The 57,671-nt window shown below is 54.9% G+C and carries 51 protein-coding genes, 1 tRNA gene and 2 pseudogenes (1 of these 54 running past the window's edge); 25 read left to right on the top strand and 29 right to left on the bottom strand.

Annotated elements, in window-relative coordinates; all coding sequences use genetic code 11:
* Positions 1-1,284, top strand: partial view of an OprO/OprP family phosphate-selective porin gene (locus D7D48_RS08465; protein WP_185739827.1) — the 3' portion only. It extends 228 nt beyond the left edge of the window; the window shows 1,284 of its 1,512 coding nt (coding positions 229-1,512); its start codon lies beyond the left edge, outside the window; it ends in the stop codon at positions 1,282-1,284.
* Here the strand turns inward: D7D48_RS08465 and phoB are convergent.
* From phoB to D7D48_RS08425, 8 genes are all read right to left on the bottom strand, one after another.
* Positions 1,281-1,976: a phosphate regulon transcriptional regulator PhoB gene (gene phoB / locus D7D48_RS08460; RefSeq protein WP_125230995.1), complete on the bottom strand. Its 696-nt coding sequence runs from the start codon at positions 1,974-1,976 to the stop codon at positions 1,281-1,283. The genes D7D48_RS08465 and phoB overlap by 4 nt on opposite strands.
* Before the next feature lie 13 nt (positions 1,977-1,989).
* Entirely contained in the window at positions 1,990-2,661 is a 672-nt protein-coding gene (gene phoU, locus D7D48_RS08455; RefSeq protein ID WP_125230994.1) for a phosphate signaling complex protein PhoU, read from the bottom strand.
* Between the two features lie 12 nt (positions 2,662-2,673).
* Positions 2,674-3,468 (bottom strand): phosphate ABC transporter ATP-binding protein PstB, encoded by a 795-nt coding sequence (gene pstB, locus D7D48_RS08450; protein ID WP_125230993.1) that lies wholly within the window; start codon positions 3,466-3,468, stop codon positions 2,674-2,676.
* A gap of 3 nt (positions 3,469-3,471) precedes the next feature.
* Positions 3,472-4,725, bottom strand: coding sequence for a phosphate ABC transporter permease PstA (gene pstA, locus D7D48_RS08445; RefSeq protein WP_245964410.1), 1,254 nt, complete (start codon positions 4,723-4,725; stop codon positions 3,472-3,474).
* Between the two features lie 4 nt (positions 4,726-4,729).
* The gene (gene pstC, locus D7D48_RS08440; RefSeq protein ID WP_125231276.1) at positions 4,730-6,118 is read right to left on the bottom strand and encodes a phosphate ABC transporter permease subunit PstC; all 1,389 of its coding nucleotides are present in this window, start codon (positions 6,116-6,118) and stop codon (positions 4,730-4,732) included.
* A gap of 125 nt (positions 6,119-6,243) precedes the next feature.
* A complete protein-coding gene (locus tag D7D48_RS08435; protein WP_125230991.1) occupies positions 6,244-7,296 on the bottom strand; it encodes a substrate-binding domain-containing protein in 1,053 nt (350 codons plus the stop codon).
* Between the two features lie 98 nt (positions 7,297-7,394).
* The gene (locus D7D48_RS08430; RefSeq protein WP_125230990.1) at positions 7,395-8,642 is read right to left on the bottom strand and encodes an ATP-binding protein; all 1,248 of its coding nucleotides are present in this window, start codon (positions 8,640-8,642) and stop codon (positions 7,395-7,397) included.
* 108 nt (positions 8,643-8,750) lie between these two features.
* Positions 8,751-9,425, bottom strand: a complete 675-nt coding sequence (locus D7D48_RS08425; RefSeq protein ID WP_125230989.1) for an HAD hydrolase-like protein — start codon at positions 9,423-9,425, stop codon at positions 8,751-8,753.
* Positions 9,426-9,547: 122 nt separating this feature from the next.
* On the opposite strand from D7D48_RS08425, the gene glmU reads away from it, so the two are divergent.
* The 8 genes from glmU to D7D48_RS08385 all read left to right on the top strand — a co-directional run bounded on the left by glmU (position 9,548) and on the right by D7D48_RS08385 (position 17,397).
* Complete coding sequence (glmU, locus tag D7D48_RS08420; protein ID WP_125231275.1) at positions 9,548-10,900, top strand: bifunctional UDP-N-acetylglucosamine diphosphorylase/glucosamine-1-phosphate N-acetyltransferase GlmU; 1,353 nt, start codon at positions 9,548-9,550, stop codon at positions 10,898-10,900.
* 45 nt (positions 10,901-10,945) lie between these two features.
* Positions 10,946-11,308 (top strand): ribbon-helix-helix protein, CopG family, encoded by a 363-nt coding sequence (locus tag D7D48_RS08415; protein WP_125230988.1) that lies wholly within the window; start codon positions 10,946-10,948, stop codon positions 11,306-11,308.
* The gene (locus D7D48_RS08410) at positions 11,305-11,688 is read left to right on the top strand and encodes a PIN domain-containing protein (RefSeq protein WP_125230987.1); all 384 of its coding nucleotides are present in this window, start codon (positions 11,305-11,307) and stop codon (positions 11,686-11,688) included. The genes D7D48_RS08415 and D7D48_RS08410 overlap by 4 nt, the downstream gene beginning before the upstream one ends.
* Positions 11,689-11,691: 3 nt before the next feature.
* Entirely contained in the window at positions 11,692-13,515 is a 1,824-nt protein-coding gene (gene glmS / locus D7D48_RS08405; RefSeq protein ID WP_125230986.1) for a glutamine--fructose-6-phosphate transaminase (isomerizing), read from the top strand.
* A 318-nt stretch (positions 13,516-13,833) separates the two neighbouring features.
* A complete protein-coding gene (locus tag D7D48_RS08400) occupies positions 13,834-15,021 on the top strand; it encodes an aspartate aminotransferase family protein (protein WP_125230985.1) in 1,188 nt (395 codons plus the stop codon).
* Positions 15,018-15,944 carry an ornithine carbamoyltransferase gene (gene argF / locus D7D48_RS08395; RefSeq protein ID WP_125230984.1) on the top strand — a complete coding sequence of 309 codons (927 nt, stop codon included), beginning with the start codon at positions 15,018-15,020 and terminating at the stop codon, positions 15,942-15,944. The genes D7D48_RS08400 and argF overlap by 4 nt, the downstream gene beginning before the upstream one ends.
* Positions 15,944-16,864, top strand: a complete 921-nt coding sequence (gene hslO, locus D7D48_RS08390; protein ID WP_125230983.1) for an Hsp33 family molecular chaperone HslO — start codon at positions 15,944-15,946, stop codon at positions 16,862-16,864. Before argF ends, hslO begins: the two co-directional genes overlap by 1 nt.
* Before the next feature lie 140 nt (positions 16,865-17,004).
* Positions 17,005-17,397, top strand: a complete 393-nt coding sequence (locus D7D48_RS08385; protein WP_125230982.1) for a DUF3617 domain-containing protein — start codon at positions 17,005-17,007, stop codon at positions 17,395-17,397.
* Between the two features lie 23 nt (positions 17,398-17,420).
* Here D7D48_RS08385 and D7D48_RS08380 read toward each other — a convergent pair.
* Positions 17,421-17,546, bottom strand: a pseudogene (locus D7D48_RS08380) (acyl-CoA dehydrogenase); the annotation flags it as partial.
* 386 nt (positions 17,547-17,932) lie between these two features.
* Here D7D48_RS08380 and D7D48_RS08375 point away from each other — a divergent pair.
* Positions 17,933-18,520, top strand: coding sequence for a phosphoribosyl-AMP cyclohydrolase (locus tag D7D48_RS08375; RefSeq protein ID WP_125230981.1), 588 nt, complete (start codon positions 17,933-17,935; stop codon positions 18,518-18,520).
* Between the two features lie 198 nt (positions 18,521-18,718).
* Positions 18,719-18,991 (top strand): OmpW family outer membrane protein, encoded by a 273-nt coding sequence (locus D7D48_RS10590; protein WP_245964440.1) that lies wholly within the window; start codon positions 18,719-18,721, stop codon positions 18,989-18,991.
* Here D7D48_RS10590 and D7D48_RS08365 read toward each other — a convergent pair.
* Entirely contained in the window at positions 18,956-20,140 is a 1,185-nt protein-coding gene (locus tag D7D48_RS08365) for an acyl-CoA dehydrogenase (protein ID WP_125230980.1), read from the bottom strand. The genes D7D48_RS10590 and D7D48_RS08365 overlap by 36 nt on opposite strands.
* A gap of 145 nt (positions 20,141-20,285) precedes the next feature.
* On the opposite strand from D7D48_RS08365, the gene amaB reads away from it, so the two are divergent.
* Both amaB and D7D48_RS08355 read left to right on the top strand, forming a co-directional pair.
* A complete protein-coding gene (gene amaB, locus D7D48_RS08360) occupies positions 20,286-21,779 on the top strand; it encodes an L-piperidine-6-carboxylate dehydrogenase (protein WP_125230979.1) in 1,494 nt (497 codons plus the stop codon).
* A gap of 19 nt (positions 21,780-21,798) precedes the next feature.
* Positions 21,799-23,253 carry a carotenoid oxygenase family protein gene (locus tag D7D48_RS08355; protein ID WP_125230978.1) on the top strand — a complete coding sequence of 485 codons (1,455 nt, stop codon included), beginning with the start codon at positions 21,799-21,801 and terminating at the stop codon, positions 23,251-23,253.
* Positions 23,254-23,298: 45 nt separating this feature from the next.
* On the opposite strand, the gene D7D48_RS08350 is transcribed toward D7D48_RS08355, so the two are convergent.
* A tRNA-Arg gene (locus tag D7D48_RS08350) sits at positions 23,299-23,375 on the bottom strand.
* 58 nt (positions 23,376-23,433) lie between these two features.
* On the opposite strand from D7D48_RS08350, the gene D7D48_RS08345 reads away from it, so the two are divergent.
* Positions 23,434-24,165 carry a queuosine precursor transporter gene (locus D7D48_RS08345; RefSeq protein ID WP_125230977.1) on the top strand — a complete coding sequence of 244 codons (732 nt, stop codon included), beginning with the start codon at positions 23,434-23,436 and terminating at the stop codon, positions 24,163-24,165.
* A gap of 6 nt (positions 24,166-24,171) precedes the next feature.
* Positions 24,172-24,576, top strand: a complete 405-nt coding sequence (locus D7D48_RS08340; RefSeq protein ID WP_125230976.1) for a hypothetical protein — start codon at positions 24,172-24,174, stop codon at positions 24,574-24,576.
* Here D7D48_RS08340 and purQ read toward each other — a convergent pair.
* Positions 24,529-25,194 (bottom strand): phosphoribosylformylglycinamidine synthase subunit PurQ, encoded by a 666-nt coding sequence (gene purQ, locus D7D48_RS08335; protein WP_125230975.1) that lies wholly within the window; start codon positions 25,192-25,194, stop codon positions 24,529-24,531. The genes D7D48_RS08340 and purQ overlap by 48 nt on opposite strands.
* Complete coding sequence (gene purS / locus D7D48_RS08330) at positions 25,194-25,424, bottom strand: phosphoribosylformylglycinamidine synthase subunit PurS (protein WP_125230974.1); 231 nt, start codon at positions 25,422-25,424, stop codon at positions 25,194-25,196. Before purS ends, purQ begins: the two co-directional genes overlap by 1 nt.
* Positions 25,425-25,660: 236 nt before the next feature.
* On the opposite strand from purS, the gene D7D48_RS08325 reads away from it, so the two are divergent.
* The 9 genes from D7D48_RS08325 (at position 25,661) to D7D48_RS08285 (ending at position 38,319) form a co-directional block, all read left to right on the top strand.
* Positions 25,661-28,168, top strand: coding sequence for a GcvT family protein (locus tag D7D48_RS08325; RefSeq protein ID WP_125230973.1), 2,508 nt, complete (start codon positions 25,661-25,663; stop codon positions 28,166-28,168).
* Between the two features lie 4 nt (positions 28,169-28,172).
* Entirely contained in the window at positions 28,173-29,387 is a 1,215-nt protein-coding gene (locus D7D48_RS08320) for an aromatic ring-hydroxylating oxygenase subunit alpha (RefSeq protein WP_245964409.1), read from the top strand.
* A complete protein-coding gene (locus tag D7D48_RS08315) occupies positions 29,384-30,637 on the top strand; it encodes a sarcosine oxidase subunit beta family protein (protein ID WP_125230972.1) in 1,254 nt (417 codons plus the stop codon). The genes D7D48_RS08320 and D7D48_RS08315 overlap by 4 nt, the downstream gene beginning before the upstream one ends.
* Before the next feature lies 1 nt (position 30,638).
* Entirely contained in the window at positions 30,639-30,911 is a 273-nt protein-coding gene (locus D7D48_RS08310; protein ID WP_125230971.1) for a sarcosine oxidase subunit delta, read from the top strand.
* Entirely contained in the window at positions 30,908-33,769 is a 2,862-nt protein-coding gene (locus D7D48_RS08305; protein WP_125230970.1) for a 2Fe-2S iron-sulfur cluster-binding protein, read from the top strand. The genes D7D48_RS08310 and D7D48_RS08305 overlap by 4 nt, the downstream gene beginning before the upstream one ends.
* Positions 33,762-34,268 carry a sarcosine oxidase subunit gamma gene (locus D7D48_RS08300; RefSeq protein ID WP_185739826.1) on the top strand — a complete coding sequence of 169 codons (507 nt, stop codon included), beginning with the start codon at positions 33,762-33,764 and terminating at the stop codon, positions 34,266-34,268. The genes D7D48_RS08305 and D7D48_RS08300 overlap by 8 nt, the downstream gene beginning before the upstream one ends.
* Before the next feature lie 33 nt (positions 34,269-34,301).
* Positions 34,302-35,891 (top strand): BCCT family transporter, encoded by a 1,590-nt coding sequence (locus D7D48_RS08295; protein WP_125230968.1) that lies wholly within the window; start codon positions 34,302-34,304, stop codon positions 35,889-35,891.
* A gap of 137 nt (positions 35,892-36,028) precedes the next feature.
* Positions 36,029-37,021: a LysR family transcriptional regulator gene (locus D7D48_RS08290; RefSeq protein ID WP_125230967.1), complete on the top strand. Its 993-nt coding sequence runs from the start codon at positions 36,029-36,031 to the stop codon at positions 37,019-37,021.
* Complete coding sequence (locus tag D7D48_RS08285; protein WP_185739825.1) at positions 37,018-38,319, top strand: alpha/beta hydrolase family protein; 1,302 nt, start codon at positions 37,018-37,020, stop codon at positions 38,317-38,319. Before D7D48_RS08290 ends, D7D48_RS08285 begins: the two co-directional genes overlap by 4 nt.
* 112 nt (positions 38,320-38,431) lie before the next feature.
* On the opposite strand, the gene D7D48_RS08280 is transcribed toward D7D48_RS08285, so the two are convergent.
* The 9 genes from D7D48_RS08280 to D7D48_RS08240 all read right to left on the bottom strand — a co-directional run bounded on the left by D7D48_RS08280 (position 38,432) and on the right by D7D48_RS08240 (position 50,252).
* Positions 38,432-40,372 carry a potassium transporter Kup gene (locus D7D48_RS08280; protein WP_125230965.1) on the bottom strand — a complete coding sequence of 647 codons (1,941 nt, stop codon included), beginning with the start codon at positions 40,370-40,372 and terminating at the stop codon, positions 38,432-38,434.
* A 94-nt stretch (positions 40,373-40,466) separates the two neighbouring features.
* Positions 40,467-40,958 carry a sarcosine oxidase subunit gamma family protein gene (locus D7D48_RS08275; protein ID WP_185739824.1) on the bottom strand — a complete coding sequence of 164 codons (492 nt, stop codon included), beginning with the start codon at positions 40,956-40,958 and terminating at the stop codon, positions 40,467-40,469.
* On the bottom strand, positions 40,951-43,686 hold the full coding sequence (locus tag D7D48_RS08270) for a 2Fe-2S iron-sulfur cluster-binding protein (protein WP_125230963.1): 2,736 nt from the start codon (positions 43,684-43,686) through the stop codon (positions 40,951-40,953). The genes D7D48_RS08275 and D7D48_RS08270 overlap by 8 nt, the downstream gene beginning before the upstream one ends.
* Positions 43,683-43,946 carry a sarcosine oxidase subunit delta gene (locus D7D48_RS08265; protein ID WP_125230962.1) on the bottom strand — a complete coding sequence of 88 codons (264 nt, stop codon included), beginning with the start codon at positions 43,944-43,946 and terminating at the stop codon, positions 43,683-43,685. The genes D7D48_RS08270 and D7D48_RS08265 overlap by 4 nt, the downstream gene beginning before the upstream one ends.
* A complete protein-coding gene (locus D7D48_RS08260) occupies positions 43,946-45,202 on the bottom strand; it encodes a sarcosine oxidase subunit beta family protein (protein ID WP_125230961.1) in 1,257 nt (418 codons plus the stop codon). The genes D7D48_RS08265 and D7D48_RS08260 overlap by 1 nt, the downstream gene beginning before the upstream one ends.
* Positions 45,199-46,335, bottom strand: a complete 1,137-nt coding sequence (locus D7D48_RS08255; protein WP_125230960.1) for an NAD(P)/FAD-dependent oxidoreductase — start codon at positions 46,333-46,335, stop codon at positions 45,199-45,201. The genes D7D48_RS08260 and D7D48_RS08255 overlap by 4 nt, the downstream gene beginning before the upstream one ends.
* The gene (locus D7D48_RS08250; RefSeq protein ID WP_125230959.1) at positions 46,332-47,795 is read right to left on the bottom strand and encodes an NAD(P)/FAD-dependent oxidoreductase; all 1,464 of its coding nucleotides are present in this window, start codon (positions 47,793-47,795) and stop codon (positions 46,332-46,334) included. Before D7D48_RS08250 ends, D7D48_RS08255 begins: the two co-directional genes overlap by 4 nt.
* The gene (locus D7D48_RS08245; RefSeq protein WP_125230958.1) at positions 47,795-49,054 is read right to left on the bottom strand and encodes an aminotransferase class I/II-fold pyridoxal phosphate-dependent enzyme; all 1,260 of its coding nucleotides are present in this window, start codon (positions 49,052-49,054) and stop codon (positions 47,795-47,797) included. Before D7D48_RS08245 ends, D7D48_RS08250 begins: the two co-directional genes overlap by 1 nt.
* A complete protein-coding gene (locus tag D7D48_RS08240; RefSeq protein ID WP_185739823.1) occupies positions 49,044-50,252 on the bottom strand; it encodes an aromatic ring-hydroxylating oxygenase subunit alpha in 1,209 nt (402 codons plus the stop codon). Before D7D48_RS08240 ends, D7D48_RS08245 begins: the two co-directional genes overlap by 11 nt.
* A gap of 176 nt (positions 50,253-50,428) precedes the next feature.
* Here D7D48_RS08240 and D7D48_RS08235 point away from each other — a divergent pair, with 176 nt between their 5' ends.
* Positions 50,429-51,343 (top strand): LysR substrate-binding domain-containing protein, encoded by a 915-nt coding sequence (locus tag D7D48_RS08235; protein ID WP_245964408.1) that lies wholly within the window; start codon positions 50,429-50,431, stop codon positions 51,341-51,343.
* On the opposite strand, the gene fdhD is transcribed toward D7D48_RS08235, so the two are convergent.
* The 7 genes and pseudogenes from fdhD to D7D48_RS08200 form a co-directional block, all read right to left on the bottom strand.
* The gene (gene fdhD, locus D7D48_RS08230; RefSeq protein ID WP_125230956.1) at positions 51,291-52,091 is read right to left on the bottom strand and encodes a formate dehydrogenase accessory sulfurtransferase FdhD; all 801 of its coding nucleotides are present in this window, start codon (positions 52,089-52,091) and stop codon (positions 51,291-51,293) included. The two genes, D7D48_RS08235 and fdhD, sit on opposite strands and share 53 nt — an antisense overlap.
* Positions 52,081-52,293, bottom strand: coding sequence for a formate dehydrogenase subunit delta (locus D7D48_RS08225; protein ID WP_125230955.1), 213 nt, complete (start codon positions 52,291-52,293; stop codon positions 52,081-52,083). Before D7D48_RS08225 ends, fdhD begins: the two co-directional genes overlap by 11 nt.
* Positions 52,290-55,148 (bottom strand): formate dehydrogenase subunit alpha, encoded by a 2,859-nt coding sequence (gene fdhF, locus D7D48_RS08220; protein WP_125230954.1) that lies wholly within the window; start codon positions 55,146-55,148, stop codon positions 52,290-52,292. Before fdhF ends, D7D48_RS08225 begins: the two co-directional genes overlap by 4 nt.
* 4 nt (positions 55,149-55,152) lie before the next feature.
* The gene (mobA, locus tag D7D48_RS08215) at positions 55,153-55,698 is read right to left on the bottom strand and encodes a molybdenum cofactor guanylyltransferase (protein ID WP_185739822.1); all 546 of its coding nucleotides are present in this window, start codon (positions 55,696-55,698) and stop codon (positions 55,153-55,155) included.
* Positions 55,695-57,137, bottom strand: a complete 1,443-nt coding sequence (locus D7D48_RS08210) for an NADH-ubiquinone oxidoreductase-F iron-sulfur binding region domain-containing protein (RefSeq protein ID WP_125230952.1) — start codon at positions 57,135-57,137, stop codon at positions 55,695-55,697. Before D7D48_RS08210 ends, mobA begins: the two co-directional genes overlap by 4 nt.
* Entirely contained in the window at positions 57,134-57,544 is a 411-nt protein-coding gene (locus D7D48_RS08205; RefSeq protein WP_125230951.1) for an NAD(P)H-dependent oxidoreductase subunit E, read from the bottom strand. Before D7D48_RS08205 ends, D7D48_RS08210 begins: the two co-directional genes overlap by 4 nt.
* Positions 57,545-57,671 (bottom strand): annotated as a pseudogene (locus tag D7D48_RS08200) (S-(hydroxymethyl)glutathione dehydrogenase); the annotation flags it as partial.

Here is a 57,671-nt window from a genome sequence, read left to right as displayed (position 1 = left end):
TGGAGCTTTAAGCCACGTGGACGGATCCATTATGACGCGGGCTATATCAGCATACCGGGCGATTATGCCGCCAATCGAAATCTGGGTTTCAACAGCAGAGTGCGCCGCGTGCGTCTCGGTGCCGAAGGCACGATGCCGGGCGGCTTTGGTTATAAAGTCGAAGGTGACTTTGCAAATAGCAATGTGGCCTTTGGCGATGTGTTTTTAAGCTATAATCCCAAAAATGCTCCGATTAACGTTCGGATTGGGAATTTCGAAACACTGAACGGGTTGGAGCAAATCGCAAGTTCCAACAATATCAGCTTTACCGAGCGCGCCGCATTTAACGATGCCTTTTTGAACAGCCGCCGCCTGGGCGCCGCGGTCGCGTGGCATAATGAAGAAAATGCCATTCGCGCTGAGGTAGGATTGTTTGCCGCACACAGCATCGACAGTTCGTTCGACAATGACGGTTGGATCGGTGCCGGACGGCTTGTCTATGCGCCGAAGGCTTTCGGAGGACAGTTGCATTTTGGTGCAACAGTTCAGCAACGTGACTTTGCATCCAATAATAACGCCACCGCTTCTGTGTCCACGAACGCGCCTTCCACAAACCAGCTTGCGCGCTATCGTGCACGTCCAAATACGCAGCTAACCGATGTGCGTTTTGTCGACACTGGCAATTTTGCCGCCAAGAGCGACCGCATTGTCGGGTTGGAACTCGCGGCGATTTTCCCTGGCTTCTATTTTGCCGGGGAAGGTCAATGGACCAAAGTGAATGCATATCGCGCGGGTAACATCGCGACTGGGTTAGACAGCTTCTCTAGTGGAAATAGCGCTGTTACGCCAACGGGTGACCCAGGCTTTTTCGGAATGTACGCCGAAGCGGGCTATTTCCTTACGGGTGAGACCCGCGGATATAAGGATGGCGCATGGAGCCGGACAAAGGTTCTCAAGCCTATAGACAAAAAAGGTTTAGGGGCGTTCCAAATCGCCGGACGCTTTGAATATCTCGACCTCGATAGCAATGCGCTGAAAAATGGTGCAACGAATAATTTTGCGACCGGAGCCAACAGCCTAGCGACTCTGAACACGCGCCTTGGACGCGGCGGCAAGCAGTCCAGCTATCTATTCGGCGTGAACTGGTACCCTATCGATTATATTCGGTTCATGCTCAATTATGGACGCGTGCAGGTCAAAGGCGGCCCAATGGCAGCTATCGTTGACCCGCTCTCGACATTGCCCGTGGATAAGCGTGATTATGCGGTCGATGTTGTCGCAGCCCGGATGCAGCTGGAATTTTAAACCGCGTCCTGATCGAGCGAATAGCCTGCTGAACGCACGGTCCGGATAATGTCGCTGCCAAAGCCTTCGTTTAAGGCTTTGCGCAGGCGACGGATATGGACATCAACCGTTCGAATTTCGATGTCGCTGTCATGGCCCCAAACGCTGTCGAGCAAGCGTTCACGCGAAAAGACATGGCCTGGATATTCAAGGAAATGCTTCAGCAACCGGTATTCGGTTGGTCCTAATGGAACCTGCTTTCCGCCGCGCTTAACCTTATGCGCCACGGTATCCATTTCGACATCCCCAAAGCGCAAGGACTCGCCTGCCAGGGCAGGGCGGACCCGGCGGAGAACCGCCTTGGCACGGGCAACGAGTTCGCGTGGAGAAAACGGCTTGGTGACATAATCATCGGCACCGATTTCTAGGCCACGAATGCGGTCATCTTCTTCACCGCGCGCGGTTAGCATGATGATAGGCACATTGGCGGTATTGTCCGCCTTGCGCAATTGCCGGCACACTTCAATGCCTGATAAATTTTCCAGCATCCAATCGAGCAAGACCAAATCAGGCGTGCGTTCCTTGGCCATCAAAAGCGCTTCTTCGCCATCCCCTGTATGCTGGACGTCGAATTCTTCGCGCTCAAAATGCCAGCGGACCAGCTCGGCAAGTGCACTGTCGTCTTCAACCAATAGCAATTGCGCCTTGGGCATATGTCTCTCCGCATTAAGCGTCGGGCAGATTTTCACCCGTTTCGGTAAAGTAAATCATTTGGGCCACGGTGGTGGTGTGATCACCAATGCGTTCCAGATTCTTGGCAGTGAAAAGCAAATGCGCAACCTCGGTCGCGTTCTGCGGATTTTTTGCGACATAAGCGACGAAGTCGACAAACAAATCCTTGTTCAGTTGATCGACAACATCATCACGCACTGTAACAGCACGGGCGAGATCAACGTCGCGCTTTGCATAGGCATCCATGGCCGTCCGGATCATTTCTACGACGATGGCGCCCATGCGGCTCAATTGTTCTTTTGCAGATGCGTGTATCTGGCCTTCCATCTTGGGCACGCGCTTGGCGATATTTTTGGCATAATCGCCAATACGCTCGATAACCGCCGACATTTTAAGCGCCGCAATGAGTTCGCGTAAATCATCCGCCATTGGCGCGCGTAGGGCGATTGTGCGGACAACCAGTCGCTCGACTTCGGTTTCCAGACTATCAATGATTTTGTCGTCAGCGCGGATAGTGGCCGCGGCTTCTACGTCATGTTCTGTCAGCGCCTTCATGGCTGAGACAACTGCGGTTTCCGCGCGCGCGCCCATTTCCGCAATAAGACCACGGATTTCATCCATGTCATCGTCAAACGCGGTAATTGTATGCCTTGTGCCAGTGCTCATGTCGCAATCTTTCTAACCGTAACGGCCTGTAATATAATCTTTGGTGCGGTCTTCGCGTGGATTGGTAAAGATATCCGATGTTTCGCCAAATTCAATCAAATGACCCAAATGGAAAAAGGCGGTGCGTTGCGAAACGCGCGCGGCCTGTTGCATATTGTGGGTCACGATGATGATGGCGTATTTTCCGCGCAGGTCGTGAATTAACTCTTCAATCCGCGCCGTGGCAATGGGGTCAAGCGCGGAGCAAGGTTCATCCATCAGGATGACTTCGGGGTCCACCGCAATGGCGCGTGCAATACACAGACGTTGCTGTTGACCGCCCGAAAGTGCAGTCCCGCTTTCGCTCAGACGATCCTTGACCTCGGTCCACAATCCCGCGCGGGTGAGGGAGCTTTCAACGATCTGGTCCAACTCAGCCTTGCCGCTGGCCAGACCGTGGATGCGCGGGCCGTAAGCGACATTGTCATAGATTGATTTCGGGAATGGATTTGGCTTTTGAAACACCATGCCGACGCGCGCGCGCAACTGCACAACATCCATACCAGATGCATATATATCTTCCCCGTCGAGCAGTATCTGCCCTTCGACGCGGGCGCCTGCGACGGTATCGTTCATCCGGTTCAATGACCGCAGAAATGTTGACTTTCCGCAGCCCGACGGACCGATAAACGCCGTCACATTCTCACGATCAACGTCGATCGAAACGTCGTTGATGGCTTGTTTATCACCATAATATACATTCACATTGCGTGTGGATATTTTGGCTATTCCGGGGGTTACGCCCACATTACCGTCCTTTTTGTTCATAGGTCACCAACGCGTTTCGAAACGGTTGCGAAGATAGATGGCAAGGGCGTTCATGCCCAATAAGAAGATAAGCAGCACAATGATCGCGGCGCTGGTTTTTTCTACAAAGCCCTTATTGACCTCATCCGACCAGAGGTAAATCTGCACTGGCAAAGCGGTTGTGGCGTCGGTGAAACCCTCTGGTGCAGCTGGAATGAAGGCGCGCATGCCGATCATCAGCAGCGGCGCAGTTTCACCCAAGGCGCGGGCCATGCCGATAATAGTACCGGTGAGTATGCCCGGAAGCGCAAGCGGAAGCACATGGTGGAATACGACCTGCACAGGTGAGGCGCCAATGCCCAACGCAGCCTCACGGATAGATGGCGGTACGGACTTGACCGCATTGCGGCCGGCAATGACAATGACCGGCATAGTCATCAAAGCAAGCGTTAAGCCGCCAACCAATGCAGACGAACGCGGCATGCCGAACAGGCTGAGGAACACCGCAAGCCCAAGCAAACCAAAAATGATCGACGGGACCGCCGCCAAATTGTTGATCGACACTTCTATCATGTCGGTCAGCTTGTTCTTGGAGGCATATTCCTCAAGATATAAAGCGGCCAATACGCCGACTGGGAAGGCCAGCATCAGGGTAATCGCCATGGTCATAAGCGATCCCTTGAACGCGGCCCAGATACCGACCGCCGATGGGTCGGTTGCATCAGCCCCTGTCAAAAACGTCCAGTTAAAGCCAGTGCGCAGAGCATCCTTTTGTGCCAGCGCGGCAACGGTCTGTTCGGCTGCAGGCTCACCAGAGCGCTTGAATGCTACGTCCAATCGCGAATCTACGGGCAACCACAATTGCTGCTTTGATGTGATGAGGCTAGGATTATCCAGCAGCATCTGCCGAACATTGCCCGCAGCGCCCGTTGTCAAAAGGCCATCACTTATATCACCATATTGCTGGCCAACCGCTAACTCGACGATGCCTGGAATATCCATCGAATTAAGCGCAGCATCGGCGTTAGGGCCGCTGATTGCGGTTGCGGTTGCACCTGCCGTTAAAGCAGGAAAATCAAAATCGACTGCTATTTCGGTACGCTGAAAACCACGCAAGCCTTGGCCCAGCATCGTGAATAACAAAAAGGCGAGGAATAAAGTTGACAAGGAAACGGCCAAAAAGCCCATCGCCTTAAACCGACGCTCGGCCGCATAGCGTCGTGCAATGCGCTTTTGCATGATTTGCCCGTTCCAGTCGGTGGGCGTCGGATCCATCATGGCGTTACTCATATGCTTCTCGATATTTTTTCACGACACGCAACGCGACATAATTGAGGAAAAATGTTGTGACGAATAGTGCAAGACCAAGCGCAAATGCCGCCAGCGTATGTGGGCTTCCGAAATCTTGGTCACCTGTCAAAAGCGCGACAATCTGTACGGTGATAGTGGTGATGGTTGCAAATGGATTGGCGGTGAGGTTGGCGGTGTAACCCGCCGCCATCACTACGATCATGGTTTCACCAATCGCGCGGCTGACAGCCAGCAATATACCGCCAACGACGCCGGGCAAGGCGGCTGGTAGCAACACTTGCTTGATGGTTTCGCTCTTGGTGGCTCCCATAGCAAGGCTGCCGTCGCGCATGGCGCTCGGTACGGCGGCGATACTGTCATCGGACATGGAGGATACCAATGGAATGATCATCACGCCCATCACAATGCCAGCGGCCAAGGCATTGTCGGACGCGGCATTGCTGACGCCCAGCATCACTGCAAAGTCACGCACCGCAGGTGCCACCGTTAAGGCGGCAAAATATCCATATACCACGGTTGGCACACCTGCGAGAATTTCGAGGATGGGCTTCATCCATTTCCGCACGCTCGCGGAGGCATATTGCGTCAAAAAAATTGCGCTCATCAAGCCCAATGGAATGGCGACAATCATTGCGATGATCGCGCCAATGAAAATCGTGCCCCAGAATAATGGGATCGCACCATAGCCATTATCGGCGCCGGGCGTCACAACCGATTTTGGGTTCCATTCGGTACCAAACAAAAACTCAAATGGCGATACCATTGAGAAGAAACGCCATGATTCAAATATCAACGAGGCGAAAATGCCCAGCGTCGTCAGAATGGCAATCAAGGATGCGACTAATAAGCCGAACATAACCACGCGTTCGACCTTGCTGCGGGCGCGGAAGTCCGGCTTTATGCGCGTGAACGCAAATGCGCCACCGGCGAAGAGCAGCAATACTGTCGCCGCGACGCCAATCCATTTATAATAAGATAATGCGCCTTCATATAAGGGGACGAGCTTTTCGCTTCCATCCTGAAAGGCAGTAGCTTGGAAGCCTTGGGCAATTGCGCGCGCTTCAGACAGGATGGCGGCGCGTGCGAAACCTTCTTGCGGCAGGTCAGCCGCCGCAGGCGCCGACAACACCATGTTGGTGACCAAAGACGGTGAAATAGACTGCCAGATAAACATGAAAATAAGTGCAGGGGCAATGGCGCAGATCGCCACAAACCAGCCATGATAATAAGGCAGGCTGTTTACGGTTCCACGAGGTCCGCCCTTTGCACTGCGTACAAAGGCAGCGGCACGCGCACGCCCAGCAATCCAGCCAATAAGGCCGAGACCAAGGACAAGGAAGAGCAATGCTGTTCCAGTCATAAACTTAACCATGCTCCCTTGGACCAGATGATTCGAAATCCGTTAAACACCGCGCCCCGATACGACGAAGGCCTGGATCAAACAAGATTCGATCCAGGCCCATAGACGCGATGATTGTTTCAGTTTTATTTCAAATCAGCGCCTGTCATCACGGTCAGAGCGTTAGCCGTATCGCTAGCCGCCTTATAATCGGCTTCGCTAGACGCAATCATACCCAGTTTCGTGAGATATCCGCCGACGATACCGCCCTTCAGGAATTCGAGAACAAAGTCTTTAATGCCTGGAATTTTATCGACATGCGCTTTCTTCACATAGATAAACATCTTGCGGGCGCCAGGGTAGCTGCCATCTGAAATTGTCGCAATGGTTGGCGCTACGCCATTCATGGTAATGCCATGCACCTTCGATGCATTTTCTTCCATATAGCTATAACCAAAGATGCCGACCATGTTCGGGTTGGAGCTGAGCTTCTGTACGATCAGATTGTCGTTTTCGCCCTGTTCCTTGAACGCGCCATCTGTGCGCACTTCGGTACAGATTGCTTTATATTTGTCTTCGTCGCTATCTTTCAACGCCTTTGTGGCGGCATCGGTCTTACAACCCGCTTCCATGATTAGTTCATGGAAGGAATCGCGCGTGCCAGACGTCGTTGGCGGGCCATAGACCGAGATAGGCAATTTCGGCAAAGCAGGGTTAACGTCAGACCAAAGCTTGGCAGTCTGTGGCTTGCCAAACGGATTGGCAGCAAGCGCCTTATAAACATCTTCGGTCGACAGAGCGAACTTCACACCCTTGTTGGATTGTGCGAGCGCAAGACCATCAATGCCGACTTGAATTTCAATAATGTCTGTCACGCCATTTTTCTGGCAGTTTTCAAACTCGCTCTTTTTCATACGACGCGATGCATTGGCGATGTCTGGCGTATCCGCACCAACGCCTTTGCAGAATTGTTCAATGCCGCCGCCAGTGCCTGTCGATTCAAGTACGGGCGATTTGCGCGATGCGTCTGCCTTTGCAAAAGCCTCTGATGCGGCCTTGGCAAATGGGAATACGGTCGAAGAACCCACAATCCGGATTTCCTGACGCGAACCACCCGCGGCGCCGCCAGTGCTGGCTTGGTCATTACATGCTGAAAGTGCGAGTGCACTTACAGCGATGAGCGAAATTTTTTTCAACATTTTTGCTGTCCCCATATTGGATTTGGCGCAGTTCGAACCGCACTCAAAACCCTCCTAGACGATCGAGATGGCTGATAGATGACTCTTGTGTTACAATATTATGACGGTCCGGTGGGTGCAGAGGGTAACAATATCCCAACGGTTGTGCCCGTGCCTACGGTGCTGCGGATTTCCAAATGGCCCCGATGCCTGTCAATGATATGCTTTACTAAGCTTAGGCCCAACCCGGTTCCGCCAACCAAGCGGCTTCGCCCTGAATCTACGCGATAAAAACGTTCGGTTAGGCGCGGCAAATGTTCAGGGGCAATGCCGTCGCCCACATCCGTTACGGAGAAATTGATCATCGCCCCGGAACGCGAGCGCCCCAGCACAACCGTTACGGGCGTTCCAGCGCGGCCATATTTTAACGCATTGTTCAAAATGTTGCTTGCCACTTGGCGCAATTGTCCGGCGTCGCCTATGACAGGTGGCAGATCTGCCGTCACATCAATCATGATATCCGCGCCACGGTCCTTTTGGCTATTTCGAAGCTGATCAACGGTTTCCATGACGATATCGGAAAAATCGACGGGCGTTTGCGGAGGATCATATTTTTCAGCCTCAATCCGGCTGAGCGACATTAAGTCACGGACAAGCGCTTGCATCCGGTCGGTTTCGGTGGCCATAATGCCTAGAAACCGGCTACGCGTGACTTTGTCGTCGCCCGCCGCTGGATCGTCCAGCGTTTCAATAAAGCCCTTGATCGCGGCCAGTGGCGTCAATAATTCGTGGCTGGCATTCGCGACAAAATCGACACGCATTTTTTCGGCGGCCTGCGTTCCGCTGCGATCGGCCAGATGCACGATTTTTTGCGATGGGCCCATGGTCTGAATCCGCATGTCCCATAATTGGTTTTTGTGGCCAATGCCGGTCAGCCGAATCGGGTGTCCGCTGTGCTGTGCATCTGGGTCGGACAGCCGCTCAATCGCGCCAGCGTGGCGGAACGCCATGCGCACATTTTGGCCAACAATATTTGTACCAAGCAAACGCAGCGCAACTTGGTTGGCAGTGGTTACGCGCGCATTTTCTACCATCAATATGGCGTCAGCTGACGAATCGATAAATGCCTGCAACTGTGGATGTGAGCTAATCGCTTGGACTTCTGTATCCGGTGCTGTCTGTTTTACGGCCTCCTGAGGTGCATCTTCGCGGTCATGCGGATCCGCGGCAATGAACAACGCAACCAACATGGAAACGAAAATGACAAGAACACGCTCCGCCGAACCCGCCATTTGGCCAGCGAATATGGCCCCTACCAATGCCAAGGCAAATGCAGCAATTATGCGGGGAGACAACCAACTGTTCAATTCATAACCTGCAAAATTTTCGGGTAAGTCGCCACCATATAGATGCAGCGATATGGCGCAAGCAACGCTGATGGAAAAATCTAGACGGCCTTGCGTCCTCTGCGTGACCTAATTCGATTCCATGCCTCTGAGGCACTCTAGAAGTTCGTCAAAATGGTTGATGATGGCGTCTGCGCCCATATCCTCGACCGGCCCGTGCAGAAATCCGAAGCTGACGGCCACGCTGGGGATGTTGGCATTCTTGGCCGCCATCACATCGTAAATGGAATCGCCAATATATGCGGCCCGTCCGCCACCGCAGCGTTGGATCATTTCAAAGATTGGAGCGCCCGAGGGTTTGGCATTTTCCTTGCCTAAAGTATCTGCGCCCAAGATGCATCCCATGCGGTGCGCCAAATTCAGGTCAGTCAGTAATTTGACGGCGAGGCTCTCAAATTTATTGGTCACAACGGCATAACGCACCCCCATATCGTCCAGCGCATCGAGTACTGCCAAAGCGCCATCAAAGGGTCGGCTATGCACAGAGACATGGGCTTCATAATAAGTCAGCATCTGGCGATAGAGCGGTTTGAAATCATTGTTGGGAATGCCGCCAGTTGCTTCCAAACCCTGTTGCAGCATCAACTTTGCGCCGCCGCCGATATATTGCTTCACCGTTTCCGGCGAGAGCCGGGGCCTGCCCACGCTGTCCAACACATGGTTGACCGCCGCTGCCAGATCGCCGCTGGTGTCCAATAATGTGCCGTCCAGGTCAAATCCAACGATATCGAAAGGAAATTTCACGCTAAGCTCCCCATTATTCTGTCGGCGTCTCGACTGCTTTCGATCCACACCGATTATAATATGTGACTGCAATTGAAGTGTTGTTCTGGAAACCGCAACAATTTGCTGGCATGAAGATGCCTATGACTGATTTAGCCGCCATCATTCTCGCCGCGGGCAAGGGCACGCGCATGAAATCCGACCTGCACAAGGTGCTGCATCCCATTGCCGCGCGCCCAATGCTGATGCATTTAATGGCGTCGGTCGACGCCTTAAACCCAACCAAAAAAATTGTGGTGGTCGGCAGCGGCAAGGAACAATTAGAGGCCGCTCTAGCGGATACGGCAGAACTAGCACTGCAAGAACCCCAATTCGGCACGGGCCATGCCGTTCAGCAAGCCCAAGGCGCTCTGGGCAGCTTTGATGGTGATGTCCTTATCCTGTATGGCGATGTGCCCTTTGTGCCTACCGCCACGATGCAGACTATGGTGGAAAGGCTAAACGCGCCGGATGCGCCTGCGGTAGTCGTGCTGGCGTTTGAGCCGGAAGATCCAACTGGTTATGGCCGCGTGATCGTCGAGGATGGTCGCATCTTTAAAATGGTCGAGCAGAAGGATGCGACTGAGGCGGAGAAAGCGGTAAAGCTCTCAAATTCCGGCCTGATGGCCGTCAAGGCGCGTGACCTTTTCCCGCTTTTGAACCGTGTCACCGACGACAATGCGCAGAAGGAATATTATCTCACCGATATCGTCAACATCGCTAACGAAGATGGCCGGATTTGCGTGGCCGTCACGACCGAACCCTACACCGTTGCGGGCATCAACAGCCGTGCGCAATTGGCCGAGATGGAGCAAGCCTGGCAGCAACGCCGCCGGATGCAAGCGATGAATGATGGTGCCACTTTGATTGCGCCCGAAACCGTCTGGTTCGCGTGGGATACGCAGCTTGGCCGCGACGTTCTGATCGAACCCAATGTCTTTTTCGGCCCCGGTGTCCGCATCGCCGATAATGTCAAAATTCGTGCAAACAGCCATATTGAAGGCGCTGACATCAGCAGCGGTTGCGAAATCGGGCCCTTTGCGCGGCTTCGGCCGGGAACGGTGCTGGAGGAAAAGGCGAAAATTGGAAATTTCGTCGAAACCAAAAAAGCCCATTTGGGCAAGGGCGCAAAGGCCAACCATCTGACCTATTTGGGTGATGCAACGATTGGCGCGGGCGCGAATATCGGCGCTGGTACCATCACCTGCAATTATGACGGCTATTTCAAATATCAGACCGTCATCGGCGAAGGCGCCTTCATCGGCAGCAACAGCGCCCTTATCGCGCCTGTCAAAATCGGCCGCGATGCGATTGTGGCGGCGGGCAGCGCGGTATCCCGCGACGTCGCCGACGGCGAACTCCGCATGGTGCGCGCTGAACAATTGGTGAAACCCGGCTGGGCGGATCGCTTCCACGATGCGATGCGGAAGAAGAAAGCCGCCGATAAGAAAGTATAAGAGTAAAATTGACATGATATCATGATATGATATCAGTATATCATTATGACTCGTATACTCGCCGATTTGCCTGACGAAGACATCAAATGGCTCGACCAGATTGCTGCGGAGCAGGGCAAGTCGCGTGCGGCTGTTTTGCGGGAGGCGGTGGAGGCCTATCGCGCGGAAACACCTAAGGATTGGTTGGAAGCTGGTTTCGGTCTGTGGGCGCGGCATGGTGTTGAGATAGAACCGAAAGAATACGACCGGCAACGCCGCGCGGAATGGACGCGTCCTTGGGACGACGATTACGAGGAAGTGCGAGCTGAATCTCCCGACATGTTCGACGAATATGACGATAGGGAACGCGCGCATTATTTGGCGCTGACCAAGAAATCCCCCGCCAAGCCTAAAAAGAACCCTGAATGAGCGGTTATAGTCTTGATGCCAACATATTGATCGATGCGTTGTTGGGTTATGACCCAGCCCATCGAGAAATGTCGCGTATTACGGCAAGCGGATCACGCATGTGGATCAGCCGGATGGCGTGGATCGAGGCGCTTTCAAAGGGCAGTGACATGATAGTGCGAGACGCCCTTCAATTTCTCGGGCGTTTTGGGCTAGACGAGATTGATGATGAAATATCGCACCGGGCTGCAGCTTTGCGTCGAGAGCGGCCAAGGCTTAAGTCGCCCGATGCCATTATTTTAGCGACGGCGCAGATTCGTGGCCGCGTTTTAGTTACACGAAACACGAAGGATTTTCCGGCTGAGATGCCGGGTATTCGCATCCCCTACAAATTGGAATAAAATATGTGCGGAATTATAGGAATTGTTGGCAAATCGGCTGTCTCTGACCGGCTGGTCGAGGGGCTGAAGCGGATGGAATATCGCGGCTATGACAGCGCGGGTATCTGCACGGTATTTGACGACCAACTTGTCCGCCGCCGCGCTGAGGGCAAGCTGGCCAATCTCGTCAAAGTGCTCAAGACCGATGATGCGGCTGGTAACATCGGCATCGCGCACACTCGCTGGGCGACGCATGGCGCGCCGACCACGAGCAACGCGCACCCGCATGCAACGGGCGAGGTGGCTTTGGTCCACAATGGTATTATCGAAAATTTCAAACAGTTGCGCGACGAACTGACGGCGCGCGGTCGGACGTTTGAAAGCGAGACCGATACCGAGGTCGTGGCGCATCTGGTATCCGAACAGGTGGAGGCTGGCCATTCGCCTGCTGATGCGGTCAAAGCAGTTCTTCCCCGCCTACGCGGCGCGTTTGCGCTAGCGATTGCGTTTCGGCAATTTCCCGATTTCCTCATCGGCGCGCGGCTTGGTAGCCCGCTTGTCGTTGGCTATGGCGATGGCGAGACCTATCTGGGATCCGACGCGCTGGCGCTTGCCCCGCTGACGCAGAAGATTGCGTATCTTGAGGAAGGTGACTGGGTCATCATCACACGCGATGGTGCGCAGATTTTCGATAAGGACAATGTCCCTGTAACCCGCGAAATCACGACTTCGGGTGTATCTGCGGCGCAAATCGAAAAGGGCAATTATCGCCATTATATGCAGAAAGAGATTTTTGAGCAGCCGACAGTGGTCGCGCAAACGCTCTCCAGCTACATTCGCCCTTTGGAGCAAACCGTGGCTCTGCCGCAGATGGATTTCGACCTGGCGAGCGTCAAGCGGATCACTATCGTTGCCTGTGGCACGTCTTTTTACGCCGGCATGGTCGCGAAATATTGGTTCGAAACCTTCGCCCGAGTACCCGTCGACATCGATGTCGCGTCGGAGTTTCGGTATAGCGACCCTGTGTTGGAGGAAGGTGGTCTTGCGCTGTTTATATCCCAATCCGGCGAGACCGCAGACACGCTCGCGGCGTTGCGCCATTGCAAGGAAAATGGTCAGACAATCGCCGTTGTCGTCAACGTGCCGACTTCCAGCATGGCACGCGAGGCGGATCTTTTACTGCCCACCCATGCCGGCCCCGAAATCGGCGTTGCTTCAACCAAAGCATTTACGTGCCAGCTTGCGGTATTGGCTGCGCTCGCCGCGCATCTGGCGCTGGTAAAGGGTAAGCTGAGCGCGGAGGAAGAGCGCGAAATCGTGCGCCATTTGATCGAAGCACCCGCGGCTCTAAATGCGGCTTTGGCTCATGATGATGAAATCGCCGCGATGGCGCACCTCATCGCGCCAGCGCGTGACGTGCTCTACCTTGGCCGTGGTCCGGATTATCCGCTGGCGATGGAAGGCGCGCTCAAGCTGAAGGAAATCAGCTATATCCACGCCGAGGGCTATGCCTCAGGCGAGATGAAGCATGGGCCAATCGCGTTAATCGACGAAGCCGTGCCCGTCATCGTCCTCGCGCCCAGCGGGCCTTTGTTTGAAAAAACCGTCAGCAACATGCAAGAGGTCCGCGCGCGCGGCGGCAAGGTCGTGCTGATATCGGACGCTGAGGGTATAGCTGAAGCAGGTGACGGTTGCCTGGCCACCATCGAAATGCCGACCGTCCACCCGCTGATCGCCCCATTGGTCTATGCCGTGCCGGTGCAATTGCTTGCTTATCATGTCGCCGTCGCCAAGGGCACCGATGTGGATCAGCCTCGCAATTTGGCAAAGTCCGTTACCGTAGAGTGAGTTTGCGCAAAAAGCGCGCCGCAGACTTTTGCTGCCTATCAGGGTTGTTCCGCGTCCCAGCGGCGTTATGGATAAGAAGATGAGCACGCCCGCCAAAATAATCACCATATGCATCCTGCTTTGGGTGGGCATACATTTGCTGCTCTTTGGCTATATGAAACGCCGGATCGCGGCTGCCAAGCGTGACAGGGACGCAGAGGCATAGCTTGATTTGCCATTTTCGCATGCCTATAGCGGGAAGTCAGAAACAAGCGGTCCCAACGGGCCGCTTTTTGGCTTTTGGAATATGCCAAACATTTGGTCGAAAGGAAGAAAACCATGCCGATTACACCTTTGATGCCAGTCTATCCGCGCTGCGGTTTTCGACCGGTGCGCGGTGAAGGCGCTTGGTTGATTTCTGAAGATGGCAGCCGCGCGCTGGATTTCGCTGCGGGTATTGCGGTGAATTTGCTTGGCCATGGCCATCCGCATCTGACAAAAGCCATTCAGGATCAGGCGGCAACGCTTATCCATGTGTCGAACCTCTATGGCAGCCCGCAAGGCGAGGCCTTTGCCCAAAGGCTGGTGGATACGACCTTTGCCGACACGGTGTTCTTCACCAATTCGGGTGCAGAGGCCGTTGAGTGTGCCATCAAAACTGCGCGTGCATATCATCAGAGCCAAGGCAGCGACCGATTTGAAATTATCACTTTCAAGAACGCCTTTCATGGCCGGACGATGGCCACGATTTCGGCAAGCAATCAGGAAAAGATGCACAAAGGCTTCATGCCATTGCTGGAAGGCTTCAAATATGTCGATTTCGACGATTTGGAAGGCGCAAAGGCGGCTATTGGACCAAAAACCGCCGCGTTTCTGGTTGAACCCATTCAGGGCGAGGGCGGCGTTCGGCCCGCTTCAGATGCGTTCATTCAAGGTCTGCGCGCGCTGGCGGATGAACATGGTATCATGCTGATCCTCGACGAAGTGCAATGTGGCGTGGCGCGTTCAGGCACGCTGTACGCGTATGAACAATATGGCATCGTTCCGGATATCATGGCGACCGCCAAGGGTCTGGGCGGCGGATTTCCAGTCGGCGCCTGCCTTGCCACCGAAGCGGCTGCACGCGGAATGGTCGTGGGAACGCATGGATCGACTTATGGCGGCAACCCGTTCGCCATGGCGGCGTGTCAGGCGGTTTGGGATGTCGTCGCGAACGACGAATTCCTAGCGCAGGTGCGCTCGACCGGCGACAAGCTGCGTTCAATGCTGGAACAGTTTATCGGCAATTATCCGGATTTGTTTACCGGCGTGCGCGGTAAGGGCTTGATGCTCGGCGTGATGATGACCCATGAAACACGCCCATTCGTGGCGCATTTGCGCGACAATCATGGGCTGTTGCTGGTGGCTGCGGGTGACAATACCTTCCGTGTCTTACCGCCGTTGAACATCGGTGATGCCGAAATTCAGACATTCATGGAAAAGCTGTCGGCGGGTGCTGCCAGTTACCAGATACCAGAAGCGGCATGACGCGCCATTTTCTGAATTTGAGTGACGCCGGTAGCGACACAATCGCGGCGATGTTGCAAGACGCGATGCACAGGAAAAGCGCGCGGGCCGGCTGGCCTAAAGGCAAAGCGGATGCCGATGCTCCGTTAGCCGGTCATACGCTAGCGATGGTGTTCGAGAAAAATTCAACGCGCACGCGCACATCGTTTGAAATGGCGATGAAGCAACTGGGCGGTGACAGTATCTTCATGGCATCAGGGCAGATGCAGCTTGGCCGCGGCGAAACGATTGCCGACACGGCACGCGTATTATCCCGCTATGTCGATGCCATCATGATCCGCACGGATGATCATGACAAGGTTGAAGAACTGGCACATTACGCCAGCGTGCCTGTCATCAACGGCCTTACCGATCTGTCACACCCGTGCCAGATTGTTGCCGATCTGTTGACGGTTATGGAGCATGGAAAGGCGCTGCCGGGGCTTGAAATTGCATGGCTTGGCGATGGCAATAATGTGCTTAATTCGGTGGTGGAAGCCGCTGGGTTGTTCAAGTTTAACGTGCGTATTGCGGTTCCCGAAGGGTATGAAAGCGACAGTAATTTCATGGCGGCCGCCAAGGCCGCTGGCGCAAATATCACGCTTACCCGCGACGCCAATGCAGCGGTGGCTGGCGCTGATGTGATTGTGACCGACACATGGGTGTCGATGGGGCAGGAGCATGCCCATAACAAAATTGCGGCGATGATGCCCTATCAGGTCAATGAACGCCTCATGGCTTTGGCAAAGCCGGATGCGAAGTTCCTGCATTGCCTGCCGGCCCATCGCGGTGAGGAAGTAACCGATGCTGTGATTGACGGACCGCAATCTGTCATCTGGGATGAAGCGGAAAATAGGCTCCATGCGCAAAAATCCGTTCTTTTGTGGTGCCTTGGGAAATTATAATGACCGAGCAATCGGAAACATTGACCAATCAGCCATTACGCTTTTCGATACCGACGCGGGATGCGCGCGGACGTTTGGTGCGTCTGGATGAGGTGCTGAACGAGATTTTGGCTGCGCACGCTTATCCACCTGTGATTGAGCGAACTTTGGCTGAAGCCTTGGTGTTGACCGCTTTGTTAGGTGCATCCTTGAAGGAGGCGGGCAGCCAACTCACGCTGCAAACGCAGACGGAAAAAGGTGCAATCCGGCTATTGGTGTGCGACTATAAGGATGGCGCATTACGCGGCTATGCGCAGTTCGATACCGCAACGGCCGCTGCCCTGCCACAGGACCCGACGCTGCTTGGCATCTTCGGACAAGGCTATTTGGCAATCACCTTCGACCGGATGAAACCGGCGAGCGAAGGCGGCGGACGCTATCAAGGGATTGTCCCGCTTGAAGGCGAAACGCTTGCGGATGCGGCGCAAAATTATTTTGTACAATCCGAACAGATCCCGACCTTCATTCGTGTAGCCGTAGACCATGTCGATGGCCGCTGCGTGGCGGGCGGCTTATTGGTGCAACATTTGCCTGAAGGGGAAGAGGGGCGTGAGCGGTTGCATGTACGGCTCGACCATCCCGAATGGGCGCATATCGAAATCATGTCTTCGACTATCGCTGCTGCCGAGCTTGCCGATCCGGCGCTTCCGCTTGAGGAAATCGTCTGGCGATTGTTCCATGAAGAAAAAGAAGTGCGCATTGAGCAAGGCGATCTTTTGTCAAAGGGCTGCCGCTGTGACCCCGTGCATATCCGCGATGTCATTGCCAAATTTCCTGCCGTTGACCGCGTTGAAATGGCGGATGACGCTGGAGACATCGTTGTTGACTGCGAATTTTGCTCGCGCCGTTTTCCTATAAGTCTTGCCAGTTTTAACAACTGACCGGTACAATCATAGCGATGCTTCGTTCATCGCTCATGTCCCACATATGCGCGTGCAGACTGTAATAGATAATGTTATGTCGTTCCCGAAACAGGTCGCTTCGCAATATAAGGCTGGTCAGCGGATAGAAGCTTAGGAACATGATGTCCCGTCTTTACGCCTTGCCATATGTGCTTTTGCTGGCGACTGCGGGCGTCGCCAAACCCGTTGGCGACATGGCTATGCTGGATTCGCTTGACCGGGGCATGTGGCAATTACGCCCAATGGGCGGAAGCGTGCCGATGACCAGAATTTGTCTAGGTGAATTGGAAAACCTGACGCAAATTCAACATAACGGATTGGCGTGCGATCAATATGTCGTGCGCTCTAGCGCCAATTCGGTAACTATCAGTTACACCTGCAAAGGGCATGGTCAGGGGCTGACGACCATCCGTAAGGAATCGAGCCGGATTATTCATATCCAGTCTCAAGGCATCCGCAACAATGCGCCATTTTCGTTTTCAGCGGAAGGCCGTAAAATCGGCCCGTGCTAGGCCCTGACCCTAACGGTATATATTTAGAATGCGGCAATATCGGTAATGGCACGGCCCAATATCAGCGCATGGACATCGTGCGCGCCTTCATAGGTATTGACCGTTTTCAGGTTCAGCATGTGGCGCATGACCTGATATTCTTTTGAGACATAATCGCCGGCAAGTTTGTTCCGGTTTTCCGGTCAGTTTGGACTAAAATTTTTCGCACTTCTATGTTTTCCGGACTGCCGCCACAATGGACTAAAAAACAAAATAACTAATTGAGTTAATTTAACTTATCTAACCCCTTGAAAAATTTTTTCATGTCCCCAATTCGGATTTGCGGGCCGGGCCCCTCTGGCGTTGGTGCATAGCACCACGTGATGTCGGACCGCATCGGTGAAGTTCCGGTGTATTGGCCTGGTGTAATAGCTGCAACGCACAGATTTCTTCTCCGATGATATCGTTTAGTGGCACGATTCAGCCTTTCTTGGCGTTCGGATCGCTGCCGCAAAAATGCATTTACGCTTGATAAAAGCGCAAGAGGAGAATTTTTATGAAAAGTTTTACAATCCGCTGCGCCGCAGCAACAGCCTTGCTTCCGCTTGCGGCGTTCGTAAGTCCGGCAGTGGCTCATGATCACGGCTCTAAAGCTACTGCCATCTATGCACCAATCACAGAATCTGAAGTCAAGGCCGCGCAAAAGGCCTGGTGTGGCGCCCTCGTCGCTATTGCAACCGAATTTGATACCAAAGGCCAAAGTGCCGCGAAGACCTTGGCCGGTCAGGTTCTGGATAGTGCTTATGGATATGCGATGGGTCCAGTATTGTTTAAACCGACCCTTACAGTTGTACCCCAAACATTTCGTACCACCCGTGACGGCGCGCTTGCCTACTTCGTTGGCGGTGACCCTGCCTATTCAAAGGACACTGGCTTTGCCTTAAAGGGTTGGCGCCAGTGTGAACCTGAAAATGCGGGAATAGTAATCACCGGAAACTCGGCAATTTCGATGGGCAATGTGTCCATGTGGGATAGCAAGGGAGCCATGACCAAGGTTGACAAGACCTGGGGCTATGTCCGTGGCGCAGACGGTAACTTGAAGATCGTTCTCCACCACTCGTCCCTTCCCTATACGACGAAATAAAAAGCGGATGGTTTGGCTGATGTTGCCTGCGGGCGACATCAGCCAACTCCTTAATTCATCTCAAAATATTTTTATTTGCCAGCGTCTCGGCGAACCTTTTCTTACGCCGCAGTTTTCGATTGAAACAATTTGTTGCGTAACGCCGCACAAAGTGCAGGGGCAGGGCCAATTGCCGGTACAAAGCTCGTTAAAAATGCCGTGATTTTTCCGGCTACCGTTACTTTGAAATATAATCTTGAAACCGGCGCGGGCTTTAAACCCTATATTGGTGCAGGCCCGTCCTATTTCTTTATCTTTGGCGAAGATGTCGATACCGGTCCGCGTTGTCCGTGTGGCAATATTTGCCGCGCGGACAACGCAACGGGCGATAACCAAAGCTCGATAATCCATGGCGTTGTGCGCACTCGGAAAGATAACTGCTGCAATCTCTTTTCTTTAAAACGCCGCGATCCCTGTAATGGCGCGGCCTAATATGAGCGCATGGACATCATGCGCGCCTTCATAGGTGTTGACCGTTTCCAGGTTCACCATGTGGCGCATGACCTGATATTCTTCGCTAATGCCGTTGCCGCCATGCATGTCACGCGCAGCGCGGGCAATATCGAGCGCTTTGCCGACATTGTTGCGCTTAACGATAGAAATCATATCAGGCGCAAGCTGGCCTTCGTCCATCAAACGGCCAACGCGCAAGGATGCCTGAAGACCTAAAGCAATATCAGTCATCATATCGGCCAGCTTCTTTTGATATAGCTGGTTCGCGGCAAGCGGTTTACCAAATTGGTGGCGATCCAGACCATATTGTCGCGCGGCGTGCATGCAGAATTCTGCTGCACCCAATGCGCCCCAACTGATGCCGTACCGGGCGCGGTTGAGGCAGCCGAACGGGCCTTTTAATCCTTGCACATCGGGCAGCAACGCGTCTTCGCCGACTTCGACATTGTCCATCATGATCATGCCCGTGGTCGATGCGCGTAAGGACAGCTTGCCCTGAATTTTGGGCGCAGTGAGACCTTTCATGCCCTTTTCCAGCACAAAGCCGCGAATGCCGCCGCCATGCGCTTCGGATTTTGCCCAGATGACAAAGACATCGGCAAACGGCGCGTTGGAAATCCAGGTCTTCGAACCGTTGATGACATATCCGCCATCGACCTTCTTGGCGAAGGTGCGCATTCCGGCGGGATCTGACCCTGCGTCAGGTTCCGTCAGGCCAAAGCAACCGATCAGCGTGCCTGCCGCCAAACCCGGCAGATATTTGCGCCTTTGTTCTTCCGATCCATAAGCATGTATGGGATGCATCACGAGCGACGATTGTACTGACGCCATCGAACGATAGCCGGAATCGACGCGCTCAATCTCACGCGCGATCAATCCGTAAGCGACATAAGATGCACCCGCGCCGCCATATTCTTCCGGTATGGTCGCGCCAAGCAAGCCTGTCTGTCCCATCAACGGGAACAATTCAGGGGCATCGCATTCGGTCCGATAGGCGTCGATGACGCGCGGCTGTAATTCGCTTTGCGCAAAGGCGCGCGCGCTGTCGCGGATCATGCGCTCGTCTGCGGTCAGTTGGTCCTCTAGACGAAAAGGGTCAGACCAATCGAATGCTGCCAACTCGGCCATTATTATCTCCCTCGGGAAGGCCTGCTGAATAGCGGCCTGTATCTTATTTGCCTTTATAAGCGTGCGGGCAAGACAGCAACCCTTGCCATCAACTCTGCGCCTTGCCATGCATCATAAGAACGCAGAGCATAGATTGGGGATATGAATGACACGCGCAGCCGAAACAAAAAGGCTTCTCGAAACGCTGGGCTGCGTTGTTGATGGCGGTGATCTTGCTGTGCACAGCCCGATTGATGGCAGTCGCATCGGAGCAGTGGCGACCGCAACGATGGACGAGATTGATGATGTCCTTGCGCAATCGCGGGCCGCGTTTCTAAGCTGGCGCAACGTGCCTGCGCCGCGGCGTGGGGAGCTTGTTCGCTTGTTTGGCAATGCATTGCGTGCACAAAAAAATGAACTTGCCCGCTTGGTCACTCTCGATTGCGGAAAGCCTCTGTCGGAAGGGCTTGGCGAGGTGCAGGAGATGATCGACATTTGCGATTTTGCCGTGGGTCTCTCGCGGCAATTGCATGGACTGACCATCGCCAGCGAACGACCCGGCCACCGGATGATGGAACAATGGCATCCATTGGGACCGGTTCTTGTCATTTCCGCATTTAACTTTCCGGTCGCGGTATGGGCATGGAATGCTGCTTTGGCATTGGTGTGCGGCAATAGCGTCATTTGGAAGCCATCGGAAAAAACGCCGCTGACTGCGGCTGGGGTCCAAGCCATTTTTGAAAAGGCCGTTGCCAATTTTGGTAACGCACCGGCCCATTTGTCACAAGTCGTTCAGGGCGGGCCCGATATAGGGGCAGCGTTGGTTGCCGACCCCCGCGTCGCTTTGATCTCCGCCACAGGCAGCACTGAAATGGGCCGAAAGGTTGGGCAAGTGGCCGCGGCCCGCTTTGCCAAAACCATCCTTGAACTTGGCGGAAATAACGCCGCGATTATCAGCGACAAAGCTGACCTTGGGCTGGCGCTGCGCGGTGTGCTGTTCTCGGCCTTTGGCACAAGCGGGCAACGATGCACCAGCCTGCGCCGCCTTTTTGTGCATGACGCGATCTATGACAGTTTCGTTGGCGCGCTGAAGTCCGCGAGCGGTTCGATGGCGGTGGGTGACCCGCTGGACAGCAACAATCTTGCAGGGCCGCTGATTGACGAGCATGCCTTTGCTGGCATGCAAGCGGCACTGGATGAGGCCCGCGCACTTGGCGGGTACATTAGCGGTGGCGAACGCATCGCGATGCAGGGCGTCTATGTCCGCCCCGCGCTCGTCGAGATGATGGCGCATGATGGCCCTGCGTTAAGGGAAACATTCGCGCCTATTCTTTACATCTTCCGCTATCATGATTTGGCGCACGCCATTGCCCTACAAAACAGCGTCGGCGCAGGATTGTCATCCTCCTTATTTTCTACCGACATGCGGGAATGCGAACAATTTCTGTCAGCCGAAGGAAGCGATTGCGGCATTGCCAATGTTAACATTGGAACGTCAGGTGCAGAAATTGGCGGTGCTTTTGGCGGGGAAAAAGAAACCGGCGGCGGCCGGGAATCTGGTTCGGACGCTTGGAAAGCCTATATGCGCCGGACGACGAACACGATAAATTACTCCGACAATCTGCCCCTTGCGCAGGGGGTCACATTCGACATAGGCTGATCGCCCAGAGGAGAGTGAAATGCGGGTCGAAAAACTGCCGCCGGTGAAAGCAACGCTGCAACCGAGCAACCACCCTTATCTCAACGGGGCATGGACGCCGCAGCATGAGGAAGTTACCGCGACCGATCTTGATGTGATTGAGGGCCGGATTCCGGACGACATCGATGGTGTCTATTTGCGCAACACCGAAAATCAGTTGCATCAACCGCTTGGACGCTATCACCCGTTTGACGGCGATGGCATGATCCACCAGATCGATTTTTCCTGCGGTAAAGCCAGCTATCGCAACCGCTTCGTTCGCACCCGTTGCTTTCAGGCCGAGCAGGATGCTGGCGGATCGTTATGGGGCGGGTTGATGGATAAAACGGGCGTATCCAAACGCCCTGGCTTTGGCGCGCATGGGAGCCTGAAAGATTCCTCCAGCACGGACATCATCGTGCATAACGGCAAAGCAGTGTCTACTTTCTACCAATGCGGGGAGGGTTATGTTCTTGATCCCGAAACATTGGAGCAAGAGGGTGTGGCGCCTTGGGTGCCGCTTGATGGTATTTCTGCGCATCCCAAGGTGGATGAGCGCACCGGCGAATTGTTGTTCTTCAACTATTCGAAACATCCGCCCTATATGCATTATGGCGTTGTTGATGGCAGTGGAAAGCTGGCGCATTATGTGCCCGTCCCGTTGCCGGGGCCGCGCCTGCCGCATGACATGATGTTCACGCAAAACTGGTCAATATTGTGCGACTTCCCGTTGTTTTGGGACGAAGAATTGCTGAAACGTGATGTCCATGTGACCCGGCTGCACGAGGGGCTACCATCGCGTTTCGCGCTCATCCCGCGTTATGGGCAGCCAGAGGATATTCGCTGGTTTGAGGCGGATCCGACTTTCGTCCTGCATTTCATTAATGCCTATGAAGACGGCGACGAAGTCATTCTCGATGGCTATTTCGAAGAAGACCCCTATCCGCCGCCCATCGAAAATGCCGACGGCTATGGACATATGATGGCTTATGTTGACGAGCATAGCTTCAAACCAAAGCTGCACCGTTGGCGTTTTAATTTGGTTGATGGCACAACACGCGAAGAGCGTCTCGACAACCGCATTCTTGAATTCGGGATGATGAACCAGCGTTATCTGGGGCAACCTTATCGTTATGCTTATAGCACAACGTCCAAGCCCGGCTGGTTCCTGTTTAACGGTTTTGTGAAGCACGATATGGTCACGGGCGAGTCCTGGACCATAGAGCTTGCGGAAGGGCGCTACGGCAGTGAGGCACCCTTCGCTCCGCGCGTAGGTGCAGTGGACGAAGACGATGGCTATCTCGTGAGCTTTGTAACTGATGAAAATCGCGGGACATCGGAATGTATCTTGATCGACTGCAAACGCTTTGCAGAAGGGCCGGTTTGCCGCATTGCTTTACCGCACAAGATCAGCAGCGGCACACATGCGCATTGGGCGGATCGTTCGGTTCTTTAACGCGAAATTTTTGCTATCCGTTCGGTTGGCATCATGGTTCGCAATTGGCGCGCCCTACAGGAGTCGAACCTGTGGCCTCAAGATTAGAAGTCTCGCGCTCTATCCAGCTGAGCTAAGGGCGCGCGCTAGGTTGCGCAATAACGGCTTTGCGCGTGAACGCAAAGCTGCTTATGTCAATTTATGCAGGACACACCAATTATCTCCCAAAGCGCAAGCGACCTCACTGGCCGCCAATTTCGTTATTATGATTTTGTTATGGCGGCCTTTGTCGCCATTTTGTTGCTTTCTAACATTATAGGTGCAGCCAAGCCTGCGGCGCTCACAATATCAGGCGAGCAATGGATTTTTGGCGCTGGGATATTGTTCTTTCCCTTAGGCTACGTCATTGGCGATGTCCTGACAGAAGTCTATGGCTATGCGCGCGCGCGACGTGTCATCTGGGTTGGCTTTGCGGCTATGCTGTTCATGGCGTTTATGAGCTGGGTTGTTGTGGCTCTGCCGCCTGCGCCCGGTTGGGACGGGCAGGCAGCGTATGAAAGCGTGTTTGGCCAAGTCTGGCGGATCGTTATTGCCTCCATCACCGCGTTTTGGGCGGGCGAGTTTGTAAACAGCTATGTCATGGCACGCATGAAGATTTGGACGGCTGGTAAGCATTTATGGTCGCGCACCATTGGCTCAACGTTTGTTGGGCAAGGCATCGATAGCCTCATTTTTTATCCGCTCGCCTTTTGGGGGGTGTGGAGCAACGAGCAAGTTATAAATGTTATGATCACTAACTGGCTGCTGAAAGTGGGTTGGGAGGTCGTGTTGACGCCGGTCACTTATGGTGTTGTTGGCTGGCTGAAACGCAAAGAAGGGGTCGAAATTTTCGACAAGGGCACGAATTTTTCACCATTTAAAACAAAAGTTTAGAATATCATGCAGGACCGTTTACAGCTTTTGGCCGAGCATTGGGTCAGTTATAAAATTTGGCTGATTGAAACGGTTGGCCTGACTAATGATGCGATGCATGTTCACGGGTCGCTATTGATATTGTGCGTGTCCGCTTTGATATTGCGGCGGCGGCCGGACAGCCTTTGGTGCTGGTTAATTGTCTTTATTGCTGAGTTGTTTAACGAATATGCAGATTTGCGCGGTGCGGCACCCGGCGAGGCAACAATGGATGCAGCCTATCATGATATCTACAACACCATGTTCTGGCCAACGGTGATATTGATATTGGGGCGTTTCTTATTCCCGCGAAAGAAAAAGGAAGTGGCGGGTCTAGCTGCGCCGTCAGGCGATTTGTCGCAGAAGCCCCTCGAACAAGCGACGTCCGTCTGACCCGCCATGCACAGCTTCGGTCATCCGTTCGGGGTGCGGCATCATGCCGAGTACATTGCCGCCTGCGTTTAGCACGCCCGCGATATTCCGAGCTGAGCCATTGACGTTTTCGGTGTAGCGGAAAGCAACACGGCCTTCGCCTTCAAGCCTGTCCAGCGTATCGCTGTCAGCGAAATAATTTCCGTCATGATGCGCCACGGGAATTTGGACCTGTTCACCGGTGGAATAACCTCTTGTAAAAGCAGAGCTATTGTTTTCGACCGTAAGGCCAACTGTGCGGCACACAAAGCGGATCCCGGCATTGCGCATAAGAGCGCCGGGCAAAAGACCAGCTTCTGTTAAAATCTGAAAGCCATTGCATACACCCAGAACGGAGACTCCGCGTTCTGCCGCTTTAATGACCGCCTGCATAACGGGAGAGCGGGCAGCCATGGCACCAGAGCGCAGATAGTCCCCATAAGAGAAGCCGCCGGGAATAGCGATTAAATCAAGCCCATCGGGCAGGTCGCCAGCGCGGTGCCAGACCAAAGTTGTTTCGGCACCTGTAATGTCGCGAATGGCAACAGCCATATCACGGTCGCAATTGGAACCCGGAAACTGGATAACCGCCGCGCGCATCAGGCCTGCTCGATCTCGAAATTTTCAATGACCATATTGGCCAGTAACTTTGTGCACATCGTTTCTAAGTCGGACTTCGACACGCTTGGTTCATGTTCGATTTCGATCAGGCGCCCGGCCCGCACGTCATGAACGCCCGAAAAACCTAAGCCCTCAATGGAGTGATGGATGGCTTTTCCCTGCGGGTCGAGCACACCGTTTTTTAATGTTACAAAAATGCGCGTTTTCATTCGACCCATCCACTTGTCAGTTTCCGTTTCTATAGAAGCCGTCACGTGTGATTCAAGCGTAAGCTAACACCAATCGCATTTTAACACGGCTTCGAAAGTTTGGTCCAAAGAAACAATGTAAAATGCTAATATTTAGCATTAGAAAAAACTATATATACCTAATTGGGACGCAATCCAATTGCGGCACCGCCATGTCATCTGACATAGCCGATTCACATCAAAGTTGAGTGAATAAAATGAAAAAAACGGCACGGGCGGTAGTGATTGGTGGCGGCGTTGTAGGCGTAAGCACTTTGTATCATCTCGCCAAGATGGGGTGGAGCGATGTTGTCTTGCTGGAACGCAAGGAACTGACTTCGGGGTCAACATGGCATGCTGCGGGGCTTCTGCCGCTCTTCAATCTCAGTTATTCTGTGGGTAAGTTACATCAATATTCGGTGGCCTTGTATCCCACTTTGGAATCGGAAACAGGACTGCATGCGGGATTGTCGCAAGTCACAAATATCCGTCTGGCGACAACCAAGGACCGGATGGATGAATATCATTATTATGCTGGTGTTGCGCGCACCATTGGCGTTGATGTCAACTTCCTAACGCCGGATCAGGTTAAAGAAATTTGGCCGCTTGCCAATATGGACGGTGTCATTGGCGCGATTCAGCATCCCGATGATGGGTATATTCAACCTGCCGATCTTACGCAGGCGCTGGCAAAGGGCGCGCGGCAGCGTGGGGCAACGATTTATCGCAACACAACGGTCACCGGTATCACGCAGCAACTTAATGGAGAGTGGCTAGTTTCGACAGATCAGGGTGACATCACTTGCGAGCATGTCATATCCTGCTCAGGTAACTTTGCGCGACAAACCGGAGCGATGGTTGGGTTGGATATCCCTGTCATACCCGTCGAGCACCAATATCTGGTGACCGACCAGCATCCCGCAATCATGGAGCGCAAAAAGGCGGGCCTGCCGGAAATGGGCGTGCTGCGCGAATCTGACGCGAGCTATTATATGCGTGAGGAAGCTGGCGGCCTTTTGCTTGGGCCGTATGAAGTCGGCGCGCCCGCTTGCTATGTCGATGGCCCTGCTGCGAACAGCGAATATGAACTATTTCCGGACGCGCTCGAACGGCTTGAGCCCTACATACTTGCGGCAATGAATCGTGTGCCGGCCTTTGGTGAAGTCGGTATCAAGAAAGTTTATAATGGCGCGATTGCTTATACGCCTGACGGATCGCCGATCATTGGCCCTGCATGGGGCCTCAAAAACTTTTGGCTGAACGAAGGCCACAGCTTTGGGATTACGGCCGCAGGCGGCGCGGGTTGGCAGTTGGCCCACTGGATTGTGGATGGGGAACCGACCATCGACATGATGGGCGTCGATCCACGCCGCTTCGGCGATTATGCTGGTCGAGGCTTTCTTGTTGAGAAGAATGAGGAGGCCTATGCGAAGGTCTTCACGGTGCACTATCCTGATGAGGAGCGCGAAGCGGGACGGGCATTGCGGCGCACGCCATGCTATGACCGGATGAAATCACTTGGCGCGGTGTTTGGTAGCGTGTTTGGCTGGGAACGCCCCAACTGGTTTGCACCCGCTGGCTATACCTTAAGCGAAGCCGATCTCGACAAGCCCGATGTGTTGTTGAATGATAATCATCCCGTTGTGCCCGGCGAACCCGTCCGTGAAAAATGGTCGTTCCGCCGTTCCAATTATTTCGAACATGTCGGCAATGAATGCCTGCATGTGACCAAGCATGTCGGCATTCAGGATATGAGTGCCTTTGCCAAGTGCGAAATATCGGGCCCGGGTGCGGAAAGCTGGCTTGACGAATTATTGACAAACGCGGTGCCTAAAAAGGTTGGGCGGGTAACCTTGTCCTATCTGCTGACGCATAAGGGTGGCGTGCGCAGTGAATTTACCGTCTATAAAGCGGCGCCGCAGCGTTATTATCTTGTCTCGGCCGGGGCATATGAGCGGCATGACCATGATTATCTGAAAAAGGCCATGCCAAAGGATGGATCGGTCAATTTCGAACGGCTGACAACGTCTATGGGTGTCCTAGTGCTTGCTGGGCCGCGGTCACGTGACGTGCTGGCAAAGCTGACGGATGCGGATTTATCAAACGAGGCCTTCCCATGGCTGACGGGTAAGAAAATGAGCATTGGTGTTGCGCAAGTAGACGCGTTGAGGGTCAACTTTATTGGTGAGCTCGGTTGGGAAATTCACCATCCGATTGAAATGCAGAATTATATTTTCGACAGACTGATGGAGGCTGGCGCTGAATTCGACATCAAGCCATTTGGCATTCGCGCGATGACGTCGATGGCGCTAGAGAAAAGCTACAAGCTTATCCCGCGCGAATTGTCCGTTGAATATTCCGCTTATGAAAGCGGCTTGGACCGTTTCATTAGCCTCAAGAAACCATCGTTTTTTGGACGGGAAGCGTTGCTGGCATGGAAAGAAAGTGGCAGCGCCAACCAGTTGGTTACCATGGAAGTGCATGATGTTACCGATGCTGATGCGCGCGGTTCGGAGCCAATTTATCATGGCGAAGACCTTGTTGGTCGCGTGACATCGGGTGGCTATGGCTGGCGCGTCGGTAAGTCGCTTGCACTTGCGATGGTCCGTCCGGATCTGGCAGTGCAGGGCGCGGAATTGGAAATTGTGATTTTGGGCGTTCGGCATAAAGCCACGATCATTGCCGATTCACCCTTTGATCCTGATAACATGGCACTTAGGAGCTAAACCCGTGTCGCACTTCGCACCGATCGCTAATTGGCTTGCCAATGACCGTAATGGCTACACACTTCCCCGTGGTTTGTATGTCAGTGATGAGGCGTTCGCATTCGATACGCAGGTCATGCTCAAATCGGTTTGGTTATATGCCTGCACTGTCGCCCATATAAAAAATCCGGGCGATTATTTTGTTTTCGAATTGGCAGATAACTCGATCATCATCGTGCGTGGGCGCGATAATGAGGTTCGGGCGTTTTGGAACAGTTGTCGGCACCGCGGTGCAAAAATCTGCCTTGAACAAAGAGGGCGTGCGCCACGTTTGATGTGTCCTTATCATCAATGGACCTATGGCCTCGATGGGCAATTACTTGCAGCGCGCAGCATGGCAGAGGACTTTGACAAGGCTGACCATGGTCTTTCACCGGTTGCGCTGGAAAATGTGGGCGGTCTGATTTTTATCTGCTTGAACGATAATCCGCCGCCGATTGATCGCGTAAAGGCAGACATTGTCGATCAGATCGCGATGTATGACCTCGAAAAATTGAAGGTCGTTGTCCAAGACAATTATGTTGAAGACGCCAATTGGAAGCTGGTTATGGAAAATAACCGTGAATGTTACCATTGCGACGTAGGTCATCCCGAATTGATTAGCGTACTAGGAACAACAGGGTTCGGTAAAGACGCTCCTGCCGATGATTATCTGGAGGGGAAGCGTGCAGAATGGCAGTCATTGGGTATTGACCGCGACCTGATAGAATTTCCTGATGGTTGGTGGCATCGCGTCGCGCGTTTGGCATTGGCAAACGGCGCTGTGACGCAATCGATTGACGGCAAGCTTGCCTGCCAGAAACTCATTGGCCCTTTTACACAGCCTGAAACCTCCAGCCTGTCAGTTTGGACACAGCCCAATAGCTGGCATCATTTCTGTTGTGATCATGTTGTGACATTTTCGTTGACGCCCATTGGGCCCGACAAGACAATGCTGCGAACTAGCTGGCTCGTGCATGAAGACGCGGTTGAAGGGGTCGATTATGACCCCGATAATCTGGCAGCATTATGGCGGAAAACCAATCAACAAGACGGGCACTTTTCTGCGATTAATCATCGTGGGATCGCGAATGATGGCTATGTTCAAGGGCCGTATGCGCTGGAGGAAAAGTTGGTTGATGATTTTAAGGCTTTCTATGTGAGCCGTGCGAAAGCGGCGCTGGCGCAGGTGCAATCATGACTCGTTTCAGTGCGTTAAGTCTGTTTACCAAAGCGTTTGGGGGGCATCAAAATTGGCCTGAACAATGGCCGGATGCTGCACCTAAGCCTGCTTATGATGCGATTATCGTCGGCGGTGGCGGCCATGGTCTCGGCGCGGCTTATTATCTTGCCAAGAAATATGGGATTACCAATGTCGCCGTGCTTGAAAAGGGCTGGATTGGTGGCGGCAATACCGGGCGGAATACGACGATCATCCGTTCCAACTATCTGTATGACGAAAGCGCGCATCTTTACGATCACGCCGTGAAATTGTGGGATGGCCTCAGTCAGGAACTCAATTACAATATCATGTATTCCAAGCGCGGCGTCATGATGCTCGCGCACAATGTGCATGACGTGCAAAGCTTGCAACGGCACATTAATGCCAATCGCCTAAACGGTGTTGATAATGAATGGCTGACGCCTGAACAGGCGAAAGCCTATTGTCCGCCATTGAACATATCGCCAGACGCGCGGCACCCGGTCTTGGGGGCGGCGCTGCAACGGCGCGGTGGCACTGCGCGACATGACTCTGTGGCCTGGGGCTATGCACGTGCAGCGGCTGCTTTGGGCGTAGATATCATTCAGAACTGCGCCGTCACGGGTATCCGTCGTGACGCAAATGGCGCGGTAGAAGGTGTGGAAACCACAAGGGGTTATATAGCATCCAAGCGCGTCGGCGTATCGGCGGCAGGTAATACGTCGGTTGTCATGCAAATGGCTGGGCTCGACTTTCCGCTCGAAAGCTACCCACTGCAGGCGCTGGTGTCGGAACCCATCAAACCGACCTTCCCGTGCGTCGTGATGTCGAACACGGTTCACGCCTATATGAGCCAGTCGGACAAGGGCGAGTTGGTGATTGGCGCGGGAACCGACCAATATGTGAGCTATTCGCAACGCGGTGCGTTACATATTGTGGAACATACGCTCGCTGCAATCTGCGAAATATTCCCGATTTACCGTCGAATGCGCATGTTGCGGACATGGGGTGGCATTGTCGATGTGACGCCGGATCGCTCCCCGATATTGGGCAAGACTCCGGTCAAAGGCCTTTACGTCAACTGCGGGTGGGGCACAGGCGGGTTTAAGGCTACGCCGGGTGCAGGGGACTTGCTGGCCTATACCATGGCAAAAGACGAACCGCACAAGATCAACGCGCCTTTCAATCTCGATCGTTTCCGTAACGGGCGATTGATTGACGAAGCCGCAGCAGCAGCGGTGGCGCACTGATATGATCCTGATCCATTGCCCCTATTGTGACGAGAAACGTCCCGAAATTGAATTTGCCAACGCAGGACAGGCGCATATCGCGCGCCCGCTTGACCCGTCAGGGCAAAATGACGCGGAATGGGAAGATTATCTCTTTATCCGTGCCAACCCGCGTGGGCGGCACCATGAACGCTGGCGGCATATCCATGGCTGCGGTCGTTTCTTTAACGCGGTGCGGGATACCGTAACCGATAAATTTGAGACAACATATAAAGCCGGGGAGCCGCGCAGATGAGTGGCTTTCGTCTTGAAACTGGCGGACGTGTTGACCGCAGCCAACCAGTTACATTCAGGTTTGATGGTAAGGCCTATCAAGGCTTTTCGGGTGACACTTTGGCGTCGGCATTGCTCGCCAACGGGGTGATGCTGTTCGGCAGATCTTTTAAATATCACCGCCCGCGTGGCTTGGTTGCAGCGGGGAGCGAAGAGCCCAATGCCCTTATTTCGGTTGATCGCGGGCCAGGCCGTTTCACCCCCAATTTGCGCGCGACAGGGGTTGAAATCCATGATGGGTTAAAGGCGTTCAGCCAAAATCGCTGGCCATCATTGTCGATGGATTTTGGCGCGATCAACGATCGGCTGGGAATGTTTTTTCCGGCAGGTTTTTACAACAAAACTTTCATGTGGCCGCGCTCCTTTTGGGATAGAGTGTATGAGCCGGCTATTCGCAAGATGGCCGGGCTTGGCGATGCGCCCACGGCTGAAGATCCCGATATATATGCATCAACCTACGCCCATTGTGATCTGCTGATTATTGGAGCCGGACCTGCCGGTATCGACGCGGCGCTTGGTGCGATGGATACAAACAAGCGTATTGTTCTAATTGATGAGCAGGATGAATTGGGCGGCGGCGCATTGGCCGACCCTGCATTATGGCCATGGCTGGAGCGTAGCGTTAAAGCATTGGCTGATGCACCCAATGTTACGATCCTTACACGCACGACGGCTTTTGGTTATTATCACGACAATTTCATTGGCGCGGTGCAGCGGCTGACCGACCATCTTCCTGATGTAACGCATGGGTCACGGGAGAAATTGTGGCGCATTAGGGCAGGTGAAGTCGTGCTTGCGCAAGGCGCTATCGAGCGACCACTTGTTTTCGATGGTAACGACACGCCTGGCGTGATGCTCTCGTCCGCAGCAAGGGTCTTTGCCAATCGCTATGGCGTGGCCGTGGGCAAATCTGTGACATTAATGGCATCGCACGATAGCGGCTGGCATGATGTCTTCACACTGGCCAAAGCCGGTATTGGCATTGCCGCCATTATCGATGTCCGTGAAAGCGTGGACAGCGCGTTAATGCGCGAGGCGGAACGGCTGGGTATCACTTTTTATCTGCACCACGGCGTGGTTGGCGTGAATGGCAGGCATGGTGTAACTTCCGTTGATATATGTAATTATGATGACCAACGGGTGCATCGCGTTGAGACGGATGCGCTCTTGATGGCGGGTGGCTGGACGCCAAGCGTGCATTTATGGTCGCACAGCAAGGGCAGCCTGAAATGGCGCGATGACCTTGGCGCTTATGTCCCAGATGTCCCAAATGAAAATGTCCACTGTGTTGGTGGATGCTCTGGCGACTGGGATTTTGGAAAGGGCACGGTTATCGATGTGTTGCCCACGCCTAAGGACCAAAGCCGCATAAAGGCCTTTGTCGATTACCAGAATGATGTGACAGCAAAGGATATCAAGCTCGCTGTGCGTGAGGGCTTTCGTTCCATCGAACATATCAAGCGGTATACCACCAACGGTATGGCGACTGACCAAGGCAAGACATCAAACCTTAACGGTCTGCAAATCGCTTCGTCTGCCCTAAATAAACCCGTTCCTGATATCGGCCTCACCAGCTTTCGTCCGCCTTACACGCCCCAGACATTTGGGGCATTGGCCGGACATGCCAAGGGCGCGTTGTTCCAACCCACACGGACAACCAATATCGATAGCTGGGCGCAGGCACATGGCGCTGTATTTGAGCTGGTCGCGCAATGGCGACGTGCACGTTACTTTCCCAAAGCGGGTGAGGATATGCATGCGGCGGTCAATCGAGAATGCGTTGCTGTGCGATCGTCGGTTGGTATTTTTGATGCATCGACACTGGGTAAGATCGAAGTCGTTGGCCCAGATGCCGCTGAATTCCTGAACCGCATGTATACTAACCCATGGAAGGCGCTGGAGCCAGGTCGGTGTCGTTATGGTTTGCTGCTAAAGGAAGATGGCTTCATAACCGATGATGGTGTGTCGGCAAGGTTGGCACCAGATCGGTTCCACCTGACCACGACAACCGGCGGCGCGGCACGCGTGTTGAATATGATGGAGGATTATCTCCAGACCGAGTGGCCCGACCTTGACGTTTGGTTGACCAGCACGACCGAGCAATATGCGGTCATCGCCCTGCAAGGCCCCAATGCACGAAAATTGCTTGAACCTTTGGTCGAAGGCATTGACCTATCCGCAGAAGCATTCCCGCATATGGCAATTCGCGAAGGAATGATCTGTGGCATAAAAACGCGCCTGTTCCGCGTAAGCTTTACCGGAGAACTGGGCTTTGAGATCAATGTGCCGACGGCCTATGGCCGCTTTGTCTGGGAACAATTAATGGCGCACGGCGCGCAATATGACATCACCCCTTACGGCACTGAGGCAATGCACGTTTTGCGCGCCGAAAAAGGCTTCATTATTGTGGGACAAGATACTGATGGTACGGTGACGCCGTTTGACGCTGGCCTTGATTGGGCGGTTGGTAAGAAAAAGCCTGACTTTGTTGGCAAAAGATCCATGGCGCGCCCCGATATCGTTGCATCAGGTCGCAAACAATTGGTTGGGCTACTGACCGATGACCCCAATGTCGTTTTGGAGGAAGGCGCGCAGATTGTTGCTGACCCCAAACAACCCATCCCTATGACCATGATTGGCCATGTGACATCTTCTTATTGGAGCGAAACACTTGGCCGTTCGATTGCGATGGCGCTGGTAGCAGGCGGACATGATATGGTGGGCGATACCTTATATATTCCAATGCCAGGCAAGACGCATACTGCCAAAGTCAGCGGCACCGTTTTCTACGACCCGGAAGGAGCACGGCTGCATGTCTGATAACCTTATTCGGCATGAGCCAGTTTCCGATGCGCCCTTTGTAGCAGATGGTGTGCGTATCAGTCTTGCACCGCCGATGCAGCGGCATGCGCTGCGAGCACGCAATGCAGAAGATTTGGAGCGCTTGTTACAGGTCAAGATACCAAGGCAAATCGGCGCGTCCGAAGGTGGCATTATGTGCCTTGGCCCTGATGAATGGCTTTTACGCGCTGACGTTGACGCGCCGATCCCGACAGGGGACGGGCTTCCGGTCGCGATCACAGATGTTAGCGAACGATCCATTTGCCTTGTCATCGAAGGCCCGCGCGCGTCCGAGATTTTAATGGCCGGATGCCCATTGGACCTCAACCAATTTGCCGTTGGTCGGGCAACACGTACCATTTATGAAACGGTCGAAATTATCATCCTGCGTGAGGCAGAGGATCGTTTCCATGTCGAAGTTTGGCGCAGTTTTTCAGAATGGCTTTGGACGGCGATGACAACGGCGGCACGCCATTGACCGAACGGCATCGCACCTTTGGGGGAGGGTTCAATGGCAGATTGGGATAAAGCAATAGATCTGGGAAATTACGGCCAGTCCAATCGTAACTGGGGCGGGATGCACATCAATCCCGCGGTATTCTTGCCAACTGCCTTCATTTCCTTCGCCGTCATTTTATTCAGCCTGATTGCGCCGAAAGCGTCGACGGACCTGTTTGCGGCGTTGCGCAGTGGTGCGGTTTCCCACTTCGACTGGTTCTTTATGACGTCGGGAAACCTGCTTTTGCTCTTCTGCGTTGTTGTTGCGCTGTCGCCGCTGGGCAAAATCCGTTTGGGTGGTAAAGGCGCGAAGCCAGATTATTCGCGGCTTTCGTGGTTTGCGATGTTGTTCGGCGCGGGCATGGGCATCGGCTTGGTTTTCTATGGTGTGGGTGAGCCTGTTACCCATTTCACATCCGCCATGGCGGGCGGTCCTGCCGCACCATTGGGGGGTGCCATCGGCAATCCTGAGGCTGCACGCAGCATAGCGATGGCGGCGACTATCTTTGACTGGGCGCTGCATCCTTGGGCAATTTTCACCGTGACCGGTCTTGCGCTTGCGGTGTTCACCTTTAACTTCAATATGCCGCTATCGATGCGGTCGGCATTCTACCCTGTGTTTGGCAAGGCTGTTTGGGGCCGCACCGGGGATTTTTTGGAGATTTTGGCGGTCCTTGCCACAATCTTTGGACTTGCGACGTCTCTAGGCCTTGGTGCGCAGCAGGCGATGGCAGGGATTGCCTATCTGTATGACGTGCCAAGCTCGTCGCTGACAATCCTCGCGCTCATTTTCGTGATGGCGGGTATTACCTTTCTGTCGATTAGGGGGGGCATTGATCGCGGTATCCGGATTTTGAGTGAAGTGAACATGTGGGTCGCCTTTGCATTATTAATCTTTGTGTTGACCACGGGCTCGACGCTTCAACTGCTTGGCGACCTTGCCAGTAACATCTACAACTATCTCAAACTGCTCCCGTCATTATCCAACCCACTGGGGCGGACGGACACCGGTTTTTACAATGATTGGTCGGTATATTATTGGGCGTGGTGGATGAGCTGGGCCCCCTTTGTTGGCATGTTCATGGCGCGTATTTCATTGGGCCGAACGGTGCGCGAATTTATTGCTGGCGCTATGATTTCGCCAAGCTTGCTCGGCATATTGTGGCTAACCATTTTTGGCGATGCCAGCATTGCGCAAATTGTTGCCGGCAATGGTGCGGATTTGGCCAAAGCATCGCTCGACACGCAATTATTCGTTCTACTGGGCGCTTTGCCTTGGGCGCAATTCACGTCTTTTGTAGCGATTGTACTCATCCTCATCTTTTTCGTAACGGGATGGGATTCTGGTACACTTGTAATCGATACGATGACGGCGGGTGGGCGCACCGATACTTTGCTGAAGCAAAAAACGATATGGTTGGTCGCGGTGGGTGGTATCGGCGTCCTTCTCCTCCTCAACGGGGGGCTCACTTCGCTTCAGGCTGGTGCTATCGCCACGGGACTGCCCTTGGCCTTCATCTTGTTGGGCATGTGCATTGGCACCTTGAGAGGCTTACTGGCATTGCATCGGCATCCGGTTAGCACCTACGATCCGGCAAAGTGATGCAAGCATGCAACGCTGCTGAAGCATAATCTGTTTATGTCGAAAATGCATGGCATTATTACGTAAAGTCTTGAATATCCATTAGCGTAGGTAATGTTAGTCATTGACTATACCTGCGCGCTTGGAGGGGCTGTTGTATGAAATTGCCACAGGAATTCGACCTGCACGCATTGGAAGTGTTCATCATGACCGTGGAGCTAGGCGGCATGTCGCAATGCGCTGCGCATCTGCAGGTCACGCAATCGGCGGTTTCGCAAACGATTGCCCGGCTGGAAACTGGTATTGGCGCGTCCTTATTTGATCGCACGATGCGCCCATTAGGCTTAACGGCAAGCGGAAAATCCTTATTTGCGCGTGGTCACAAGCTGATCGCCCATGCCCGCCTTGCATATGATGAGGTCCGCGAAGGCGCGAATTTGCCTATTTCGAGTGTTACCGTCGCGATGTCGTTCAGCCTTGCCAACGAACTTACCGCGCCGCTTCTTCAGCATCTTGGCGCACGTGCGGATCGATGGAACATTCGGTCTGGCATTTCTATGGAGCATCAAGGCGAGTTTTTGGCGCGGGACATTGACATGTTGGTCACCGGCAGTTTCAGCCTTGAACATCGCGACACTGTGGAGCTGCACCCTGTGTTCGAAGAGAGCTTCATCATGGTTTTCCCGAAAGACTTTCGCGAGCCATTGGACATTAGCGGGGTGCCATCGTCATCCTTGCCGTTCATCCGTTTTTCGCGCCTGACGGGCACAGGCCAGCAAATCGAACGTCAGATTGTCCGGATGAAATTGAAACTGCCGCAGATGGTCGAAGTTGAATCCTCGCATCAGCAATTGGCGCTGGTGGCCGCAGGCATTGGGTGGACCATCACCACGCCGGTGTGCCTGGCAGCGGTGCCGGAGCTGCTGCCGGAGCTACGCGCTGAACCGATGACGCGTGGGCGCTTCTCGCGCGCGGTTCAGGTTGTGGCGCGGATGGATGAACTCGGTGACATTCCGCAGCGCACCGCAACTTTATGCCAGAAGGTCCTGCGCGAAAAAACCTTCCTGCCATTGATTGCGGAATATCCTTGGATGGCCCAACAATTGTCCTGGCCCGCATCGCCGTTCAGCGGCGAGGAGATGATCGCGTGATCCGCAACATCTGGCTTGCAGGCCTTGCCCTGTTTGCGGTGCCGGTACAGGCAGGCGTCCCGAGCATCCCCAGCGTTGATGCGCCAGAACTTGCCGCTTTGGGTCCAAATACAGTTGGTTTCCGTTCCATCCTGCTCACCCATCATAATCAGCCGGATGTCGAAAACGCCAAGGTGGATGGTACCCAAGTGCCGCGTGTTGATCGTAGTTTGCGGGTCGATATCTGGTATCCTGCGTTGCCTACTAAAGGGGCTAAGCCCGTCCTCTATCGCGGAAGCCTGTGGGCGGAACCGCCGTTCCCACCGGTAAGCTTCTCGCAACAGGGCATTGCTGTGGCGGACGCGCAGTCTGCAGGGAACAAGCATCCATTGGTCATCATCAGCCATGGCTACAGCAACAACCCCGCCATGATGACCTGGCTCACCGAAAATTTGGCGTCCAAGGGATATGTCGTTGCCGCTATTCATCACAATGACCCAAACCCCTATGTCGCGTCGCCCAGCACCCGCGCTGCGCCGAATTTCAACCGACCGCGCGACATCATTTTTGTCACAAGCGAACTGCGCACCATTTTGGGCGACCTTGTCGATGCGGCTAATGTGGCGCTGATTGGCTATTCACAAGGCGGCTATGGCGCGCTGACCGCTGGCGGGGCATCGCTGGATCCGGCGGGTCCGAATATGGAACTGGTGGCGGGTGGATCGCTTAAAGCATTTGCGCGCGGCACGCCGCAGGCCGATGCCATAGCGTTAAAAGGCGTAAAGGCCGTGGTGGCATTGGCGCCTGCTGGCGGTGCGCCACGGAGCGCTTGGGGCGCAGAAGGGCTCGCCGCGATCACCGCGCCTTTGCTTTTGATTCACGGCGATAGCGACCCTGTTGTGGAATATAAAAGCGGTGCGCTAGCGGTCTTTAACGGCGCAGTGAACAGTCAGCGCTATCTGCTCACCTACAAACAGGCGGGCCATGCCATTGCGCTTAACCCTGCACCGCCGGAAATGCGCGGAACGGTTTGGGATATCGACTGGTTTGAAGACCCCATCTGGCGGCAGGATAGGATGAACGCCATCAACCTGCATTTCATCACCGCATTTCTGGCCGTCCACCTTCGGAAAGACCACAATAAGTCCGCCTATCTGCATATGGCGGTTGAAGATTCGGATGACGGCACATGGGATGCCCCCGCCGGAACAGCATGGGGCGCCTATAGCCCCGGCGGCGAAGGCGTTACATTATGGAAGGGCTTCCAACGCCGCCATGCACGGGGAATGACGTTGCAGCATCAGGCGGCCGCGAAGTAAGGTTAGGGTTGCGACACCCACCAAAGGACAAATTTTTTAGCCGCGCCGGTGATTGCACAAAAGCGCTGTCGTTACATATGTAGCCATCGGAAGCCCCCGCCTTTACGGTCCTTCAGACGACAACCTGCGCGCCGATGGCAACGATTTGGTTGGACGGAATATTGAAAAACTCGGCTGGATTATAGGCGTTGCGTTGCAGGAATATCAAAATGATGTCCTGCCAGAAGGGCAAACCTTCGTCTTTGGAGGCTTGCAACATGTTGCGACCAACAAAATAGCTCGTCATTATTGCATGTAACGGCGTGTCGTTTTTCGGAATTGCGAATGCCAAATCCGCGGGCACATCGGGGGTGTCCATGAAACCATATCGCAATGTCACTCGGGTGAAGTTCGCGTCTATCTTCTCATAAGTGGCGCGTTCGTCTTGCGGTACATAAGGAACACTCGCGGTGCGCACGGTCAGCACGATATTGCGTTCATGCAGCACCCGATAATGTTTCATATTATGTAGGATAGTTCCGGGAACGCCTTCCGGATTTGCTGTCATATAAACCGCAGTTCCCGCAACACGGGTAATGGCGCTTTTCGATAATGAACGACCGAGTTCGGTGAGCGTCATAGCGCCATCATTTTCTTTCAGATCGATCAAGCGTTTGCCGCGCACCCATATCCAGATGAGCAAGCAGATGAACGCGCCCAATGCCAATGGAACCCAGCCGCCTTCAAACACCCGCAAAATGTTTGCGCCAAAGAAAATGAGGTCAATCGCAAGGAAGGGGGTTATGACCAGCAAGGATTTGCCAAGACTCCAGTGCCAGAGTTTGTGAACCACCACAAAGGCAAGGCATGTGGTGACAACCATCGTACCAGTTACGGCAATACCATAAGCAGACGCCATTGCCGACGAATTGCCAAACTCCAACACCAACACACATACGCCAAATAACAACATCCAGTTGATTGCAGGGATATATATCTGACCGGCGCTTCCTGCGGATGTTTGAACAATCTTCATGCGCGGCAAAAGACCGAGCTGGATGGCTTGCTGCGTCAAGGAATAGGCGCCCGTAATGACCGCCTGGCTGGCAATGATGGTCGCAAGTCCCGTCAATATGATCATGGGAATGCGCAAAGCCTCAGGCGACATCAGGAAAAACCAATCTCTGGTTTCAAGCGCTATGCCCGCGGCCTGGGCCTGTTCTAAAGCGACCATGGCAAATGCGCCTTGCCCGAAATAGTTTAGGCTTAACGCGGGGAACACCAGCAGAAACCAACCCAGACGGATTGGAAGTCGGCCGAAATGTCCCATGTCTGCGGTCAAGGCCTCCGCACCTGTGACGGTCAAAAACACCGACCCCAAAACGATTAATCCAATCATGCCGTTATTGGAGAGAAATGACACTGCATGATGCGGCGACAATGCGCCCAAAATAGCGGGATAGCTTGCTATATGCATGACACCAAGCGCGCCGATGGTCACAAACCAAATAACGCATATCGGGCCGAATAGCTTACTGACCATTGCCGTGCCGCGAAACTGAATGGCGAACAAACCCAACATAATCAGCAGGGTTATGCCGATGATCGTCTTTTGCGAGATGTTGTCGCCGATATTGGGGATGGTTTTGACCCCCTCCACGGCTGAGAGCACAGATAATGCGGGCGTGAGAATGGCATCGCCGTAAAATAAAGCAGCGCCCGCTGCGCCCAGCGCGAGCACCGCACCTTTGCGTCCGCCCATTCCTCGACCTGCAAGTGCAAGCTGGGCCAGCACGCCGCCCTCTCCATCATTGTCCGCGCGCATCAGGAAAATGATATATTTAACGGTAACCACCAAGATCAGCGACCAGAGAGCCAGACTAAGGACCCCAAAAATTGCCGTATCCTGTATTCCACCTAAAGGCGCGCTGTGATGCAGAGCCTCCCGAAATGCGTAGAGCGGACTGGTGCCAATATCGCCGAAAACAACGCCAATCGCGCCAATGGTGAGGGCTGCGACAGAGTGTTTGTGTAAAGATTGGGACTCAACCGAACCCGAATGCGTATCTTGCATTTCCGGAAGCCTTTGTTGTGGTGGGCTTGGAAATACTGTCTTTATGGCGCGGCGCAACACATATTAAAGCTTCGGAATTCAAGGGGTCCTGCCCCTAAGCCGCCAAACTCTCCGCAGCTTCTTTCCAAAAGTGCAGCAGACCCTGACTGAAGCTCAAGGGCACATAGGCCTCGCATGCATCGTCATTGATAACATGCAGACGCACATTAACATGGTCAATGATGCTCGCCGCACTGCAGCCTGCGCTGAATGCGGGGTCTTCTGCGTCGAAGACGCCGCCTTCCATCAGCAAGGTCCGCCAACTGGGGCCTGAAAGGCGTATGCGGACGATCCCGCCGCTTATGGCGGTCACCGCGCCGTCATCGGCCAATATGGCGGACAGTGCCGACACATCGCCTTCAACCAGCCACACCGTGGGTTCAAAGCGGATCAAACGAAGTGCATCGCTGCCACCTGACCGTCCGGTCGCTGGCAGTGCAAAGCCCATCGCTGCTTTAAATCGTTTCGCGACAGAAGCTGCGTTGCCCCAAATCTCAAAGACGTGCAGCGGGGCGGCGGGTAGGGTCGTGATCGTCACTTCAGTCACGGTAACGCTCTCCCGCTGTATCATAAAAATGCGGCGCGACAACGCGGACACGTGCTTTTTGCCCGCGTGTTGGGGACGAGGCGATGAGGACTTCCCCATGACGGCTAAACCCATCGACCAGTTGGCCCAGCGCAACCGACCCGCCCTCGATGATGCGGAAAGCCGCGGCACTGACATGGCCCTGCGGCGATGCCCCTTCGCTGGGGATGAGCATCGACCCTTCTGGAATATCCCCCGCAATCGCCTCCAACCCAACCAACTGGCGCCGCCCGGTTTCGGACAAAGCGGGACGGGCAAGGCCTGATGCGCCAATATATCCACCCGCCTTGTTGAGCATCTTGTCGAGCGCCAGATCATACGGCGTCATGCGCCCATCGACTTCACCGCCGACGACCAAATGGCCCTTTTCAATGCGCAGAAACTCCATCGCCTCCAGCCCGTATAACGCGCCGCCGACTGTCATCACTTGCGTCTCGCACGCGGTCCAGACCGTGGCTGCGTCGCTGGCGGTGACATAGATTTCGAACGCGCGTTCGCCGCTATAGCTGGCGGCCAAGATGATGACCGGAACGCCCGCGATGACCGCCGGAACGGTCGACATGTGGCGTGGTGGCTCTTCACCAATTAACGTGGCGAGCACCGCTTTCGCCGTTGGTCCGGCGATTGCAATGCCGGCATAATGTTCCTGCACATTGACGGCGGACACGCGCAAATGCGGGCACAGATATTGCCTGACATAAGAGATATGCGTCGCCATGCGGTCTGCGCCGCCAGTTGAGCTGGTGAGGAGATAGCGATTCTCGTCCAAGCGCCACACAGTGCCGTCATCAAAGACAAAGCCGTCTTCGCGCAGCATGAAGGTGTAGCGGCCCCGCCCAACGGCGAGTTTGCCAACCGTGGTAGCGCAAATGATTTCCAAGAAAGCCGCCGCATCGGGGCCGCTGACTTCAAATTTGGCCAAGGTGGACACGTCGGTCATCCCGACATTGTTGCGCACGGCCTTTGCCTCACGCAGGGCCGCTTGCGCCAAAGTTTCGTCGCCATTGGGATAAGCGCGGGGGCGGAACCAATAGCCCAAGGGTTGCCAGATCGGATTCTTCGCCGCGTGCAGATCATATAATGCAAGGCGGCGAACATGCGCGCCCGCATCTTTCGCGCCCGCACCCGCAATCAAGCCCATCGTGACGGGCGTGTAGGGCGGACGAAATGTGGTCAAACCGGCTTCGGGAATAGCGACGCCCTGCTTTTCGGCCAAACGCCCCAAAGCAGCCATATTGCTGAGCTTGCCCTGATCGGTGGCCATGCCCAAAGTGGTGTAGCGTTTGAGATGCTCGACCGAACGATAGCCTTCGGCCCAAGCCAGATCGACATCCGCCAGCGTCACGTCATTTTGGAAATCGATGAAGCTTTTCTTCGGTTTTGAAACGGGCACCATTTTGAATATCGGCTGTGGCTCCGCGGCTCCGCCGATGGTCGTCACATTTTGACGCGAACTGGCGGGGATGAAGGCTTGCGCATCTTCATTCCAGTCAAGCGTCCCGCCCGCTTGCATATGCAGGTGCACAACGGGCGTAAACCCGCCGGATACGGCCAGCAGATCGGCATCCCAATCCATCTCCTTGCCATCGACCAGCGCGCTCACGCTTTTTAGACAATGCCGCGCGCCTTTGGTCGAAAGCGGAACGGCATCATTATAGACGCGATGCCCGCTATTTGCTCCCGCTGGTGCTGGACGTGCGTCGAGGATCGCAACAATTTGCGCGCCTGCGTCTTTGAGCGCCTGCGCGGTTTTATAGGCATCGTCATTGTTGGTAGCGATGACGAGGCGCTTGCCGGGAACGACGCCGAAACGCCGGACATAGCTGCGCAAGGCTTGCGACAGCATGATACCGGGCCGGTCATTATGGGCAAAGGCCATGGGCCGCTCAATGCTTCCATTGGCCAAAATCACTTGGCCGGCGCGGACATGCCAGAGACGTTGCGCCACGCCATTAACGGGGATTTGTCCCGGCTCCGATAGGCGCTGGGTCAGGGTGACGAGGTCATGTTCCCAATAGCCCGATGCCGTTGTCCGGGTCAGAATACGCCCACCTGCGGCGCGAATGCGTGCGGCTGTCGCCGATATCCATACGGCGTTCAATTCTTGCGGGTCGCGGATGAGCGAGGCGCCAAGGATGTTATCCTGTTCGACCAAGATAACGCGCTTGCCAGCCTCGGCAGCGTCGACCGCCGCCTGCAAGCCTGCGGGTCCTGCGCCGACAACCAAAACGTCACAAAAGGCGGCACGATGGCTGAACCGATCCGGATCCCCCTGTGTCGGTGCATTGCCAAGGCCGGCTGCTTTGCGGATGAAATATTCATAGAGCATCCACCGTTTGGCGGAGCCGAAAAAGGTTTTGTAGTAAAAGCCCGCGGGCAGCATCGGCGAGGCGAGGCTGAACAATGCGCCCAAATCAAAATTTAGATTGGGCCAACGGTTTTGGCTGCGCGCGACCAAACCTTCATAGACGAACACATCGGTGGCGCGTGTATTGGGCTCGGCCCTGCCGCCTTCGCCGACGGTGACGAGCGCGTTCGGCTCCTCAACGCCTGCAGTCATGATGCCGCGCGGGCGGTGATATTTGAAACTGCGGCCAACAAGGCCAATGCCATTGCGCAACAAGGCCGCCGCCAGCGTGTCACCTTCCTGTGCGGTATAGGCTTTTCCATCAAAGCTGAAGTTGATCATGGCAAAGCCTCCGGCCCGATAGCGCGGCACCCCGAAATCTCATTGGTCACGCGATGGCGGGTCAGGATCATCCATGCCCGGCAGCCATAAGTGTGCCGCCAAATTTCATCATCGACGCCGCGCGGATTACTGCGGGTGAAAAGCTTGGCCATCGCCTCTTGTGATGGTGCATCCAGTGGCACGACGGAATCGACTGTGCGCTCATAGATAAATTCGGACTGCGCCCGTGGGCCGCAATGGGGGCAGGTAAATTGCATCATTAGCGGCTATTCGGCATTGGGCCGCTCCCGGTTTCATCAATGGTTGCGCCGCGTTCAAAGCGGTCGAGCGAGAAGGGCGCATTCAGGTCATGCGGCTTTCCGGTCGCAAGCGTATGGGCATAAGTCCAACCGGATGCGGGCGTCGCCTTAAAGCCGCCATAGCACCATCCGCCATTGAGGAAGAGGTTGCGGACCGGCGTTTCGCCGATGATGGGCGCACCATCAAAGCTCATATCGGTCACACCGCTCCATGTCCGGACCATACGCAGGCGCGACAGAGCAGGGACAAGCGCGAGGCCTTGTGCCACAGCGCCTTCCATCACCATCGGGTGACCACGTTGGGCATAGCTTGGCCAATTATCCGGATCGCCGCCAAAGACGACGCCGCCCTTGTCCGACTGGCTGATATAGCAGTGCAAGGATTGCGACATGATCACGCTGTTGATCATTGGCTTGACGCCTTCGGTCACCATGGCTTGCAGGGTTTGGGATTCAACTGGCAATTTGAGGCCCGCCAAGCCCGCGACATGGCCGCTATGGCCGGCAACGCAAATGCCGACGCGCCCTGCGCCAATGCGTCCGCGAGTTGTTTCCACGCCGACCACGGCATCACCATCGCGCACAAAGCCAGTGACTTCGCATTTTTGAATGATATCGACGCCCAGGCTATCCGCGCCGCGGGCATAGCCCCAAGCGACGGCATCATGCCGCGCGGTGCCGCCCCGGCGCTGTATCAGGCCGCCCTGTATCGGGAAACGCGCATCGCGCGACATATCGAGCAGCGGCTCAAGCTTTGCCACCTGATCCCGGGTCAACAGATCGGCATCAATCCCGTCGCAGCGCATGGCATCACCGCGTTCGGCCAGCTTGACCATATCGGCGTCGCTATGACCAAGGAACATTGCGCCACGCGGGCTGAACATGACGTTGTAATTCAACTCATCGCTCAGGCCGTGCCACAGCTTCAGGCCAAATTCGAAGAGATTATGCAAAGGCTCTAGCCGGTAATTGGACCGCACAATCGTCGTGTTGCGTCCCGTATTTCCGCCACCAATCCAGCCTTTTTCCAGAACGGCAATATTCTTTAGGCCATGCACCTTGGCCAAATAATATGCCGTCGCCAGACCATGACCGCCACCGCCGATGATGATGATATCATAATGCGATTTGGGCTCTGGGTCGCGCCATGCTGGCTGCCAGTGGCGGTGCCCAGTTAGGGCGCCGCGCAACAGGCTGAAGGCTGAATATCGGCTCATGCGATGGGCATCCACCCGCGCTTTTCACGCCAATCCTTTTCAAGCCCGTCAAAGCGCGACAGCTTGAGAAGGTCGATATTGGTAAAGGAGCATGCGCCATCAATTACCAGATCACGGATTGCGTGGCCCGATGCCGGCGACAGGCCAAAGCCGACGCTGGACATGGAGGCGACAACGACATTGTCGGGGCTCGTGAGGCGGTCAATGATGGGGCGGCCATCGGGTGAGTTTTCAATCACGCCCGCCCAGCTGCGGATGACGTTGAGATGCGCGGCCTTGGGCAGCAATTCGGCCAAACGCTTGGCTAGATTGCGGGCCAGCGGCGTCGATGGACGGGCGGCAGGGCCTGTCGCATCCACATCCAGCCATTCATGCGGCCCGCCGCCATAAGCGAGGTTGCCGCGCAACGTCTGGCGCCCATAAATCTTATGCCCGTCAACGCCGCCCAGCGGCATCATGGGGGCCGGTTCGGTAATGATCATTTCCGCGCGTGCGGCTGCTAGAGGGACATCAACGCCCAATTGCGCCATCAGTTGCGGGATTTGCGGTCCAGCCGCGACGACAACGGCATCGCAGCCATAAGTTGCATTGGCGGTCTTCACCGCCGTCACTTTGCCGCCAGCGGTTTCAAAGCCCGTGACGGGGCTGTGCTGAATGATTTTGCCGCCCAGATCTTGCAGTGCCCAAGCATAAGCCTGCACTGTGCGTTGCGGGTTGGCATGGCCGCCAAATTTGTAATGCACGCCGCCAAAGCAATTGTCGCCCGCCAGCGGAACGGCGTCTTGCACTTGCTTGACGTCAAGCACCTCAACTGGGTGGTTAAGACGGGTGTGGCGTTCGGCAATGAAACGATACTGGTCCCACTGACGTTCGGTCATCGCAATGAGGATGCGGCCCTTTTGATGTTCTGTCGGATAGCCGAGCAGTTCATCCATTTGCGGCCACAGCCTTTGTTCTTCATCGAACAAGGGGCTAGAATAATGCGACGCGCCGCCGCCATTGCGTCCGGAGGCTTCCCAGCCGACAATGAACTTGTCGAGCACAGTGACCTTCACACCCGAACGCGCCAGCCACCAGCCTGCGCTAAGACCAGTGACGCCACCGCCGACGATGACTACTTCAGAGCCGCTCATTTATACATCCCCGTGTAGAGCATCTCGCGATGCGCATCCTGATATTCTGTGCCGATATCTTCAACTGGCACCCATTGGGTCGGAATGCCGAACCAGACATCCCACGCCGCATCCATCGCCGCTGGCTCATCCCATTCCGCCAAAATCTTAAGCGGCAGGGGGCGCACAGGCGCGCGGTGTGACGCGAGCGGAATGGTCCCGAAGGGCTTGTCCGATTCAATCGCCAACATCATCGCTACCTGATCGCGGCAGCGACGACCCTGACATACACCCATGCCAGAGCGCGTCAGGCGCTTGATCTGATCCGGGTTGGCTGGGCCATCGTCGAGCAGCGTATCAAGCGAGCGCGCTTGAATCGCTGCAGGACGCGGCAAATAATTGGGCGGCTGAATACCGATTAGGTCCGCCAATGTTACTTCTTCGCATTGGCAGATGATCGTATCGGGCGCATTGACACGCAGCGCCGCGCGCACCCAATCCATCCGATAGGCAACATGGTCAAAACCTGTGTCGGGCAGGCCAGCGCACAGGCCCACCGCCGCAACATTTGCTTCACCCGCAGGAATATAGCCGCCGCGCGCCGCGTTCAGCGCCCTTGGGCCATGCATCGCATCGACCAACTCAATTGAGGGGATAAGGCCAATGGCGACGCATACTGTGTCACAGGCAATATTGGTTCCATCGGTCAAGGTGATGGACTCAATCCCATCAAGCCCGCCTTTGCTTGCCGCGATGCTTTGCCCATAATATGTGGCAATACCCGCTGCCGTAACTTTTGCGAGGAGTGCGGCATCGCCTTGTGGATCATCGCGTACTTCCACCAAAGCGGCAACATCCAGCCCATGTTCCTTCGCCAGAAGCGCGGTTTCGAGCGCAAGGTCATGCGACCCCAAAACGACAATCCGCCGTCCGGAAAAGGCGCCATAGCGGGACAGCAGCATTTGCAAAGCGGCGGCCCCCATCACACCCGGCTGGTTCCAACCCGGAAAGGCAATGGCAAGGTCGCGCGCGCCCGTGGCGAGCACAATCCGGTCAAAGCCGACGATCCAAGACCGTTCTGCATCGGCAAGGCCAACGACTTGTTCTGGCAAGCTCTGCACGCCCGGTCCGTTGCGATACACGCCCCAAGCGGTAGTGCCGAGCAGCAACTCAACGCCAGCTTCCATCGCCTTTTCAAGATCTGGCATGCTCATGAAGATGGCTTCGAGCATCCGGTCGCTATTTTGCGTCGCGGCCGTCATGCGACCCCCGAAATAGAGCGGCGTATCATTGCCCATCAGAGCGCCAGATACGGGATTTTCATCGACCAAAAGCACAGACGCGCCGTTGGCTGCGCCTTCTATGGCAGCGGCAATACCGCTTGGCCCGGCACCAATGACGACAAGGTCATATTTGGCTTCGGGTGCGCTTCGTGTGCCATTGATGGCGCACACATCGGTTCCGGTAAAATTCAGATCCATCAAACTGTTTCCAATGCCTGTTTCAAATCGCCGATCAAATCGTCGACATGTTCCAACCCGACCGATAGGCGCATCGTGCCATCGGTTATTCCGCCTTCCAATCGCTGCTCGCGTGCGACTGCATAATGCGTTGTGCTCGCCGAATGGCAGATCAATGTTTCCGATCCGCCAAGGCTGACTGCAACCTTCATCAGCTTGAGCTGATCCAACATCCGGAATGCTTCCGCTTCACCGCCATGTAGATGGAAAGAAAAGGTCGATCCGGCGGCTTTGCACTGCCGATCATACACAGCGCGTTGCCGTGATCCTTCGGGCAGAAAGCCCAAATAGGTAACGCCAGCGACCTTGGGATGGTCGCGCAAATATTCCGCAACGAGGCGGGCATTGCTCATGGCCCGCTCGGTGCGCACCGAGACCGATTCCAATGACCGGAGCACAAGCCACGCCGTGAAGGGGTCCAAATGATTACCCCATGTTGTCCGCTGGAGCTTGAGTTGCGCAATCAGTTCCTTGCGGCCTGAAATCCCACCCGCCAGCAAGTCGCTATGACCGCCGCAATATTTGGTGAGGGATGTCATGCACAGATCGACATTATGTGCGATCGGACGCTGCGCGAAAGGTCCAAGCAATGTATTGTCGACAACAACAAGCGGACGAAGCCCCTGTTTTGCGCCAATTTCATCGGCGATACGCACCATGAGGTCGAGATCAACAATCGCAGCCGTCGGGTTGGCGGGCGTTTCTGCGATAATCAGCTTTAGCGGGCCCTTTGCCATTGCGGCCTCTGCCGCCGCGCGAACATGATCTTCATCGGTGCCATCCAGATAGCTGGTCACATGCGATCCGAATTGCGGCATCATGACATTGTAAAGATAGTCCACCCCGCCATAAATGGGCCGCCCATGCAGGACGCTGTCGCCTGCCCGAATATACGCCAATGCAATGCTGGAATGCGCAGCCATGCCACTGCAATAGGCCACAGCATCTTCTGCGCCATCAATCGCGGCAAGGCGGGCTTCTAGAAAATCCAGACCGGGATGGCCAAGGCGCGAATAGATATGGTTGGTTTCCCCAACCAATGGTCCGGTGCCGTCGAAATACGCCTCATGCACGTCTTTGGCATGTTGCGCCGATGGATAGACAAAGGTGGAGGTCATGAAGATTGGGGGCTTTGCTGCCCCCATCCCCAATTGCGGATCATATCCGAAGGCTACCGCCAATGTTTCTGGGTGAAAGTCCCCCGACTTCTTATTTTCCATGGGTATCAATATAGACACGCGAAACGTCACAATACCAGTCGGTAAATCTGCGGGCGAGCATCTCCGCATCGGCCGAATAGGGGCCGGGCGTGTAACCCGGGCTGTTGACGCCCTTATGGTTGTTTTCCGCCAGTTCCTTGTCTTGCGAATTGGTCACCGCCCAAAGGGAGATGAGGGCATCAATATCATAATCGACGCCTTCCACCGCATCCTTATGGACATACCATTTGCTGAACACATGCGTTTCCGTTGCGCTGACTGGCATGCAGCTGAACATGAACACATAGTCCGACGTTGCATGAGCAAAAAGATGCGGATCAATGGCCCAGCGCAGCGACCCGATATCGCCGCCATTGGCGGTAATCAGAGGCTTTTTGATGAGCGGCTTGCCATCTTCCGACATGGATGTGCAGCCTTCATTGAGCGCGAAGCGGGCAACCTGCCACCAATGTCCTTCCACTGGCTCATGCGGAAAACCATTGGCGTCCATGGCGGCGCAAAAAGCTTCTGCGCGCGCATCTTCATGCGCATCGAAATGCTTGGACATGCCCACAGGGAATGTCTTTGCTAATTCCGGATGGCCCGTCGCGCAATGATAGCATTCGCGGGCATTTTCCATGACGAGCTTCCAATTCGCATGTTCGACCAGCTTGTCGACATGGGCGAGCTTTAGATTTTCGAAATTGGCAGGGGCCGCATAAGCCGAAAACTTCTCCCGGAAATCATCGATAGGCGGTGGATTGTCCGCAAGGCAGATGAAGATTGCGCCACCGAAACAGGCTATCGCAATGGGTTTCAGGCCATGGGCGCTTTTGTCGAAATCGTCTTCCATGCGGCCTGCCGCAAAGAGTGACCCGTCCAGATCATAGGTCCAGCGATGATAAGGGCAGACCAGCTTTGGCGCGGTGCCATGTCCGGGTTGGCAAACCATGGAGCCACGATGACGGCAGCTATTGTGAAAAGCGCGGATCGTGCCTTCCTTATCGCGCGTGATGACCACAGGCCATTTGCCCACCATCATGGAGATGTAGCTGCCTGCTTTTGGCAATTCACATTCCATGCCGGCCATCAGCCAGCTTTGGCCATAAATTGCCGCCATATCGAAATCGAAGCTTTCCGTTTCGGTGTACAATGCTTGGGGCAAGGTATGCCCTTCACGGCGTTGTTCAAAAAGCGCGCTTATCCGCTGCAAATCCATGTCTCGGCCTTTATACAAATCTCTCTAAAGCTGGAATGGGCCAGATATGGTAACGAATAAAATCGCATTTTCGCATAGCCCTATGTCAAAATGTCGGGCAATAAAGCAGACGTAAAAATGTCCGCATTCGAAAGGCCGATATCATATCCAATCGTAGCACCATTAACCGTCGTTGGTTGCCGTTAAATGCCTTGCGTGCGTTTGAAGCGGTAGGACAGAATCTAAGCTTCACTGGCGGTGCGTCCGCGCTTTCGGTGTCGCAAAGTGCAATGAGCCGTCATGTTGGCGGGCTTGAGGAATTACTGGGCAAGCAATTGTTCGTGCGCGATGCGTCGCGGCTTTCGCTAACGGCGGCTGGCGAAGAATTGTTGCCGGTGGTGAGCAAATGCCTCGACCGGCTTGAGCAAACAATGAATGCCATTCGCGATGACGAAGTGACTGGCCGTTCATTGCGGCTGCATGTGCCGCCGTCGCTGCTGCAACAATTGTTCCTGCCAATGCTGCGCGATTTTCACATTGAACATCCCGATTTGCGCCTGGATGTTTCGAGCGCGCATGTGACCGGTTTGCCATCAACCGATTTCGACATGGCGATTGTGTATGACCGGCCCAATGTCGATGACCGGATTACGGACCTTCTCTGGATGGTGCGGGTCGCGCCATTATGCTCGCCGGCAACCGCGGCTCGCGCGCAAGGCAAGTCATTAGAGGCGTTTTTGAAAAGTGAGGAACTTTTGCACCTCAAACTGGATGGCGAACCGCGCGACCTTTTGTGGACGGCCTATCTCCGGCAAAGCCAGATGACTGTTGCGACGCATGGTGGTCTTGCCTTTGATACCACGATTGCCGTTGCGCAATATGCCATGGCCGCCAATGGTGTCTTTTTGGGCGATATTGATATGTTCGCGCAGGAAATTGCTGATGGGCGGCTGGTGATGCCTTATGATGCGGTTATTGAAGACGGCTATGGCTATTATTTGAAACTGCACGCCGATGATTTGGCTGACCCAGCTATTTCGATGCTCCGAAGCTGGCTTATCAGCCGTTTCGGGGCATTGCGGCAAGCGCCGAGTCCGCGCGTGCCAGGCTGACCAAGCGCAGGCCTGATTTTTGCGCGATGTTGATCGCCAAGTCAGTCGCGGCGGAAATCGTCACGAGCATTGGGCAGTTTGCGAGGATTGTTTTTTGCACGAGCTCAAGGCTGCACCGCGCGGTCAGGACGATAAAGCCGGCTGAGATATCTATATGCGCGTTGGCGAGTGCGCCTATCAACTTGTCGAGCGCATTGTGACGACCGACATCCTCGCGCGTCATCAGAATAGCACCGTCGGGCGCGCAAAAAGCGGCTGCATGTGCAGACCCTGTGATGGCATTCAATGTCTGGTGTGACCGCAATGCCGATAGCGCTGCAAAAATCGCCGCATCGGCGACCGCAATCTGCGCCGTTACAGGCGGCAAAGGGCGCATGACTTCTTCGAGATTGTCCATGCCACACAGGCCGCAGCTGCTTTCCGAGACACGCTGGCGGGCGCGGGCAACCACTTTTTCGGCATTTTCATGCGGCACCTGAATGCGCAATATCCAGCCCAATTCTGACTGATGCGTATCAAGCGCCAGAATATCGTCAGGGTGCGTAATCAGCCCCTCGGATAGGCTGAAACCGACGGCATAGTCCTGAAGATCAATCGGCGTCGCCATCATCACGGCATAACCAATGCCATTATATTCTATAGCAATGGGTGCTTCGGCTATGATGGGCCGGTCTATTATCTCGGTCGAACCCTCATTTGGGGTAAGTACCGCAAAACGGATAGGTTTGGCGCCTTGCTCAACCGCCATTTTGCGCGTCGGCCAGCAAGCGAATGGCGGCCGCCGCAACCGGCGACAGGCCATCCGTCCCATGGGCAAAAATCATCCGTTTCATCCGCGGGTCCCAGAATGTCTGGATATGGTCTGCAACCGCTGCAACGGGCGCAGCGTCGGTTGCCAGATTGGTCGCAATCTGGTTCGCCATGTGGATAAGGCGCTCTTCACTGGTCATTCGGCGGCAATCCCGGTTTCCACCCGGCGCGAGCGGGTCGACAAGGCTTCATATTCTTCCTGCCACTCGGTCGGGCCGTTGGAGGCGCTGATTTGAACCGCTGTGACCTTATATTCGGGGCAATTGGTTGCCCAGTCGCTAAAGTCGGTGGTGACAACATTGGCCTGCGTCACCGCATGGTGGAATGTGGTATAGACAACACCCGGCGCAACGCGGTCGGTGACATTGGCGCGCAATGTGGTTTCGCCCGCGCGGCTCGCCAGCTTCACCCAATCGCCCGATTTGACGCCGCGATCTTCTGCATCCACGGGGTGGATTTCGAGCAAATCTTCAGGATGCCACGCGACATTTTCGGTCCGCCGTGTTTGTGCACCGACATTATATTGCGACAATATCCGGCCGGTGGTCAGCAACAACGGGAAACGTGGGCCGGTTTTCTCATCCGTTGGGACATAATCGGTCACAACAAATTTGCCCTTGCCGCGCACAAAGCCATCAATATGCATGATAGGCGATCCGTCAGGCGCATCGGCGGTCACAGGCCATTGCAGCGAACCCACCTCATCCAACCGCGCAAAGGATACGCCGGCAAAAGTTGGCGTCAGCCGCGCGATTTCGTCCATGATTTCGGACGGGTGACTATAATTCCAGTTCAGCCCCATCGCTTGCGCGAGCTTTTGCGTGACTTCCCAATCTTCCAAGCCGTTCATCGGTGTCATCACCTTGCGTACCGGTTGAATGCGGCGTTCGGCATTGGTGAAGGTGCCGTTCTTTTCCAAAAAGGTCGATCCGGGCAGGAAGATATGGGCGTAATTTGCAGTTTCGTTGAGGAAAAGATCGTGGACGATCACACATTCCATCGCCGCCAGTCCTGCGGACACATGGGCGGTGTTTGGATCGGACTGAAGAATGTCCTCACCCTGGCAATAGAGCGCCTTAAACACGCCATCGACAGCTGCATCGAGCATATTGGGGATGCGTAGACCGGGTTCCGGATCCAGCGTAACGCCCCAGTCATTTTCAAACAAGGACCGTGTGTCGCTGTCGCTGATATGGCGATATCCGGCCAGTTCATGCGGGAAGCTGCCCATGTCGCACGCGCCTTGGACGTTGTTTTGACCGCGAAGCGGGTTTACGCCAACGCCCCTGCGCCCGATATTGCCCGTTGCCATCGCCAAATTCGCGATTGCCATGACGGTTGAGCTGCCCTGCGAATGTTCCGTAACACCCAAGCCATAATAGATCGCACCATTGCCGCCTGTGGCATAAAGCCGCGCTGCTGCGCGCAGCTCTTCGGCATCGACCAACGTAACCGGCTGCAGATTTTCGGGGCTGTTGCGGGCTTGCGAAACGAATTCGGCCCAATGGCTATACTCGTCCCAATCGCAACGTTCGCGGACGAAGGCTTCATTGGCCAAGCCTTCGGTCACGATGACATGCGCCATCGCGGTCAGCACTGCAACATTGGTGCCGGGGCGTAAGGGCAGATGATGCTGCGCCTCAATATGCGGCGAACGCACAATGTCAGTCCGGCGTGGATCGATAACGATAAGCTTCGCGCCGGGGCGGCCATCTTGCCCGCGCAAGCGGCGTTTCATCCGGCTGGCGAAAACGGGGTGGCCATCGGTGGGGTTCGCACCAATGATCAGGATGACATCGCTGTCTTCGACGCTGTCAAAATCCTGCGTTCCGGCGCTGGTGCCAAAGGTGGTTTTGAGGCCATATCCCGTCGGCGAATGGCATACGCGGGCGCAGGTATCGACGTTATTATTGCCAAATCCGGCACGTACAAGCTTTTGCACAAGGAAGGTTTCTTCATTGGTGCAGCGGCTTGAGGTGATGCCGCCAAGCGCATTGCGGCCATATTTTTCGCTAATCCGTTTCAGTTCGGACGCGGTATAGGCAAAGGCCTCGTCCCATTCGACTTCACGCCACGGGTCGCTGATCGATTTACGGATCATGGGCTTCAATATGCGTTCTTGATGCTGGGCATAGCCCCATGCAAAGCGGCCTTTGACGCAGCTATGGCCGCGATTGGCTTTCCCGTCTTTATACGGGACCATCCGTACCAATTGTTCGCCGCGCATTTCGGCGCGGAAAGTGCAGCCGACACCGCAATACGCGCAGGTCGTGACAACGCTGCGTTCGGGTGTACCGACCTCAACCACTTTTTTCTCGACCAAGGTTGCCGTGGGGCAGGCTTGCACACAGGCACCGCAGGAAACGCATTCCGAGCCGAGGAAGTTGTCGCTGGCAAGGCCAGCAGATATTTTGGAATCCCAACCTCTGCCTTCCATGGTGAGCGCAAGGGTACCTTGCACTTCGTCACAGGCGCGGATGCAGCGGGAGCAAGCAATGCATTTGCTCGGATCGAAATCAAAATAGGGGTTGGAGTGATCTTTTTCTTGCCCCAGATGCGTGGATTGCACGTCATAACGGACATCGCGCAGGCCCACGGCGCCTGCCTGATCCTGCAATTCGCAATCCCCATTGGCGGCGCATGTCAGGCAATCGAGCGGATGGTCGGAAATATACAATTCCATCACGCCTTTGCGCAATTTCGCTAGCTGTGGTGTCTGCGTGCGGACAACCATGCCTGGTTCAACCGGCGTTGTGCAGCTTGCAGGCGTGCCCCTGCGGCCATCGATTTCAACGAGACACAGGCGGCATGAGCCATAGCTTTTGACGCTATCCGTCGCACATAATTTGGGGATGGAGGTGCCTTGTTCCGCCGCCGCGCGCATGACGCTGGTGCCAGCAGGCACAGTGACTTCCCGGCCGTCAATGGTCAGCGATACTGCCTCGTTCGATCGACTTTCCGGCGTTCCGAAATCTTTTTGCGGCTGGTACGTCATGTATCTACCTTATACCAATATTTGACTGTTGCGCAGCATATTGCGCTAGTTCCAACGGCGTGTTCAAATTGTGAAAAGCATCTGAAGTTGTGATGGCCTGCGCGCCACTGATTGTAATCCAGCGTCGCATCGAGAGATCGTCTTGATTGTGCAGATGTTTTTCCAAGGCAGGTGCAAGCGCAACGGGCCACACGCCGAAAAGATAATGTCCGTCCATATAGACGGCATGTCCATCGGGCAGATTGCATGGCAGTTTCGGCACAGGCACGACGTCGCAACCTGCGGTCAATACTTCGTCAAAGCCGTTTTGTTGCGCATATAAAAAAGCGGCATTCAGGCCACCCAATGGTCCCATATCGGGAAAGGGGCTGTCTTCCACCCACTCCATTCCGGGCCATGCCCGCCCACAGACAATCAAGGCGTCAACCTGTTCGCGCAATCCATCGGCAACATGGTCGATGAGCGTGCGACCGTGTAACACTGCAGCGGCCTTGTCGCTGCCAAAGCGGGTTGCTTTGCCACCAGCAATGATAGCGCCCAGCCGTCTCACCGGAAATCCTCTGGAAAATGCTTGATTGCGCTCATCACCGGATATGGTGTGAAACCACCCAAAGCGCAGAGCGATCCGAACTTCATAGTTTCGGACAGATCAGCAATCAGCGCTAGGTTCGCCTCGACATTTTTGCCGGCGATTATCTGATCCATCGTTTCGACGCCGCGTGTGCTGCCTAAGCGGCACGGCGTACATTTTCCGCAGCTTTCAACGGCGCAAAATTCCAATGCAAAGCGCGCCATTTGCGCCATGTCGACGGTATCGTCGAAAACAGTGATACCCGCATGGCCAACCAGCGCGTCCGCAGCTGCAAAAGCCTCATAATCGAGCGGGAGATGAAATTGCGCAGGCGGTATGTACGCGCCCAAAGGTCCGCCAACTTGGACACAGCGCGCGGGGCGGCCACTCGCTGTGCCGCCGCCGATATCATTGACCAATTCGCCAAGCGTGATGCCAAAGGCCACTTCAAAAAGGCCGCCATGCTTTACGTTGCCGGCAATCTGGATGGGCATGGTGCCCTTGGACCGGCCTGCGCCGAATGCAGCATAAGCGTCCCCGCCATGCGTCAAAATCCATGGCACAGCGGCGAGCGTCAGCACGTTATTAACGATGGTGGGTTTGCCAAACAGGCCTTCCAATGCGGGCAATGGCGGTTTAGCCCGCACTTCGCCTCTTTTGCCCTCGAGACTGTTCAGAAGCGATGTTTCCTCGCCGCACACATAAGCGCCTGCGCCGACGCGGACTTCGACAACAAATGGCGCAATCAAATGGGCGGCTAGTTTAATCGCGGCTTCCATCTTGGCGATGGCGTGCGGATATTCGGAACGGATATAGACATAGCCCTTGTTTGCCCCGACCGCGAAGCCGGCAATCGCCATACCTTCGATCAGCATGAAGGGGTCGCCCTCCATCACCATACGGTCGGCAAAGGTGGCGCTATCGCCTTCGTCGGCATTGCAGACGATATATTTCTGTTCACCGTCGGCACGCGCGACCGTTTGCCATTTTATGCCTGCCGGAAAACCCGCGCCGCCACGTCCGCGAAGTCCCGATGCCATGACCGTATTGATGGTCGCTTGAGCGCCCATTTCACGGGCTTTTGCAAGGCCAAGCCAACCTTCCGATGCGTAATAATCGTCGAGCGAAAGCGGACGGGTTTTGCCCGCGCGCGAAAAGGTAAGGCGGGTTTGATTGGCGATAAAGGGATGGTCCGCGATACGACCTAGGGATGGCGCTGTGCCGTTCAATATGTCCGCAACCTGATCGGCCGATACCGGACCATAGCCAACGCCATCGATATCCACCAAAGGCTCAAGCCATTGCATGCCCCAGCTTGAAACGCGCTCAACGGCAACGCCCGCTGCAATAAATGCGGCCGCAACTTCGTCGGCCCCGCACGCGATAGCTACCGCATCATCGGATATCCGGACGGTCACATGGCCTCCAATAAGCTTTTGAATTTAGCATCGTCCAAACGTGCATAGACCTTGTCGCCTGCCATTGCCGACGGGCCAACCGCGCATAATCCAAGGCAATAAATGGCCTCCACTTTGACGCGGCTTTGGGTATCGGCGATGGGCATCAACGCCTCGACACCGCGTGCTTTACAGGCTTCGGCGCGGCACAATTTCAAAACGGGGCGGGCCTCCGCTTCTTTACGGAAATCATGATAGAAGCTGACGACACCATATACTTCAGCGCGTGTCAGGTTCAGCGTTTGGGCAATTTCACGCATGGCATCCTCGCTGACATGGCCAAATGCCTTTTGCACGTCGTGCAAGATAGGCAGGAGCGGACCTTCTTTATCCTTATGCTCAGCCAAAATGTCAGCGATGGACGTCATTCAGAATACCACCACGCTGCGGATGCTTTTGCCCGCATGCATTAATTCGAACGCTTTGTTGATCTCTTCGAGGCCCATGACATGGGTGATCATAGGATCAATCTCAATCTTGCCGGTCATATACATG

It is taken from the genome of Sphingorhabdus wooponensis (assembly GCF_003933235.1).
GTDB classification, from domain to species: Bacteria; Pseudomonadota; Alphaproteobacteria; order Sphingomonadales; family Sphingomonadaceae; genus Sphingorhabdus_B; species Sphingorhabdus_B wooponensis.
This window is presented reverse-complemented; position numbering and strand designations above follow the sequence as displayed.

Excerpts from the sequence above, each read along its gene's own strand:
- D7D48_RS08340 (WP_125230976.1), top strand. The coding sequence starts at position 24,172 with ATGCAGGACCGTTTACAGCTTTTGGCCGAGCATTGGGTCAGTTATAAA.
- D7D48_RS08305 (WP_125230970.1), top strand. The coding sequence starts at position 30,908 with ATGAGTGGCTTTCGTCTTGAAACTGGCGGACGTGTTGACCGCAGCCAA.
- D7D48_RS08400 (WP_125230985.1), top strand. The coding sequence starts at position 13,834 with ATGCCGATTACACCTTTGATGCCAGTCTATCCGCGCTGCGGTTTTCGA.
- fdhF (WP_125230954.1), bottom strand. The coding sequence starts at position 55,148 with ATGACGTACCAGCCGCAAAAAGATTTCGGAACGCCGGAAAGTCGATCG.
- pstB (WP_125230993.1), bottom strand. The coding sequence starts at position 3,468 with ATGAACAAAAAGGACGGTAATGTGGGCGTAACCCCCGGAATAGCCAAA.
- D7D48_RS08385 (WP_125230982.1), top strand. The coding sequence starts at position 17,005 with ATGATGTCCCGTCTTTACGCCTTGCCATATGTGCTTTTGCTGGCGACT.
- D7D48_RS08245 (WP_125230958.1), bottom strand. The coding sequence starts at position 49,054 with ATGGAAAATAAGAAGTCGGGGGACTTTCACCCAGAAACATTGGCGGTA.
- D7D48_RS08315 (WP_125230972.1), top strand. The coding sequence starts at position 29,384 with ATGACTCGTTTCAGTGCGTTAAGTCTGTTTACCAAAGCGTTTGGGGGG.
- D7D48_RS08410 (WP_125230987.1), top strand. The coding sequence starts at position 11,305 with ATGAGCGGTTATAGTCTTGATGCCAACATATTGATCGATGCGTTGTTG.
- purQ (WP_125230975.1), bottom strand. The coding sequence starts at position 25,194 with ATGCGCGCGGCGGTTATCCAGTTTCCGGGTTCCAATTGCGACCGTGAT.
- D7D48_RS08205 (WP_125230951.1), bottom strand. The coding sequence starts at position 57,544 with ATGACGTCCATCGCTGACATTTTGGCTGAGCATAAGGATAAAGAAGGT.
- D7D48_RS08270 (WP_125230963.1), bottom strand. The coding sequence starts at position 43,686 with ATGATCAACTTCAGCTTTGATGGAAAAGCCTATACCGCACAGGAAGGT.
- D7D48_RS08250 (WP_125230959.1), bottom strand. The coding sequence starts at position 47,795 with ATGGATCTGAATTTTACCGGAACCGATGTGTGCGCCATCAATGGCACA.
- D7D48_RS08415 (WP_125230988.1), top strand. The coding sequence starts at position 10,946 with ATGACTCGTATACTCGCCGATTTGCCTGACGAAGACATCAAATGGCTC.
- D7D48_RS08345 (WP_125230977.1), top strand. The coding sequence starts at position 23,434 with ATGCAGGACACACCAATTATCTCCCAAAGCGCAAGCGACCTCACTGGC.
- D7D48_RS08295 (WP_125230968.1), top strand. The coding sequence starts at position 34,302 with ATGGCAGATTGGGATAAAGCAATAGATCTGGGAAATTACGGCCAGTCC.
- D7D48_RS08300 (WP_185739826.1), top strand. The coding sequence starts at position 33,762 with ATGTCTGATAACCTTATTCGGCATGAGCCAGTTTCCGATGCGCCCTTT.
- D7D48_RS08375 (WP_125230981.1), top strand. The coding sequence starts at position 17,933 with ATGAAAAGTTTTACAATCCGCTGCGCCGCAGCAACAGCCTTGCTTCCG.
- amaB (WP_125230979.1), top strand. The coding sequence starts at position 20,286 with ATGACACGCGCAGCCGAAACAAAAAGGCTTCTCGAAACGCTGGGCTGC.
- D7D48_RS08240 (WP_185739823.1), bottom strand. The coding sequence starts at position 50,252 with ATGGATTTGCAGCGGATAAGCGCGCTTTTTGAACAACGCCGTGAAGGG.
- D7D48_RS08435 (WP_125230991.1), bottom strand. The coding sequence starts at position 7,296 with ATGTTGAAAAAAATTTCGCTCATCGCTGTAAGTGCACTCGCACTTTCA.
- hslO (WP_125230983.1), top strand. The coding sequence starts at position 15,944 with ATGACCGAGCAATCGGAAACATTGACCAATCAGCCATTACGCTTTTCG.
- D7D48_RS08225 (WP_125230955.1), bottom strand. The coding sequence starts at position 52,293 with ATGACCAGTGAAGAGCGCCTTATCCACATGGCGAACCAGATTGCGACC.
- phoU (WP_125230994.1), bottom strand. The coding sequence starts at position 2,661 with ATGAGCACTGGCACAAGGCATACAATTACCGCGTTTGACGATGACATG.
- glmU (WP_125231275.1), top strand. The coding sequence starts at position 9,548 with ATGACTGATTTAGCCGCCATCATTCTCGCCGCGGGCAAGGGCACGCGC.
- D7D48_RS08355 (WP_125230978.1), top strand. The coding sequence starts at position 21,799 with ATGCGGGTCGAAAAACTGCCGCCGGTGAAAGCAACGCTGCAACCGAGC.
- pstA (WP_245964410.1), bottom strand. The coding sequence starts at position 4,725 with ATGATGGATCCGACGCCCACCGACTGGAACGGGCAAATCATGCAAAAG.
- D7D48_RS08310 (WP_125230971.1), top strand. The coding sequence starts at position 30,639 with ATGATCCTGATCCATTGCCCCTATTGTGACGAGAAACGTCCCGAAATT.
- phoB (WP_125230995.1), bottom strand. The coding sequence starts at position 1,976 with ATGCCCAAGGCGCAATTGCTATTGGTTGAAGACGACAGTGCACTTGCC.
- glmS (WP_125230986.1), top strand. The coding sequence starts at position 11,692 with ATGTGCGGAATTATAGGAATTGTTGGCAAATCGGCTGTCTCTGACCGG.
- D7D48_RS08265 (WP_125230962.1), bottom strand. The coding sequence starts at position 43,946 with ATGATGCAATTTACCTGCCCCCATTGCGGCCCACGGGCGCAGTCCGAA.
- argF (WP_125230984.1), top strand. The coding sequence starts at position 15,018 with ATGACGCGCCATTTTCTGAATTTGAGTGACGCCGGTAGCGACACAATC.
- purS (WP_125230974.1), bottom strand. The coding sequence starts at position 25,424 with ATGAAAACGCGCATTTTTGTAACATTAAAAAACGGTGTGCTCGACCCG.
- D7D48_RS08280 (WP_125230965.1), bottom strand. The coding sequence starts at position 40,372 with ATGCAAGATACGCATTCGGGTTCGGTTGAGTCCCAATCTTTACACAAA.
- D7D48_RS08325 (WP_125230973.1), top strand. The coding sequence starts at position 25,661 with ATGAAAAAAACGGCACGGGCGGTAGTGATTGGTGGCGGCGTTGTAGGC.
- fdhD (WP_125230956.1), bottom strand. The coding sequence starts at position 52,091 with ATGGCGGTTGAGCAAGGCGCCAAACCTATCCGTTTTGCGGTACTTACC.
- pstC (WP_125231276.1), bottom strand. The coding sequence starts at position 6,118 with ATGACTGGAACAGCATTGCTCTTCCTTGTCCTTGGTCTCGGCCTTATT.
- D7D48_RS08365 (WP_125230980.1), bottom strand. The coding sequence starts at position 20,140 with ATGGCCGAGTTGGCAGCATTCGATTGGTCTGACCCTTTTCGTCTAGAG.
- D7D48_RS08255 (WP_125230960.1), bottom strand. The coding sequence starts at position 46,335 with ATGAGCGGCTCTGAAGTAGTCATCGTCGGCGGTGGCGTCACTGGTCTT.
- D7D48_RS08290 (WP_125230967.1), top strand. The coding sequence starts at position 36,029 with ATGAAATTGCCACAGGAATTCGACCTGCACGCATTGGAAGTGTTCATC.
- D7D48_RS08260 (WP_125230961.1), bottom strand. The coding sequence starts at position 45,202 with ATGAGCCGATATTCAGCCTTCAGCCTGTTGCGCGGCGCCCTAACTGGG.